The following is a 57239-nucleotide window of genomic DNA, read 5'->3' as shown; positions in this document are numbered from 1 at the left end:
CGATGCGTTGCGCCAGCGCCTGGCAGGCGTTATGCGCGATGTTCAACACGGCCTGGATCAGCTGCTCGCGGTCGCCGCGGAACTCGGGAATGGACGTGTCGTAGTCCCGCACGACCTTCAGCCCCTTCGGGAACTCCGCGAGGATCAGCGAGCGCACGCGCTCGCAGACTTCGTGGATGTTCACGTCGGACACGACGTGCGGCCGGCGGTGCGGTGCCAGCAGGCGGTCGACCAGGGTCTGCAGCCGGTCGGCCTCGTGGATGACGACGCGCGTGTACTCCTTGAGCTGCGGGTCGATCTCCATTTCCAGCAGCTGCGCCGCGCCGCGGATCCCGCCCAGCGGGTTCTTGATCTCGTGCGCGAGGTTGCGGATCAGTTCCTTGTTCGCCTGCACCTGGTCGATCAGGCGCTCCTCGCGGTCCTGCCGGGTCTGCGCCTCCAGCGGCAGCAGTTCGACGACGAATTCGTCCTGCACCTCGGTCTGGGCCAGGACGACGTGCACCGGCACCGGCTCGCCCTGCTGGCGCAGCAGGCGCGCGTCGTAGCGCAGGGCCGCGTACTCGTTGATGCGGGCGCCGTCCAGCGCCGTGCGCAGGATGGCCGGCTCGGCGAACAGCGGCAGCAGGCTGGTGCCCTCGATGTTGCGGCGGGACAGCCCCAGCGCGTCCTCCAGGGCCGAATTGGCGAACAGCACGGTGCCATCGCCGCGCACCACGGCAACGAGCGTGGCGAGCAGGTCGAAGCACTGGAAGCGGTGGAGCGGCCGGAAAACGGCCGAGCGCGCCGGCCGCGGGGTCACCGCGGGGGCGCGGGCGACGTCCTTATTTCGCGGCGCTGGCGCGCCCGAGTTCCCGCTTGAGGCCGGCAATGTCTTTCTCGTTGCGCTCGAGGGAAGCCTTCAGTTCGGCCACGCGATCGAGGTACTTCTGGTGGTTGCGGTGTTCGGGGCCCAGCTTTTCGGGCTCGCCGTTGTTCCATTCCTGCAGCAGGTCGGCCTGGCGCGACTCGGCCTTCTTCAGTTCGGCCTCGAGGATGGAACGGGCTTCGTTGTCGCGGGCCTTCTGGTCGCCGGAATCCACGCGGCCGTTGGGGCCGCCCGTCGGCGGCGCCGTGGCCACGCTGTCGCCGCGGCCGCGCGCCCCGCCGCCCGCCGCCGGCCCGTTGGCCGGTCCGTTGACGCGGGTGCCCTGCACGATCGTGACGTTGCCGCCCTCCATCAGCTTGCAGTTCTGGGCCTTGGCCTGGACTTCGTCGTTGGTGTAGCTGTTGCCGCAGCGCCAGATCCTGGTCTGCGCCTGGGCACCGGCCGCCAGGGCCAGGACTGCCAGGGGAATGAGGATGGAAGACGGCTTCATGGCGTTACTCCTTGCATCCCACGATGCGCAGGGACGGCCTGCCAGTATCGCGCAAACTCTTCAGATTGCCAACTAAGGTCTTGATTTGAAAGGAAAAGGGGCGACAAAAGTCGCCCCCTTGCGCTCCGCCCGTGACGAATTACAGGCTGTAGTACATGTCGAACTCCACCGGGTGGGTGGTCATTCGGAAGCGGGTCACTTCCTGCTGCTTCAGTTCGACGTAGGCGTCCAGCATGGAATCGGTGAACACGCCGCCCTTGGTCAGGAAGGCGCGGTCCTGGTCCAGGTATTCCAGGGCCTGGTCCAGGCTGTGGCACACGGTCGGGATCTTCGCGTCCTCTTCCGGCGGCAGGTGGTACAGGTCCTTGGTGGCGGCCTCGCCCGGGTGGATCTTGTTCTCGACGCCGTCCAGGCCAGCCATCAGCATGGCGGCGAAGCCCAGGTAGGGGTTCATGGTCGGATCCGGGAAGCGCACCTCGATGCGGCGGCCCTTCGGGTTCGCCACGTAGGGGATGCGGATCGAGGCGGAGCGGTTGCGGGCCGAGTAGGCCAGCTTCACCGGCGCTTCGAAGCCGGGGACCAGGCGCTTGTAGCTGTTGGTGCCGGGGTTCGTGATCGCGTTCAGGGCGCGGGCGTGCTTGATCACGCCGCCGATGTAGTACAGCGCGAACTCGGACAGGCCCGCGTAGCCGTCGCCGGCGAACAGGTTCTTGCCGTCCTTCCACACGGACTGGTGCACGTGCATGCCGGAGCCGTTGTCGCCGACGATGGGCTTGGGCATGAAGGTGGCCGTCTTGCCGTACGCGTTGGCCACGTTGTGGATCACGTACTTCATCAGGATCGTCCAGTCGGCGCGCTGCACCAGCGTGCTGAACCTGGTGCCGATCTCGTTCTGGCCGGCGCCGGCCACTTCGTGGTGGAACACTTCGACCGGGATGCCCAGCGATTCGAGGATCAGGGACATCTCGGCGCGCATGTCCTGCATGCTGTCGACCGGGGGCACGGGGAAGTAGCCGCCCTTGGTGGTGGGACGGTGGCCCTTGTTGCCGCCTTCGTGCTTCTTGCCGGTGTTCCAGGGGGCTTCGTACTCGTCGATCTCGACGAAGGAGCCGGACGGGTCGGCACCCCAGCGCACGTCGTCGAAGATGAAGAACTCGGGCTCGGGCCCGAAGAAGGCGGTGTCGCCGAAGCCGGAGGCCTTCAGGTAGGCCTCGGCGCGCTTGGCGATCGAGCGCGGGTCGCGGTCGTAGGCCTTGCCGTCGCCCGGCTCCAGGACGTCGCAGCTCAGGATCAGCGTCGTCTCTTCGAAGAAGGGATCGATGTTGGCCGTGCTCGGGTCCGGCATCAGCAGCATGTCGGAGGCTTCGATGCCCTTCCAGCCGGCGATGGACGAGCCGTCGAATGCGTGACCGGACGTGAACTTGTCTTCGTCGAAGTGCGACACCGGCACGGACACGTGTTGTTCCTTGCCGCGGGTGTCGGTGAAGCGGAAGTCAACGAACTTGACTTCGTTGTCCTTCACCATCTTCAACACGTCGGCGACGCTCTTGGCTGCTGCCATCAGTTTTCTCCAGGAGGATATTTGGTTGTGAACGAAAAGTGCGGCTTGGCGGGATGCAGGTTCTGTGCCAAAGCTGGTGCACTCGGCATCGCGCAAAACTTCCGGATTGTCCACCAAACTGCCGCGTTTTCCCTACTGGACCCTTGCGAAATCAACGCGGCAGTGCACCGTGCAGGTGCGCTTCTGCGTTTGCACCGGAATGGAGCAGATCAGGGACGCACCAACTCGGGGCCGAGGCGGACTTTCAGCAGGCCCAGCCCTTCGAGCAGCGTGCGGTAGGCCAGGTCCACGTGCGCCGGCTCGCCCTTGACGCCCAGGTCGATGTGGCGGCCGTAGGTCGGATGGTCGACGCTGGGGAGGCTGAACACCTTGACGTGCGGGTGCTCGCGTTCGACCTGCTCCATCAGCGGGGTGAGCGTGGCCTCCATGGAGCCGAAGACGATGACGGACCGCTCGATGTAGGCCCCGCGCCGGAACAGGTGGGCATAGGAGGTGTCCAGCACGTCCTGCATCATCGGCCAGGCCATCACCGGGAATCCCGGGACGAAGTGCACCGTGCCCACCGTGAAACCGGGGATCTTGTTGTACGGGTTCGGGATGAGGGTGGCGCCCTTCGGGAACACGCCCATGTTGAGGCGGTGGATGTTGTCCGGCCGGTCCGGCTCGTAGGGCACGCCCTGCTCCCGCGCCACGTCCTGCATGCGTTCGCGGATCAGGCGCTCGGCCCCCGGGTGCAGTTCCAGTTCGACGCCCAGCGCGCGGGCCGCGCACTGGCGCGTGTGGTCGTCGGGGGTGGCGCCGATGCCGCCGCAGGAAAACACGATGTCGCCCGAGGCGAAGGCGCGGCGCAGCGTGTCGGTGATCCGCTCGGGCTTGTCGCCCACGTACTCGGCCCATCCCAGTTCCAGCCCGCGCTCGGTGAGCAGTTCGATCAGCCTGGGCAGGTGCTTGTCGGCGCGCTTGCCCGAGAGGATCTCGTCGCCGACGATGACGAGGCCGATGGCGGGGCGGGAGGGGGACGTCATGCGGCAATCCTACCGGTCTCCCGGCCCGCCGGGCCGCGTCCCCCGCGCCGGCCCCGGCAGGCGATACCATGCCGTCATGCACCTGACCCCAGTGATCCTCTGCGGCGGCTCCGGCACGCGCCTGTGGCCCCTGAGCCGCAAGAGCTTCCCCAAGCAGTTCGTGCCCCTGGTGGGCGATCGGAGCCTGCTGCACCTGACCCTGGAGCGCGTCGCGCCGCTGGGCGGGCCGGTGGTGGCCGTGGCGGCGGAGGACCATCGCTTCCTGGTCGCGGACACGATGCGGCAGGCGAAGACGCCAGGCACCATCGTCCTCGAGCCGGTGGCGCGCAACACCGCGGCGGCGATCGCGCTGGCCGCCCTGCACGCCGACCCCGCCAGCGACCTGCTGTTCTGCCCCGCCGACCACTACATCCCGGACGCCGCCGCCTTCGGCCGCACCGTGAAGGAGGGGCTGGACGCCGCCGGCAACGGCGCGATCGTCACTTTCGGCATCGTGCCCAGCTTCCCCAGCACGGCCTACGGCTACATCCGGCAGGGCACGCCGCGCCCGGACGGCAGCCTGCAGGTGCAGAAGTTCATCGAGAAGCCCGACGCCGCCACGGCGCGGCAACTGCTGCTGCAAGGCGACACGCTCTGGAATGCCGGCATCTTCCTCGCGCGCGCCAGCGTCATGCTGGAGGCGCTGCAGGAGCACGCGCCGGACATCCTGGCCTCCTGCCGCGCGGCGATGGAGGCCGCCCGCACCGAGGAGCCCGGCAGCGCCGCGCCCGGCACCCTCTTCCTGCGCCCCGAGCGCGCGGCCTTCGAGGCCTGCCGCTCCCAGAGCATCGACTACGCGGTGATGGAACCGCACGAAGACGTCGCCGTCGTGCCCTTCAGCGGCCAGTGGAGCGACGTGGGCAGCTGGAACGCGGTGGCCGACCTCTCCCCCGCGGACCCGCAGGACAACCGCGTGCAGGGCCAGGGCTGGGTGCACAACGCCCGCAACACCTTCATCCACGCGCCGCACCGGCCCGTGGTGGCCCTCGGCACCGAGGACCTGCTGATCATCGACACGCCCGATGCCGTGCTCGTGGCGAACCGGGCGTGCGCCGAACAGGTCAAGGACGTGGTCGCGAGGCTGGAGCAGTCGCACGCCTCGCAGGCCGCCTTCCACCGCAAGGTGGTGCGCCCCTGGGGCTGGTACGACAGCGTGGACGCGGGCGAGCGCTTCCAGGTGAAGCGCATCGGCGTGAAGCCCGGCGCTTCGCTGAGCCTGCAGAAGCACCACCACCGGGCCGAGCACTGGGTGGTGGTCCGCGGGACGGCGCAGGTCACCCGCGGCGACGAGACCTTCCTCCTCAGCGAGAACCAGTCCACCTACATCCCCATCGGCGAGGTGCACCGCCTGCACAACCCGGGCCGGATGGAGCTGGAGATGATCGAGGTGCAGTCCGGCAGCTACCTCGGCGAGGACGACATCGTCCGCCTCGAGGACACCTACGGCAGGACCTGAACGGCTTCGGGGGCGGCGGGCTGCAGCGGCGTGGCGGCGCGCACCTGCGCCAGCGCCGCCAGGCAGTAATGCGCGAACCACAGCGACGAGAACGCGAACACCAGCGTGTAGATCCAGATCGCGACCGGGATGAGGATGGGGAAGGCGGCGGCGAAGATCCAGCCCGAAGCCCAGACCAGGCTCGGCGCCGCGCCGAGGTAGCCCGTGGCCACGCCCATCACCAGCAGCCACATGCGGTGTTCGCGGAACACCAGGTTGCGTTCCTCGCCGCTCGCGTGGTCGGCCAGCGCGTCGAAGGCCATCACGCGGTACGTGAGCCAGCCCCAGATCAGGGGCGGCAGGATCAGCACCAGCGGCGGGATGAACCACAGCGGCAGCGACACGATCAGCGCCACCACCGCCAGCAGCGCGGAGCCGAGCGACCAGAAGGCGCCGCGCGTGAAGGAGGCCCCGTGCCGGCGTTCCAGCCCGGGAAAGCGCCTGCGCGCGACCAGGTTGACCACGGCGGGCATCATCAGCACGGCGACCAGGAACAGCACCACCACGACCAGCAGCGGGGTGATGGCGAAGATCACCAGCAGCGGGGCGAGCGCGTTCTTCAGGTTGCCCACTCCCATCTCGCGCAGCCAGGTCGAGAGGTGTTCCATCCAGGCCGAGGACTCCAGCCAGACGAACACGGTGTTGACCGCCGTGTCCCAGAACAGGTAGCCGAGCCCGAAGGCCGTGGCCACCATCAGCACGAGCGGCAGCAGCGACAGGCCGATCACCCGCGGGTGCAGGCAGTAGAGGGCGGCGCGCCAGAAGGAATCCAGGAACAGGGACATGGGGGAAGGATAGCGGACGGGGCGGATGCCCTTGCCCGCCGGCGCCGGTGGCGAATCAGCCCGCCCGGCGCACGCCGCGCTCAGGCGCGGCCCATCAGCCGCAGCACCCCGAGCTTCTGCTGCTCCCAGAACCCGCGGCCGTAGTCGCGCCCGGTCTCCACCTGGTCCCGGATGCCGGTGGGGTCGAAGCGGATCTCGAAGTTGGCAGTGCCGAACATCATGTCCCACCAGGGCAGCAGCACGCCGAAGTTGTGGCCGCCCAGCGCCGGGCTCTGGCCGTAGACCAGGTGCTCGCCGCCCTCCTGGTCCTCGTGGCCCAGCCCGATGCTGTGGTGCAGGCGATGGAAGCGCGGGCTGACCCACAGGCGCTCGCCGATGAGGCCGAAGTGCAGGCGCAGGTTGGCGTGCTGGAAGCTCTCGCTCAGCTGCGCGATGGCGACCAGGCCGACGAACTGGCCGGGCCCGACGCCGATCAACTGCCCCAGCACGACGAGCAGGCTGTCGCGGATCACGTCGTCCAGAAGGTGGTTTCGGTTGTCGCTCCACATCGTCATGGAGCGCTGCGAATGGTGCAGCGCGTGCAGGCTCCACCACCATTCGAAGCGGTGCTGGGCCCGGTGGATCCAGTAGCCGAAGAAATCGAACACGACCAGGTAGATCAGGAAGCTGGCCATGGGGTGGTCCGTCACGCCTTCCATCAACTGGTCGATGTGCACCGTGCCGAGGCCGGCCACGCGCAGGTACCCGAACAGCTGGTCGAACAGGGGTTCGACGCTGAAGAACAGCGCCACGCGGAAGATGCCGAGGCGGTGCAGCAGCGTGTAGACCACGTCGGTGCGGACCTCCGCCGTGTCGACCCGGGCATCCGCCGGGCGCCAGCGCTGGAGCGGGCCGATGATCGCCAGCATCACGGCGATCTGGATCAGGCCCACCAGCAGCCAGCCGGTGGCCACATAGGCGTCTTCCAGCATGCCGCCCATGCCGAAGGAGTACAGGATCGGCTGCACCACGAACTGGAACACCCATCCCTGGGCCTGTTCAAACAGATTCTGTATCCACTGCATTGCTATTTACCGCGCGCCACCCACTCGCGATACATCGGATGATCGCGCAAGGTGACGAAACAGAACCCCCTCGATTTCAGTCCGGTGATCAGGGGCTCCAGTACGGCCGGCGCCCACGGGTCCTTCCTGGACCAGATCCCGAGATGTGCCAGTAGGATGTCGCCACTGCGCACTTCGCGCAAGGCCTTTTGGAGTAATTGCGGATTACTCGCGGTCTCGCTCGGGAGTTCGTCACCGAGAAAACCCGAAGGCGACCATCCGACATGCAGGAAACCGCAAGACCTGGCAACGGCCAGCAGCCGCGGCGACACCTTTCCCCCGGGCGCACGATACAGCGGCAGCGGCTTGCGGCCGGTGACTTCCTGCAGGCGGCGGGACGCGCGCGCGATTTCCGCGCAATATTCACCGGCCGTCCACGTGGATTCCCTGCCGGCATCGGGCCCGGCGGAGGGGCGAACCCGGAATGCCGGCGGTTCTCCGGGGAGGTCGGCCCGCCAATAGACGTGGTCGAAGGTGTGGGAAGCGAACTCGTGCCCCTCGGCCGCCCGCGCCTTCCACCAGGGCGCCCAGAAACTGCCGAGGCTGCCGTCGCCCTCCTGCGTCTTCTCGTTGGCGGCGAAGAAGGTCACCTTGACCTGCTGCCGGCTCAGCACTTCGGCCACGAAGTTGGCCACGCCCATGTGGCCGGTGTCGAGGGTGAGGTAGACGGGCTTGGCGCAGGGCTGGGCCCAGGCGCCGGAACTTGCCAGTACCAAGGCCAGCAATCCCCCGCGCCGCCGCACCTCAGTGCCTCGGCGAGTGGTCGAGCGTCCACACCCCGTGCGGCGACTTGCCCACGCTCACCTCGCGCACCACCTGCCGCGTCTGCGTGTCCACCACGACCAGCTTCTTCGACCACCGCGCGGTGGCCATCACGTAGCGGCCGCCGGCCAGCACTTCCATGCAGTCGGGGCCGCCGGGCGCGGGGTAGGCATCCACCACCTTGAGCGTGTCGAGGTTGATCTTGCTGATGGTGTTGGCCACCCGGTTGCTCAGGAAGACGTGCTTGCCGTCGCCGGCGGCGCGGAAGGCGTGGGCGCCCGCGCCGGTGCGGATGTAGCCGATGGAGCGCGGCACCCTGAGGTAGCTGACGTCGAAGATCTGGACGCTGTCGCCGCCCGTCAGGCCCACCAGGACCTTGCGGTCGTCCGGCGTGCCGAACACGTCGGCGGGCATCGGGCCGGTCTTGATCCGCCAGCGGATGCGCTGCTGCTCCAGGTCGATCGCCACCAGTTCGTCGCTGTCCTGCATGGTGACGTAGGCGACGGTGCTGCGGCTGTCGATGTAGATGTGGCTGGGAGTCTTGCCGGTGGGGAGGCGCCGGACGAGCGAGAGGTCCTTGCCGTCCCACCGGTACAGGTCCACGTGCTGGAGGCGGTTGCCGGCGGTGACCAGCCACTTCATGTCCGGCGAGAAGCGCAGCTGGTACGGATCCACGATGCCGCGCACCGTCCTCTGGATGGTGGCCGTGCGCGGATCCACGAACGTGAGCGAGTCGGCCAGCGCGTTGGCGACGATGATCGACTTCTCGTCCGGCGTCATGTACAGGTGGTGCGGCTCCTTGCCGGTGGGGATGCGCTTGACCTCGTTCCAGGTGACCGGGTCGATCACGCTGATGTCGGCGTCCAGCGAGTTGAGCACGAAGATCGGCGCCGGCTGGGCGCAGGCGAGCCCGGATGCGGCCAGCAGGAGGACCAGGAGCCAGGCGCGGCGGAAGGACGGAAGTTTCACGGCGGGGCAGTACGGGGTGGGAATCTGCTCAACGCGGGGGCGCCGGCGGCGGAGGACGGGCTATTTTGCGCGATCCGCCGCGGCCGCGGGATCCTCCGGCGCGGGGATGGCGGCTCGGTACACTCGGCGCCGCGGAATCCCAACATGCGACAGACCCAGGACAACGGTGCGGGCCAGCCGGAAATGCGCACCAGGCCGGCGCCCGTCGAAGTCGTGCTGTGCGCATACAACGGCGAAAAGTACATCCGCGAGCAGGTGGCAAGCATCCTGCGGCAAACCCTGAAACCGGCCAGGCTGTCGGTCTACGACGACGGTTCGAGCGACGGCACCCCGGAAATCCTGGCGGACCTCGCCCGCCGCAACGGCAGCGACGTGGAGATCGTCCTGCACCGCAACAGCCGGAATCTCGGCTACGTCAGGAACTTCGAGCAGGGGATCCGGCAGGCCGAATGCGAGTTCATCGCCCTGTCCGACCAGGACGACATCTGGGAGGAGAACAAGCTGGAAGTCCTCCTGGCGTCGTTCGACGAGGGCACCGGTGTCGTGTTCTCGGACGCGCTGCTGGTGGACGAGGCGGCCGCCAGCCTGGGCCACACCCTGTGGGAGTCGATCCGATTGAGCCCGGCCCGGCGGGCGAGGTTCGGCCGCCGGAGCGAACTCGTGCACCTGATGCTGCAACAGAGCTTCGTGACGGGCGCCGCGATGGTCCTGCGCAGGAGCGTCGCGGACGCGCTCCCCGCGTTCCCGGCGACGGCGCCCCACGACTACTGGATCGCGATCGTCGCGTCGGAGATATCCTCGGTGAAGCCGGTCGACCGGGTGCTCTACAAGTACAGGCAGCACGCGAGCAACGTCATGGGGCAGCGGAAGCACGACCCGCTGCGCAAGGCCCTGCAGATCCTCCGCACCGCCGAGGCCCGCTACCAGGGCGAACTCCGGACCTACGAACAGATCGCGCTGGCATTGCAGGGGCGCCCCGGACTGGAGGCCGCCTGCGAGCGCTTCCGGGCCAAGGCCGGATTCCTGCGCGCGCGGCAGGACGCCATCGCGGCCGGCTGGCGCGGCCTGCCCCGGCTGGTCCGGATGCTGTTCGCAGGCCAGTACCGCACCTTCTGCGTGCTGAACCGGGTGATCTTCCTGCAGGACGCCTGCATCCTGATCGACCGAGCGCTCCGCAGGTCCTGAGCGAGGACTACTTCCCGCGCTGCGAGACCGCCGCAAGCTGCCCGGGCGTCAGCCAGCACCACTGTCCCGGCGCGAGATCGGCGGGCAGTTCCAGCGTGCCGATGCGCGAGCGATGCAGTTGGGTGACGCGGTTGCCCACGGCGGCCAGCATCCGCTTCACCTGGTGGTACTTGCCCTCGGTGAGCGTCAGGCGCAGCGCCTCGGGGGCGGTGCGCTCGCAGGCCGCGGCCCGCACCGGCCGGGGATCGTCGTCGAGCACGACACCGGCGAGCAGGCGCCGGATCTGGTCGTCCTCCACCGGCGCCGCAGTGCCGACTTCGTAGACCTTCGGCACGTGGTGCTTCGGGGAACTCATTCGGTGGATGAAGGTGCCGTCGTCGGTGAGGAGCAGCAGGCCGGTCGTGTCCTGGTCCAGGCGGCCGATCGCCTGCACGCCGGGCGTGGCGCCCTTGTTGGGGCGCTGGCGCAGCGGCGCCGGCAGCAGCGTGTAGATGCTCGGCCAGGCGCCGGGCCGCTGCGAGCATTCGTAGCCGACGGGCTTGTGCAGCATCAGGTAGGCCTTGGCGTGGAAGGTCCACGGCTTGCCTTCCACCGTGAAGGACAGATTCTCCGGCTCGACCTCGGCGTGCGGGTCGCTGGCCGGCTTCCCGTTGACGGTCACCAGGCCGTGCTGCACGAGGCCGAGGCAGACGCGGCGGGGGCCGAAGCCCTGGGAAAAAAGGAGGTCCTGGAGTTCCATGGGAGGTTCAGCGCAGCGCCGACGGCGACACGCCCGTTTCCTGCGCCTGCCCTGCGCCCAGCAGCAACTCCTGCACCTGGCGCAGGGCGCGCTGGGCGGAGGCGATGAGCGCCAGCACGGCGGTCTGGTTGTGGCGTCGCATTTCGGCCGCCGCGGCCGCGTCCGGCAGTTCCCCGCGCAGGAACTGCTCCAGCGTGACGGCCCGCAGCGACGCGGCGTCGAAGTCGCCGATCCGCGGCGTGATCACCACCGGCAGCACGCCCCAGTACAGGTATTCCACCAGCTTGGTGGGACAGGCGACCAGGTTGACCAGGGTTTCGTCGCGCAGCACGAAGCCGTAGGTGTGCGACAGGTAGTAGTCCTTGACCCGTTCCGGTGCGACCGACTCGCAGGCGAAGCTGCGGACGCCGCCTGCGCGCAGCCGGGCCTCGAACGGGGCGAGCTCTCCGGTCAGGAAGGTGTAGCGCAGCTCCGGCCGGCGCGCCGCGGCGGCGACCATCCGGTCCACGTTCTGCCAGGGCTGCATGCCGCCGGCGTAGATGACGGCGTCGGCATGGCGGCCGGCTTGCAGGGCCTGCGCGGCGGCGCCGCTGTCGCCGACCTGCGGCAGGATCGGCAGGATCAGTTCCTCGCGCCCGGGCCGCCGGCCATGCTTCTGCTGGAAGTGGGCCAGCATGGACTGCGTGACGCACACGAGCGCGTGGCAGCGGCGCAGGATGGCACCCTCCGCGACGGACAGGAACCGCCCGTACCAGGCCTGCCCCTGCTGCGCGCATTCCTCGGGGACGACGCCGTGCGCGTCGAAGATGATCCGGGCGCGGGTCGGGAACACCATCATGCGCAACGCGTTGTACGCGGAGTGGACGTACACGGTCCGGGCGGCGCGCAGGAGCCGCAGGATGAGCAAGGCGTGGACGAAGAAGTTCAGGCAGTAGACGGTCGCGAGGCCCTCGGTGCGAACTTCCTTGCGCAGGAAGCGGCGGAAGGAGATGTCCAGGTAGTTGCGCGGCGCCGAGGCCATCAGCGAGTCGATGTGGGCGACGCGCTGGAGCATGCCCTCCTTGAGCTTGTGCCCGGAGGGCCAGGTGGAGACGACGCAGATCACCGCGAGCCTGCCAGGAAGGTCCTGGACCGCGCCACGATGCGGTCCGCGGCGTGGCCATCGCCGTACGGGTTGGCGCGGTTGGCCATGGCTTCGTAGGCGCCCGGGGTGTCCATCAGTTCGTCGACGGCGCGCACGATGGGGTCCGCCCTGGCGCCGACGAGGCGCGCCGTGCCCGCGTCCACGGCCTCCGGACGCTCGGTCGCTTCGCGCATGACGAGCACGGGCTTGCCGAGCGTGGGCGCCTCTTCCTGGATGCCGCCGCTGTCCGTCAGCAGGAGGTGGCACTCCATCATCAGGTAGACGAAGGACAGGTAGTCCTGCGGCGGGATCAGGTGGATGTTGGGCACTCCGTCCAGCGCCGCCTCCACGGGCCCCTTCACGTTGGGGTTGAGGTGGACGGCGTAGACGATCTCCAGGTCCTGGCGGCGCGACAGGCGCAGCAGCGCATCGCAGATCTCGCGCATGCCTTCGCCGAAATTCTCGCGCCGGTGCCCGGTGACGAGGAGCAGCTTCCGGTCGGGGCGAAGGAAGGAGAAGCGCTCGCGCAGGGGCAGGCCCAGGGCCGGTTCGCTGCGCAGGCGGCCGGCCGTCTGCGACAGCGCATCGATCACCGTGTTGCCGGTGACCTCGATCGACTCGGGCGGGACGGCTTCGGCGAGCAGGTTCCGCCGCGACGCCTCGGTCGGCGCGAAGTGGAGCCGCGCCAGCAGGCCCGTGACGCGCCGGTTCATTTCTTCCGGCCACGGCGCCTCCAGGTTGCCGGTCCGCAGGCCGGCCTCCACGTGGCCGATCGGCACCCGGTTGTAGAAGCAGGCCAGCGAGGCCATGAAGGTCGTGGTGGTGTCGCCGTGGACCAGCACCAGGTCGGGGCGCCAGGCGTGCAGCACCGTGGACATCGCCTCCAGGATGCGCGCCGACAGGCCTTCGAGGGTCTGGGAGGCCGACATCAGGTTCAGGTCGAAGTCGGGCTCGATGCCGAAGAGCGAGAGCACCTGGTCGAGCATCGCGCGATGCTGCGCCGTGACGCAGACCTTCGTCTCCCACTCGGCCTGGCCGCGGAAGGCGCGCACCACCGGGGCCATCTTGATGGCTTCCGGGCGGGTGCCGAAGACGATGAGGACTCGTTTCATTTCAGTGAGGTCCCGCTCGCTGGGCCAATGGACGCCGAGCGTCGCACGGTTTCCTGGCCGGAGGGGAAATGGATGGCAGATTCGCCGCCGCGCCAGTGCAGCAAGGGGACCGCGCGTGGAATGCGGATTCTAGTTGAGCAGGATTCGCTGGTGGACTCGCCCCCTCATGCTCATCCGTTCCACGCACCGCCACGCTGCAGTGCTTTCCAGTCGCGCTTTGCGCGTTACTCGCCATTACAAAACCGGCACATTCGTCCATCCGGGTAATCCACGCTACGGCCGCGCGGCGGCACCCAAGTACATTGCCCACACGACGGCGCGCCGCTAGAGTGCTCAGAATTGAGCGATAGGGCTTGGACCCTTGGCAAACGGGCAGCGATGGCCAGCAAGCACCCCGAAGAGGTCGAAGACCTTCACTTCCGCGTCCTGAAGTACCTGCAGGACAACCCGGACCTGTCCCAGCGCGAGCTGGCGCGGCTCCTGGGAGTGAGCAACGGGAAGCTGCATTACTGCATGAGGGCGCTGATCGAGAAGGGCTTAGTCAAGTTGGGTAATTTCGCGAACTCGAAGCATCACCTCGGTTATGCCTACCTGCTCACGCCCAAGGGCATCGCCCGCAAGGCGAACATGACGAGCCAGTTCCTGAAAAGAAAAATGGCGGAGTACGAAGCGCTGCATGCGGAGATCGCCGCGCTGCAGGCGGAGGTGGAAGGCCAACGGCAGACGGTGAAACGCACCACCCATTGACGAGGAGTTCGCACCCATGGATCTGAAGGACAAGACGCTCGCCGTGATCGGCCTGGGCTATGTGGGCTTGCCCCTGGCCGTGGAGTTCGGCCGGCGGCGACCGGTGATCGGTTTCGACATCAAGAAGGAGCGCATCGCGGAACTGCAGGCGGGCGACGACCACACGCTGGAGTGCTCGCGTGCGGAACTGGCTGCGGCGGAACACGCGCGCTATACCAGCGATGTCGAGGACCTGAAGCAGGCGCAGATCTTCATCGTCACCGTTCCCACCCCGGTCGACCAGGCCAATCGCCCGGACATGAGGCCCCTCGTCAAGTCGAGCGAGACCGTCGGCAGCGTGCTCAAGCGCGGCGACATCGTCATCTACGAATCCACCGTGTATCCCGGAACGACGGAGGAAGTCTGCGTCCCCGTGCTCGAGCGCGTGAGCGGACTGAAGTTCAACGAGGACTTCTTCTGCGGCTACAGCCCCGAGCGGATCAATCCCGGCGACAAGGAGCACCGGCTGCCCCTGATCAAGAAGGTGACCAGCGGCAGCACGCCCGCCATCGCGGACGAAGTCGACCAGCTGTACGCGCAGATCATTACCGCGGGCACCCACCAGGCCAGCAGCATCCGCGTCGCCGAAGCCGCCAAGGTGATCGAGAACACGCAGCGGGACCTGAACATCGCGCTGATGAACGAGCTGAGCCTGATCTTCCGCCGTCTCGGCATCGACACGCTCGAAGTGCTGCGCGCCGCCGGGACGAAGTGGAACTTCCTGCCGTTCCGACCGGGCCTGGTGGGCGGCCACTGCATCGGAGTCGATCCCTATTACCTGACCCACAAGGCGCAGGAAGTTGGCTACCATCCCGAAGTCATTCTTGCCGGCCGCCGCATCAACGACAACATGGCCAAGCACGTTGCCGACGAAACGGTGAAGCTGATGCTGCGCAAGGGACTGCCGGTTCTGGACAGCAAGGTGCTGGTGCTCGGGCTGACCTTCAAGGAAAACTGCCCGGACGTGCGCAACACGAAGGTGGTGGACATCGTGCGGACGCTCGAGGGTTACAACACCAGGGTGGACGTGTACGACCCCTGGATCGACGTGGCCGAGGCGCGGCACGAATACGGACTCGAGTGCCTGGACGAAGTGCCTCGCACCGGCGAATACGCAGCCGTGGTGGTGGCGGTCGGGCACCGGCAGTTCCTGGAACTCGGCGAGGAGGGCATCAAGGCCTTCGGGCAACCGGGCGCAGTGATCTTCGATGTAAAGAGCTTGCTGCCCCTTGGAAGTGCGGACGGTCGCCTGTAACCTCCCGGCGCGGAATGACAGCCTACGAAGAACTACTCGCACACCTGCCGCACACACCCCGGACCTGGCTGGTCACGGGCTGCGCCGGCTTCATCGGTTCGAACCTGCTCGAGACGCTGCTGAAGCTCGACCAGCGTGTGGTCGGGCTGGACAACTTCGCGACGGGGCACCAGCGCAATCTCGACGAGGTGCGCTCGCTGCTGGCGCCGGCGCAGTGGGACCGCTTCCGCTTCCTCCAGGGCGATATCCGCAACCTTCACGACTGCCGCGCGGCCGTCGAGGGCGTGGACCACGTGCTGCACCAGGCAGCGCTCGGGTCGGTGCCGCGCTCGCTGGCGGACCCCATCACCACCGACGGCACCAACATCGGCGGCTTCCTGAACATGCTGGTGGCGGCACGTGACGCGAAGGTGCGCAGCTTCACCTATGCGGCCAGCAGTTCCACCTACGGCGACCACCCCGGCCTGCCGAAGGTGGAAGACCGCATCGGCAAGCCGCTGTCGCCGTATGCCGTGACCAAGTATGTCAACGAGCTGTACGCCGACGTGTTCGCTCGAAGCTATGGCTTCTCCTGCATCGGCTTGCGCTACTTCAATGTATTCGGTCCGCGTCAGGATCCGGAGGGAGCGTACGCGGCCGTGATCCCAAGGTGGATCGCGGCGATGATCCAGGATGAGGGCGTGTTCATCAACGGGGACGGCGAAACGAGCCGCGATTTCTGCTTTGTGCAGAACGCGGTCGAGGCGAACCTGCTAGCGGCGACCACCACCTCGGAGGGAGCCCGGAATCAGATTTACAACGTAGCGGTGGGGGACAGGACGACCCTCAAGGAACTTTTCGAAGCATTGCGCGACAGCCTCGCGAGCCATAGCGCGCCATATCGCAAGGAGCCAGAATACCGGGAATTAAGGCCTGGAGATGTCCGCCATTCGCAGGCCGATGTCGGAAAGGCGCGTCGGCTACTGGGCTATCGCGGCATGTTTCGACTCGCCGAGGGCGTGAACCTCTCAATGCCTTGGTATGTCGCTTTCTTGCGCTCTACCAACAGCATTGAAACCTAAACTCGGGAGCTTGAAATCAGTCGCTTTTTCGCTAACGATAAGGCAATCGTCATGTGCCTGCCTCCTCGCAGGGGCCGTAGGGTCAAAGGCAAATGAGCGTTGCCAAGAATACCGCAGCAAATTTGGCGGGAGCGACGGCGCCAATGGCGTTAGCCCTGCTCACACTACCCATTTATCTAGAAACCATCGGTGCGGAGCGATACGGGGCATTGGCGCTTGTCTGGACCCTCATTGGCTACTTCGGATTTCTGGACCTTGGGCTTGGAAAGGCTGTAACTCGCAGCCTTGCGCGAGCCTCAGAAGAAGCGCGAGCAGAGAGGAGCAACCTCCTCTGGACGGCCCTAAATGCGAGCTTGTTGCTGGGGCTCTGCGGCTCGGTAGTAGTGTTCAACGCCGCCACATACGCCGTCGAGCTTTCGAGTAGGTTGACAGCCGAGACGCGGGCTGAAATCGCAAATGCCATCTTTTGGGTGTGTCTGGCACTCCCTGTACTTCTGATGAGCTCGGTGCTATCAGGGGCGCTGCAAGGTTGTGAGAAATTCTTTGGCTTGAACATCGCGCACGTAATCGCTGGTGTTGTAGGGCAAGTGCTTCCGCTGATCGTGGCGCTAGTCGCGTCCAGGAATCTTACATATTTGATTCCAGCGACGTTGGCACCGCGTCTTCTGCTCTTATTCATTTTGTACGCACTGTGCAGGCGTCACGTGCCACTTGCAGGTGTACCGGTAATTCGGCGCGCACATCTCAGCCATTTGCTCTCATATGGCGGATGGGTCTCAATACTGGCCTTCCTCGCCCCTCTTCTTGTCACGATCGACCGCTTGGTGCTCGGCGCAGTCGCAGGAACGAGAGCGGTGGCGCATTACGCCGTCCCATTCGATCTAGTGAGCCGCTTATCGATCGTGACCGGAAGTGTGTCTTCAGCTGTCTTCCCTCGGATGGCAGCTAGCTCTCTAGCTGACGGCGCTGGCCTTGCGGCCGCCACTTCTGCGCTTCTTACTGCCATCATTACACCGCTCGTAGTTGCCGCGCTGCTTCTTGCGGATGCCTTTCTCCGCATTTGGATGGGGCCCGAATTCGCACAGGAAGCTCGCTGGGTTTCTGAATTCCTCCTGCTGGGGATTTGGTTCAATGTTATCGTAGTCCCGTATCACTCAAACTACCTTGCATCACGTTCGCCAAGGCCTATTGTCGTCATCTACCTGATAGAGATCCCCATATATTTCTTGCTTCTTTGGCAAGGAGTCACACGCTTCGGCGTCGCGGGCGCAGCGGCCGCATGGGCGGCTAGGGCAGCGCTGGACTCTTTTCTTCTTCTATGGTTGAACGCCGCATTACTCAATACAGCTAGGTTCGTGTATCCATGGCTGCTGGCGGTGGCGGTGACCGGGGCGCTAACCTTTGCGGCAGCCCCGCCTCTAATTAGCTGGTCCTTGCCCGCCGCCCTCCTTTTCATTTGCACTTTCAAGGACCGCCTCCTGATTCGTAGCGCTACGTTGAGACTGGTGGGAGCGAAGTAATCTCGTCCACTGTCACTTAGCGAATGGCACAGCCCTGGATGCGCTTCATGACCGTTGTACACAGTAATGCCTGAAATGATGCCCCGGGAGACCACATTGATTGCCTTGCCTACAGAGGGCAGGGATGTTGGCGACTGGGCAGAAAGCGATACAGAAGACGTACACAATTGCCCGGTATGTCAGTCCACTGCACGGTCGATAAAGCATCCTGCGCTACGGGATGTGACTTTCGAAGTTGCAGCAGGCGTTTGGACAATGTGGGAATGCCATTCGTGCAGATCCAACTACTTGGCGCCTCGACCCACACCAAGCTCCATTCATCGCGCGTACTCGCATTACTACACGCATCGAGACGTCGTTTCTCGGCGGCCAATTACAACGCTTCACGGAGTTCGAAAGTTCCGGCGACTCCTCGTCAATGGATATCTGAAACAGATATTCGGTCTCGACGAGGAACCTGCCAGCAGCCTCGGCTGGCTGATGTACGCACTCCCAAACGCGCGAGCGCGGCTCCATCACGAATACCGGAATCTCCCTCGCCTACCTCCCGGTGGCGGCAGCCTGTTAGACATTGGAAGCGGTGACGGAGCGTTTCTCCAACGGGCGGTTGCAATTGGATGGAAGGTAGTCGGAGTGGAACCGGATGCCAAAGCCGCCCAGATGAGTCGCGCTAGAGGCTTGGAAGTCATAACCGGTGGTCTCGAAGAGATTGGCGCCGCCCGCAGATTCGACGTAGTGACGCTCAACCACGTCATCGAGCATGTACATGATCCCGTCGGAATGTTAAGGAATTGCTGGGAAATACTCAAACCAGGCGGAACTATTTGGCTCGACACCCCCAATTCGGAAAGCTATGGTCACCAAATTTTCCAATCGGCTTGGCGTGGCATCGAGGCGCCTCGCCATCTCGTACTGTTCTCGGATTCCGCGCTCAAGCAAGCGCTCCAACAAGTGGGGTTCCACCACATTCGCAATGCGCCGCGCCACGATCCGACTTTGGAACTCTACCGGATGAGTTACGTACTCTCCGCAGGGGGAACTGGAATCCCCCCCACCCTCAGGATTCTGGCGCTCGCTCTTTGCGCAAGACTACGCCGAATCATCGCTCCGCACCGACGCGAATTCCTTACCGTGACCGCCCAAAGGCCAACATGCTAATTTCGATCGCAATGGCCACGTACAATGGCGCAAAATATTTACCCGATCAGCTCGAAAGCTTTGCCAATCAGCGTGTCCTCCCGCAGGAACTCGTCGTTTGCGACGACCGGTCCACCGACAATACGATGTCTGTGTTACAGAGCTTCAGACGGCATGCACCTTTTGACGTCCGCATCATTCCGAACGAACGACGGTTAGGGTATTCCGCCAATTTCGAGAAGGCGCTCAATTCTTGCTCTGGCGAAATAATCTTTATCTCAGATCAGGATGATGTCTGGCTCCCGAAAAAGACTGCCTCAGTACTAGGCGCTCTCGCCCAGTGCAAGGCGATGGTGGTACTAAATGACCAAGAGATCACGGATGCCAACCTAACTCGCACAGGCCGAACCATCATGGGCAATACAAGGACTCTTGGCTTCAAGGAAACTTGGATCAGCGCAGGATGTTGCACGGCCGTACGCAGGGAATTTTTGGAGCTCTTAAATCCCTTCCCGAACCATCTGCTCGCATACGATGCCTGGATACACAAGGTAGCCGTTGAGCTGGGGACGCGGCAGGTCGTGCCAGAGGTTCACCAACTGTACAGACGCCATTCGTCCAACACATCAGCGCCGCTGGCCACCACGTTTTCCATCCCAAATCGGGTCAGTGCATTCATGCACTTCGGGCTCCGCGACGTCAGCGACGGCTGGGACGTTGAAGTTCAGATCTCCAGGGAACTTACGCAAAGGCTGCGAGAACGTGCGGGAACTCTGAATCGATTTGATCTACACCATGCGGGCAGAGCTGCAATCCGGAAAGAAGAGGAGTTTGTGGAAGCATTGACACACCGACGATCATTCCTCAAACAGGGCCGCATTCACAGATTCGGTCCACTACTTAGATTTTTCTTGCGCGGTGGTTACGTCCAGTTTTCCGGAGTCAGGAGTGCTGCCAAGGATTTGCTGCGGCCTTCTGTTCGTACCGACCGGCCAAGTGAACCATGATCTGTCACAGGGGTGCAGGGTTCCGCCCTTGCCCCGAATTCACTCGCCACTTACGGGAACGCTCATCACATCAAGGGGACGCCCCGTGCGCACGAGCGGCGTCGAAGCCATACCCATCATGATCGTCGGAAACTGCTGGCTTGGCGCCGAAGTCGCGGCGCTGCGCGGTTTACACATCCCAAGGCAGTCTTCGGCGCGCACAGCCTTGCTAGCGAAAGAGATTCCGTCGGGATGGCTGGCGGTTGGGTGCCCGGGGCGTATGGTGGAAATGCAGGATCGGATGGAACCCGCACCGGATCGCCTATGGAGGCAAGAAAGGATTCGCGCCACAGACGACGGCCCCAGTGCGCCACGGATTGCTAGGACATTGCTGCGGCGCGGCTTCTGTACCGACGAGCGACACTACCGCAACCAGTTCTGCGACTCACGCGAGTTCAAGCAGCCCGCATTTTCCAGTTGTTCAGACCTTCCCCTGGCGGGCATACCTTCAACCCCCTCAGTTGCGATGAGTTTCATAACCAAGGAGTGTATGAAGTGCGTCCATCTGCTCGAGGTGCAGCCTGATAGAGGGCAACTCGCATGAAGCTCTCCGGTGCCGCGGTGCCCGCGGCGAATGCTCGCATCGCCATTGTGCTGCCGACGCTACACGGGGGGGGCGCCGAACGCCTGCACCTGAATTTGGCGCATGATTGGATCCGACGCGGTTACGCGGTCGACTTCGTGCTGATGCGCAAAAAAGGGGAGTTGCTCCCGCTCGTTTCTTCCCGAATTCGGGTCATCGACCTCAGCGCCGACCGGATCAGAGAGGCCATCCTACCCTTGCGCCGCTACTTGCGCCAGGAGCATCCGGACTACACAATCGCGGCCCTTTGGCCCCTCACGTCGGCCGCCGTCGCGGCTTGGCTGCTTTCCGGGCGCCGAGGACGCCTATTCTTAAGCGACCACAGCCACCTCAGCACATCTTGCGTGCGCGATTTACACGTGCCCCTTTCGCTTCTTGGCGCCAGCATGGGCCTGACCTATCCGCTAGCCACAGGCGTAATCGCCGTCTCGGAAGGCGTGAAGAACGACATGCTGCAACTTGCGCACCTGCAGGCGCGCCACGTTAACGTTATTTACAACCCGACGGCCACGGGCGTGTCGCCGCGTCGGGAAAGTAATGCGACCGTGAACTCCCTGTGGGGCGAGCGTTGTCGCCAGCGCATTCTCACCGTCGGCAATCTCAAGCCGGCGAAGGATCATGCCACATTGCTGAAGGCCTTTGCCCAACTCCCACTGGAGCTTGGTGCTCGCCTGGTTATCCTCGGAGAGGGCAAGCTTCGCCCGCAGCTCGAGCAACAGGCCGCCGAACTCGGCATTGCTGACCGCATTTCCATGCCCGGGTTCGTCGCGGACCCTTATCCTTGGTTTCGCAGCGCGGACCTGTTCGTTTGCTCCTCCCAGTGGGAGGGTTTCGGCAATGTTCTCGTCGAAGCCCTTGAGTGCGGAGTACCGGTCGTCAGTACGGATTGCCCTAGCGGTCCGTCCGAAATTCTCGAAGGTGGCCGATTCGGGCGCTTGGTTCGACTAGGAGATCCAGCTGCTTTGGCACAGGCCATAGAGGCACATCTTGGCGCACGGCATGACCGCGAGCTGCTGCGGAAGCGGGCTCTGGCCTTTGCCGTGCCGACAATTTCAGAAGAATACCTTCGGTACTTTGCGAAAGGACTTGGCTGATGATTAGAGAGGGGTCTGCTCAAGACGACGAGGAGCTGCGTCGTCTTTGTTCGGTTTGTTCAGGCCCCGGTGGAACGCTGGCCATTCAGCTTTTCCACCTTACATAGCGCGCGCAACGGAGTGCTGCTGCCCTCGTGGATCGAACCGATAGCTTGATGGTCCCGAAAAAAAGTGGGCTGACATGACGAACCTCTGCCCTTCCTCAAAGCACCCGATCGACCAGGACGAACGCGTCCTTTATGTCTCGTACGACGGCATGCTCGAACCGCTCGGCCAGTCGCAGGTACTCGCCTACCTCAAACAACTCTCGGCCTCCCGGACAATGCATCTCATCAGCTACGAGAAGCGCGCCGACTGGGCAGATGCGGTGCGGCGCCAAGGCACGCAGCGCGAACTGGCCGCGTGCGGCGTGCACTGGCATCCGTTGCGGTATCACAAGTCTCCGAGCACGTTGGCCACGGCCTGGGACATCATGATTGGCACCGGCCTCGGGCTCTTCCTCGTGATGCGCCACCGCCTATTCATCGTGCATGCCCGCAGCTACGTGGCCGCCGTCATCGCCCTCGTCCTAAAGCTCGTGACTGGCGCCCGCTTCATCTTCGACATGCGCGGCCTCTGGGCCGACGAGCGCGTGGACGGTGGTCTTTGGCGCCGGGAAGCCCGGATTTTCCGCGTAGCCAAGTGGTTCGAGCGGCAGTTCCTGTCGCATGCGGACCACGTGGTGTCGCTCACGCATGCCGGCGAGCAGGAATTGCGGCGCTTCCCCTATCTCGCCCGGCGCTCGCCGGCGATCACGGTGATTCCCACCTGCGCCGATCTGGACCGGTTCCGCCCCCTGCCGTCGATCCCGCGCGAATTCGCGCTGGGTTACGTGGGCAGCGCCGGCACCTGGTATGACTTCGATGCAGCGGTCGCCTGTTTCGCCGCGATGCGCGCCGCGGACCCGACGGCGCGCTTTCTCATCGTGAACCGCGGTGAGCACGACTATATCCGCGATCGCCTGGCGGCAGCAGGCCTGCCGCTTTCCTGCGTGGAACTGCGCAGCGCCTCGCACGAGGATATGCCTTCCCAGATGAGCAGGATCCGGGCCGGCGTGTTCTTCGTGAAACCCGTCTACTCGAAGCAGGCATCGGCTCCCACCAAGCTGGGCGAGTTGCTGGGATGCGGAATTCCGTGTCTGTCGAACCAGGGCGTGGGCGACATGGCCCGCATCCTCGAGGAAGACCGCGTCGGCGTCGCCGTGGCGAGCTTCGAGCGTTCCGCCATCGACGAAGGGCTACAGCGCCTCCTTCGTCTCCTGCAGGAGCGCGACATCGGGCTGAGATGCCGGGACGCGGCGCAAAGGCGCTTTGCGCTCGAGGAAGGCGTCGCCCGGTACGCAGCCGTCTACCGCAGCGTCAGTGCATCCCTCCACCAGAACCGCCGTATCCATGAACGACAACCTTGACCAGCGCACCGTGGACGCCTTCGGCGACGAATGGCAACGGTTCGATCAGACCTCGATGCCAAGGGACGAGGCCTCGTCGATCTTCTACGAGTACTTCGCGGTGTTCCCTTGGCACGAGCTTCCACCGGATGCAGAGGGTTTCGACATGGGATGCGGTTCCGGCAGGTGGGCGGCGTTCGTTGCGCCGAGGGTGGGCCGGCTGCATTGCATCGATCCCTCCGAGGCTCTGGAAGTCGCGCGAAAAGCGCTCGGGGCCCGAGCGAACGTGACGTTCCACCGGGCATCGGTGGCAGACAATCCACTGTCCGACGGCTCGCAGGATTTCGGCTACTCGTTAGGCGTCCTGCACCACGTTCCGGATACTTCGGCCGCCATACAGGCCTGTGCGCGCAAGCTGAAACCTGGTGCGCCCTTGCTCCTGTATCTCTACTACGCGTTCGACAACCGCTCGCTCGGCTACCGGCTGCTCTGGCGTGCGTCGGACCTCCTGCGTCTCTTCATTTGCCGCCTGCCCCCAGGACCGAAGCACCTGATCACGGACCTGATCGCCGTCGGTGCGTACCTGCCGCTGGCGCGGCTTGCCATGCTGGCGGAACGGTTGGGCATCCCCGTAGCCGGCTTTCCCCTGTCGTACTACCGACGCAGGAGCTTCTACACGATGCGCACCGACTCGCGCGACCGCTTCGGAACCCCGCTCGAACGGAGGTTCTCCAGGACGCAGATTCGGGAGATGATGGCGTCCGCAGGGCTGCGCGACATCGAGTTTTCCGAGCGGCAGCCGTACTGGTGCGCAGTGGGAAGAAAGGTGTGATGCGCGTCCTGGGCCTCGCCCTGTATGGGCCGCTCGCCGCTAGTACTCGCCACCGCATGGCGCAGTACACGGAAGGGCTTGCGCGTGCCGGCATCGAGTTGCGCATCCAGTCGCTGCTCGGGGACGAGTACCTTCGCAGGCGGTTTGCAGGGGGCGGCTGGCCCGTGTGCGAACTGGGGAAGGCCGCCTTCAGTCGCCTGACCCAGTTGGTCGACGCCCGCTCCTACGATGCGGCCATGGTGCACTGCGAGCTGTTCCCGCTCCTGCCCGGCGGACTGGAGGCCGCCTTGGTGCGCAAGCCCTACCTCTACGATTTCGACGACGCCTTCTACCTGCGCTACCGCACCGGGCGCCTCAGCTTCGCCAAGCCATTCCTGGGCGCGAAATTCGACGAGTTCGTGGGTCGCGCCGCGGTCGTCACGGCGGGCAGCCGCGCGTTGCACGACTACGCGGCACACCACAATCGCCACGTCCGCTTCCTTCCTACCGTAGTGGACACGACCCGCTACGTTCCCGACCCGCGCCTGCGCGGCGGATCTCCGTTCACCATCGGATGGATCGGCTCACCCTCCACTTCCGTGTACTTGCGGGAACTCGTCGAACCCATCTCGGCCTTGGCGCAGGAGGGTCCTGTGCGGCTGGTGGTCATAGGAGGGCCAGCACCTGCCATTCCCGCGGCCCAGCTGGTGGAAATCCCCTGGAAGGAGTCGGAGGAAGCGGCCATGATCAACTCGTTCGACGTCGGTCTGATGCCCTTGCTCGACGACGAGTGGTCGCGCGCGAAGTGCGCTTTCAAGCTCATTCAGTACATGGCCTGCGGCGTTCCCGTCGTTGCATCTCCCGTCGGGGCCAACAACGACGTGGTGACAAGGGAATGCGGCCTGCTCGCCGCGACGGCACAAGAGTGGACGCATGCCCTGCGCTGTCTTCGCGACAACCCGGGCCAGCGGCGGCTCATGGGCGAAGCGGGGCGGGACAGGGTACTGCGGCAATACGCGCTTTCCGTCAATCTTCCGATCCTGGTTGACGCGCTGCGCGAGACGGCGGGAGGTCGATAGATGTGCGGAGTCGCGGGCTTCATCGATCGTGCCCTTCCTTCCGGTCAGCGGGAGCAGGTTGCGCTGCGCATGGCGACGGCCCTCGCACACCGGGGGCCAGACGACGCAGGGACCTGGTTCGATCCCGATGCGGGCGTCGCCCTGGTCCACCGGCGGCTCGCCATCGTGGATCTCTCCGCAGCAGGCCACCAACCGATGGCGTCGCACACGGGTCGCTACGTAGTGAGCTTCAACGGCGAGATCTACAACCATCTCGAACTACGTGAGCAGCTTGCGGCTGCGGGTGCAGCCCCCGTGTGGCGCGGGCATTCGGACACCGAAACGCTGTTGGCGGCGATCGAGCACTGGGGCTTGCGCCAAACCCTGACGAAGAGCATCGGCATGTTCGCAATCGCGGTGTGGGATCGCACCGAGCGCCGCCTGTGGCTCGCGCGGGACCGGTTCGGGGAAAAGCCCCTGTACTACGGCTGGACGAGCAGTGCCACGCGTCCTGTCTTCTTGTTCGCCTCGGAACTGAAGGCGCTCCGCGCGTACCCGGGATTCGACAACGCCGTCTGCCGTCGTGCCGTGACCCAGTTCCTGCGCTTCAGCGTCATCCCGGCGCCGCGCAGCATCCATCGAGGCATCTTCAAGCTGGAACCGAGCTGCCTGCTGCGGATCGACGGCCCCCCTCCCGCCACTGCGCCCGAGGAGCCATTGAGACCGGGTGAACGCTACCAGAGCATCTCGATCGAGCGCTGGTGGTCGCTGGGCGAAGTCGTTGCGAGAGCTTCGAGAGACCCGATCAGGGACGAGCAGGAGGCCGTGTCCATGCTGGAGGCGAGCCTCTCCGAGGCCGTCAAGGCGCAGTCCCTGGCGGACGTTCCACTGGGAGCGTTTCTTTCCGGCGGCGTCGACTCCTCCGCCATCGCAGCGATGATGCAGCGGCAAGCCTCGCAGCCCGTGAGGACCTTCACGGTCGGCTTTGAGGAAGTCGCGTACGACGAGTCCCGCCACGCACGCGCTGTAGCGGAGCACCTGGGGACCCAGCATACCGAGCTGTTCGTCAGTGCCGCGGAGGCGCGAGCGGTGATCCCCAGTCTCCCGTCGATGTACGACGAGCCCTTCGCGGACTCGTCGCAGATACCCACTTATCTCGTATGTCGTGCCGCCAGGCAGCACGTGACGGTTGCCCTTTCCGGGGACGCGGGCGACGAGGTGTTTGGCGGGTACAACCGCTACATCTGGGGGCCGAGGATCTGGAACCGCCTTTCCTGGATGCCCTACCAGGCGCGCCAGGCGCTTGGCGGAGTCATCGCCAGGGTTCCGGTCTCGGCGTGGAACGCGGTGGGCAGGTCGGCGAACGCGGTGCTCCCGGGTGCGCACGGTGTCGCCCACGTCGGCCACAAGATGCACAAGCTGGCGAGCAAGCTGAAGCACGCGCGGAGCCTGGATGACCTGTACCTGGGCTTGGTCTCCGAATGGGAGGATCCCGCGAGCCTCGTGCAGTCCGCCGACCCGCTCGAGGAGCCGCGCAGCACGCTGCACGATCCGCTTCCCGAAGCAGGAGTGAACGAGCCCGAACTGCGGATGATGTACCGCGACAGCATGACCTACCTGCCGGACGACATCCTTTGCAAGGTCGATCGTGCAGCGATGGCAACGAGCCTGGAGACCCGCGTGCCGTACCTCGACCCCCGGGTCGTCGAACTCGCCTGGCGCCTGCCCCTCGGGATGAGGATCCGCGAGCAACAGGGGAAGTGGGCGCTGCGGCAACTCCTCTACCGACATGTTCCCCCCGCCCTCATCGAGCGGCCGAAGTCGGGATTCGGCATCCCCGTAGGGGAGTGGATCCGGGGCCCCCTCCGCCCGTGGGCCGAAAGCCTGCTCTCGACCGACCGCCTGAAAGCGGACGCCATGTTCCGTCCGGAGCCGATCCGCCAGCGCTGGAAGGAACACGTCTCCGGCGTCAGGGACCATACCTCCAGCATCTGGACCGTCCTGATGTTCCAGGCCTGGATCACTGAAAATCGCTGCCACCCATGACCGAAACGCTTCCCTATTTCCTCATGCTGTGTGTGGCGGCCGTTCCGGCATTGATCCAGCAGTCCCGGAGCCCAAGGGTGGGATGGGTTCTCATCTTCGTGATTCTTGTCCTGTTCGTGGGCCTCCGGTACCGCGTGGGGTCCGACTGGGAAGGGTACGTCCAGCTGGCGCAGAGGCTCGATGGTGAGCCCCTCGCGAATGCGCTCGTGCTGGGAGATCCGCTGTTCTTCGTGATCCTCTGGGCGTCGGTTGAAGCCGGGTTCGGTGTGTATGGAGCCAACCTGGTCACCACAGCCATCTTCCTTTACGGCGTCTTCTGCTACTGCCGCCGGATGCCGAGTCCCTGGCTGGCCTTGTACAGTGCGCTCCCCTTCCTCGTCATCGTGGTCGGCATGAGCGCCAACCGCCAGGCCGCGGCCGTCGGCGTGACGCTCTATCTCCTCGCAACGTGGGAGAAGAGCAGCACCCCAGTGAGACTCGCGATCATCGCCGTGGCGGCCAGCCTGCATTCGAGTGCGGCGATCTTCCTACTCCTCTTCGTGCTGGAAGCCCGGGTTTCGCGGGCGAAGAAGGTGATCGCCGGAATCACTGCCTTCGGAGTACTGGGCTACTACGTTTCCGAATCGCAGTCCTTCAGCAGATATGCAGTCACCTACATCGGGGACACGGAAATCAACCATGCCGCCGGCGCGACGCAGCACATCCTGCTCAACGCGATTCCCGCTCTCGTGCTGCTTCTCAGCGGACGCAAGCTGTGGAAGCTGATCCCCCAATGGAATTTCACGGTAGCGATGGCCCTCGCATCGCTGGTGCTCCTTGTCATCGGGATGGAGTTTTCTGTGGCGGCATCCAGGCTTTCCTTCTACCTGTACCCGGTTTCCCTGTGCGTCCTTTCGACGATCCCCGAGATGGGCAATACCGCCGAGATGAAGACGCTGCTCCGATGGGTCGTCGTCGTCTACGGAGCCGTCATGCTGGCAGGCTGGCTGACGTTTGCGAACCATGCATACAACCACAAGCCGTACAGCAACGTCCTTCTGCAACAGGTGTGAGCCGTGCCATGACCGAACGAGTCGACTCCAGCCGGGAATACCAGCTTCTGGACGTTGCACGGTGCGTGGCCATCTCCCTGGTCATCCTGCACCACGTCGGGTTCCGCTTCCCTTCGCTTTCTCCGGGAGCGCTCGGTGGATTCCTGCAGGCCATCGGATGGAGCGGCGTCGACATCTTCTTCGCGATCAGTGGATTCCTCATCACCCGAATCCTAGTGCGATCGACGGGCCCGGGCTCCACGCGCTCGTTCTTCATCAGGCGCGCGTTCCGCATCCTACCCCTCTATATCGTAGCCCTGTCTGTCTATCTCGTCCTCAGCATCCTGCAGGGTTCGGATCGTGATCTGGCCCTGCTCGTCTGGAACGCCCTGCTCCTCACCGGGTGGGCCGTGCCGATCCTCGGCGCAGAGAACATCCCGTACCTGATCACGTGGTCCATCTCGGTCGAAGAGTTTGCCTACGTGGCGCTCGGACTCGCCGCCATGCTGTGGCGGCGTCGCCTTGCCGTCCTGCTGCTTTCCGCCCTGTTCGCTGCCCTCGCGCTCCGCGCCGTCCTCGTGCTGGGAGGAGGGATTCGAGTCCAGGACGTGTACTACTTTCCCCCGCTGCGGGTGGATTCCATTGCGTTCGGCGGGCTGCTTGCGCTAGGGTATTTCAAGCCGCGCAAGCGCTGGCTGCCGGTGGTCCTGGCGGCGCTCGCCGCCGTGTACCTCTGGCTGCACAGCCTGGGGCAATACAGCAAGTCCGTCGCGACCCTCGGCTATACGGTGCTGCCCTTGACGATCACGCTCCTCACTGCATACCTCGTGCGCGAGGAGCGAAGTGCGTCGCCTCTGATCCGCTTCATGGCGTTCGTCGGCCAGCGTTCCTATTTCATCTACCTGTTCCACGTCTTCGTCGTCGGCGCTCTCACGCACCCGTACTTTCGGGACCTGTGCGCATCCATCGGTTTCTGGGGAGTGTTCCTGCTGGCCATGGCAGTGACACTCGCACTGGCCGAGCTGTCCTGGAGGTTCTTTGAGCACCCGTTGATCCGGTTGGGACGCTCGATTGCCAGCCAGATGCGCGCCGGGCTGGCGATGCGGAGCGTGGTGTGACCTCGACCCCGCCCTCGTTTGCAGCGCCGGCCGGAACATGGGCCGACGCGGCGGCCTCGCAACACGCAGGGGCCGACCAATACCGCCCCGACGTCGACGGCCTGCGCGCAATCGCCGTCATGTCCGTGCTCCTGCACCACCTGCTGCCGGAAGACGTCCCCGGCGGCTATGTAGGCGTGGACGTGTTCTTCGTCATCTCCGGCTTCCTGATCACGAGCATCGTGCACCGGGAAATCCTCGAGGGCACGTTCCGCTTCTCCCGGTTCTACGAACGGCGCGCGCGGCGCATCTTCCCCGCGTTGTTCGCGGCCCTGCTTGTCACGTTGCTCGTTGCGCACGTGCTCCTCCTGCCGAGCGACCTGGTCGGAACGCTGCGGGCCGCCATCGGGACCGTGTTCTTCTCGTCCAACATCGTCTTCTGGAGTCAGACGGCGCGCGGATACTTCTCGGCGACAAACGCGGGGATCAACCCTCTCCTGCACACGTGGTCCCTGGGGGTGGAGGAGCAGTACTACCTCTTGTTCCCCCTGTTGCTGCTCGCGCTGCACAAGTGGCTTCCCCGCCGCGTGACCTCGGTACTTGCCGTTGCCGCATTGGTATCGCTTGCGCTGGCCGCCGCATTCGTCGGGACGAAAAGCGTCGCCGTATTCTTCCTGTCGCCCTCGCGCGCCTGGGAGCTCCTCTGCGGTTCATTGCTTGCGTACGGCGCGGTGCCGCTCGCCAGCAACCGCTGGGCTCGTGAGTTGCTGGCGTTCGCGGGGCTTGCCGCGGTCCTCGCGTCGTGTGCGATGTATGGCCCTACCACCACATTTCCCGGGCTCTCGGCGCTGCCCCCGGTGATCGGCACGGCCGCCCTGATCCACGCAGGCTCCTCCGGCCCGACTGCCATCACGCAGCTCCTGGCCTTGAGGCCGTTCGTCTTCATCGGCCTCATTTCCTATTCCCTTTATCTCTGGCACTGGCCGCTGATCGTCTTCACGCGCTATGCCGCCGGAATGGAACCTGCGGAACGCTTCTTCGTGCCGCTGCTGGTCGGTTCGCTGTTGGTGGCGACCCTCTCCTACCGCTATGTCGAGCAGCCATTCAGGAAGAAGCCGATTTCGAAGGACAGCCGTGGCGTGAGCAGGAAGACCATCGTGCAAGCAACCGCGGCCATCTCGATCCTCTTATGCGCCGTCAGCGTTGCGGGGCTGTTGCGCAACGGGCACTCGAAGCGCTTTACCAGGGAGGTCGCGTCACTCGATGCGCAGAGAGCGCCGAACATCCCCTTCGTGGCGTGCGACGGCCTAGAGATGTCCAGGGCTTGCCACATCGGCGCTGCAACAGTGCCCGTCGTGCTGCTCTGGGGCGACAGCCACCTGCTTGCCTGGGCGCCGGTCATCGACAAGCTGCTGAAGGAGAGGGGAATCGCGGCGATCCTTGCGACCCGGTCGGCCTGCCCTCCGGTGCTGGATTTCCGTGAGGGGGTTCCGAACGCGTGCGCACGCTACGCCTCCGAGATTCACCAGTACCTCAGGGATCATCCTGAACTGCGGACCGTCGCGGTCGCTGCACACTGGCGGGCCTATTTCGTGCCGGAACGGGGTGGGAAAGCGGCCTCCGTACTTTCGTCTGCGATTCCGCCCGTGGTCACCAGGAGCAGCCTCAGAAGCTCCCTGGACCAGCTGGGACTCGACGGCAGGCGGGTGGTCCTTTTCGGACCCGTGCCCGTGTACGAAGCCAACGTTCCGCTGGTCAAGGCGCTCGAGCTCGTTTCAGGCCGGAGGCATCTCCACACCACGTCGGAAGCGCAGCGGGTCATGCACAAGGAGTTCTACGCGATGAACATGATCGGCGTGCGCCTCGCCGATCCCGTAGCCTGGTTGTGCCAGACGGATTGCGTGTATTTCGCGCAGGGAAACTCGCTGTACCGCGATTCCCATCACCTGAGCGTCGCCGGTGCGATGTACCTCGAAGAGCACGTGCGGCGCGTGCTCCTCGACGACATCGATTCCGGATCGAGGGCACGAGCCGGCGTGCAATAGGAATGACGGCACCGGCGCGCGAAGCTCTCATGTATCCTGTGCGGCCCGCGAGGACAAGGACGGTCCCTTGAAAGTGCTTCTGTTCGCGAACACCGACTGGTACCTCTTCAACTTCCGTCAATCGCTCGCGCACGCCCTGCGCGAAGCGGGGCACGAGGTCCTGCTGCTCTCTCCGCCGGGCGCTTTCGGGGAGAAGCTGCGAGATCTCGGATACCGATGGGAAGCCGCTCCCATGATGCGCCGTAGCCTGAATCCCCTGCGCGAACTCGCGCTCGTCCAGTGGCTGCGTCGCCTGATCAGGCGCGAGCACGTCGCCCTCGTCCATGGCTTCACCATCAAGTGCGCGGTGTACGGGTCGATCGCCGCCCGCCTCGAAGGCATCCCCGCCCGCGTGAACGCCGTGGCCGGCATGGGCTATGTGTTCACGAGCAACGACCTGCGCGCGCTGGCGCTGCGGCCCGTGCTCCGCCGGCTTTTCCGCTACGCGCTGGAGGGCGAAGGTGCCCGCCTGATCCTCCAGAACACCGATGATGTGGACCTGTTCGCACACGCACGCCTGGTCAAGCCGGAACACGTGCGCCTGATCCCTGGTTCGGGCGTCGACTGCAGCCGCTTCGTCCCGACCGCGCCGGGCAGCGAAAGCGCAGGCCGGTTCCGCGTCGTGCTCCCGGCGCGCATGCTCTGGGACAAGGGAATCTCCGAATACGTCGATGCGGCGCGCATGCTGCGAAGCCGCGGGATCGATGTCGAATTTCTCCTCGCCGGCGAGCCGGACCCCGGCAATCCCGCCACCGTTCCGGAGCGCACCATCCGCGCCTGGGTGGGAGAAGGGCTGGTTCAATGGCTGGGGCACGTGAAGGACATGCCGGCGCTGTTCCACTCGGTGCATGCCGTGGTGCTCCCGAGTTACCGCGAGGGCCTTCCCAAGGGACTGATCGAGGCCGCCGCGTGCGCGCTGCCGCTTGTGACCACGAACGTGCCGGGTTGCCGGGAGGTGGTGACGGATGGCGTAGACGGCCTGCTGGTGCCGGCGAAGGACCCGGCAGCCTTGGCGGATGCGATCGCCAGGTTGAAGGAGGATGCAGAACTCCGCAGGCGGCTGGGTACCGCCGCGCGCTCCAAGGCGCTTTCGCAGTTCGAGGAACGCAGCGTCATCGACCGGACGCTAGCCGTCTATCGCGAGCTGATCCCCAGCATGTGACACGGCGAAGGAGTTCGTCGATGCCGGTCAACGCCTTTCGGCTCCCGGCCCCGGGTGTGCGTCAGTGGCGTTCAGGCCCTCGGCCCAGCTAGCCAGGCTTGCGCGCAACCATAACCCGCACGTCCGCACAGCGATCCTTGTATCGCTCGTAGAGATGTTGCGGACAATCGCGCCTGCAGAGCAGGTAGTCGGTGCGCTGCAGCACCTCGCATGCCGCGGCCTCTTCGATCCAGTTCCACTCGATGTGATCGTCCGGCCAGACATGGATGTCACCTTCAGGCTTGTAGCGAGGATTCAGCAGCAGTCGCATGCGCATGACGTACCAGCTGGGCCTGGTGAGATTGAGCAGGCGGGTTCCGAACGAGCGGGGCGGCGCGAACTCCGCCCAATAGGCCCGATAGGCGTCGCTCGGCGCCCAATAGCCCGGAGCCACTTCGTGATCGATGTAGAGGATCCCGCCCGGGCGCAACACCCGGGCCATCTCGCGCACGGCCTTCAGGTAATCCGGCACGTGGTGAAGCACCGAATAGGTCCCCACGAAATCGAAGCTTGCATCGGCGAATTCGCGCAGGTCCTCACCGTTGAGCTGGGCGGCAGCGATGCCTCTGGCGGAAAGCTGGCGCAGGAATTCGGGGGATACGTCCGCTGCCCTTACCTGCGCGCCCAACGCCACGAGGTGATCCGTGAGGTTGCCAGCGCCGGCGCCGAAGTCGAGCGCTCGCAAGCCGCCCGATCGAACCTCCCCCAGGGCTGCGGCGAGAGTAGCGCGCAACCTTGCCTGCTCGATGGGGTTGTAGATCTCCCCGTGCTCCGCGGCGTAGCTGTCTGCGACGCGATCATGCGCGCGGATGTTGTGCTCGATGAGGGCCGCACTGTCCATGGGGTTCCCCTTTGGGCGGAAAGCGCTGGTTATAGCGCGAACGATGAAAAGCGGGATGCGGGTTTGTAGCGTGCCCCCCAGATCCTGTGGACGAGGCCCGCGACTCGATGCGCCGACCGATGCGCGCGATTGCGAACCTCCAGCGGCGGTCGCCACTGTCCCGCAACATGCGTGCGGCGCAATGGAGGCAACTCGGGCGCGCACGAAAGTCTTTCGCCGGAACGGCGAGGCCGGTTAAGCTGCTCGCCTTGCGAAGGGGCCAGGGCTGTCCGCAGGTCAGCCTGAGGCGCGTCCTCGCGTTGTCCGGACACGCGCAGCACTGACGCGGTGCGCCGCTCAAGTGCAGCAACCCTCCTTGGGGAGTACGTTCATGGTCGGTTCCGCCCAGCCCGTCCTCAGGTACGAGTTCATCCCGCTCAGCGAATGCGAGATGTGCGGTTCCCACCGGCACAAGCTGCTCGGCATGCGTCTCAACCGTAGCCAGGGCCGAAGCCCGCGCGCCGTGTCCGGAATCGCCGTCGGAATCAAGAAATGCCTCGACTGCGAGCTGGTGTTCGCGGATCCACGGCCGAAGCCCGCGAACCTGTCGGACCATTACGGCGTCCCACCCGAGAGCTACTGGACCAATCCGGCCCAGTGGGAAGTGCCCGATTCCTACTTTGTGCGGGAAATCTCGGAGGCAAAGGCTCTCATCCGATTCCGTCCGGGGATGACCGCCCTGGACGTCGGCGCCGGGCTCGGAATGGGCATGACCGCACTGGCGCGCGCGGGGTTCGACGTTTGCGGAATCGAGCCATCCGAGACCTTTCGCGCCAGAGCCATCGAGCGAATGGGCATCGCGGCCGACCGGTTGCAACTCGCCAGCGTCGAGGATGCGACCTATGCAGCCGATACCTTCGACCTGGTCACCTTTGGCGCCGTGCTGGAGCACCTGCAGGAGCCCGGGCGATGTATTGCGCGTGCCATGCAGTGGCTCAAGCCGGGCGGAGTGATGCAGGCCGAAGTGCCTTCGTCGCGATGGGTGGTGGACAAGCTCGCCAACCTGTTCTTCTTCGCGCACGGCCTGAATTACGTCAGCAACCTGAGCCCGATGCATCCGCCGTACCACCTGTACTCGTTCACCCCGGAGTCGTTCCGCAAGCATGCGCAGCGAGTGGGCTATGAGGTGGTGCAGCACCGGATCGAGGTATGCACGCTCTACAACGTGCCGGGGTTCCTCCACCCGCTCCTGCGTTCGTACATGCGTGCCACGCAAACGGGGATGCAGCTCACCGTATGGCTGAGGAAGAGACCGTACAGCGATGTGCCCGTCCGGGCTGGGTAGGATGAATCACCCCTTGCATCCGGAGCCGACAGACTCTTGTCTCCCGCGCCGTGAGCTCCATCGGCTCGCCAACTGGGGTTGGCCGGATGGATTCGGCGGGCCCGGGTGCCGGGCGGAAATTCGTGGGGCTTCCAGACCCACCGCTTAGATCCCCCAGGACTCACCTCGAGATACAGGCTTCCGGAGTCAGTGATCCGGACGCGATTCTTCTCGGGGGGACAGACCGTGTTCTTGCACCGCTTGTCAGTGAGCATTCGAAATATTGCGCGGGACAACCGGGGAACACACGGGGTCCGAGGCCGGGTTTTCTGCTGGTGTTCCCGGAAATGTGCGCCGGTGTAGCTTTGACTGTCAATGGATCAGCTCGGACGATGTTGGACCGTAAGTGACCTGCCCCCTTCCTGCCGTACCAGCCGATAGTTTGCGAGGTCAGTGGGGCCGGAGCACCGAACCGACGCCACTTGCCGTTCCCACTGCGGCGGCGGACAGGACGCAAGGGACCCGAACGTCGTGCCACCGCGTGCACGTCTTCAAGGCGGGCGAAACGCTGGAGAGCATCGCGGCAGCGGAACTCGGCGATGCGACGAAGTGGCAGCAGATCCGCATCGCGAACCGGGAGTGGCTCGACCTGGCGGAAAACGGCCTGGAACCGGGAGCGCGGCTGACCCTTCCGGTGCCCTGCCCGGGCTAGCTGCCGGGCGCCGATCGCCAGTGGCCGAGTCGCTCTCCCGGCGGGATCACCAACGACGACTTCGCAAGGCGTTCCGCCATCGGGTTCGGCCGGGCATCTTGAGAGGGGTGTGAAGTTCCTGGCCCACCACGGGTGGGGCCATGAGTGCCAGGGCCGCGGAGAGCTTCATCTCCGCAAGCTCGCGCAGACGTCGCGCTTCGGCCTTGAGTTCGTCGGGAGGTGCCGATGCCCCCAGTGTGTAGTGCAACCACGCATCCGTGAGCCGCTCTTCCTCGGCGCGCGCAGCTTGATCCGCGTGCTCCCATTCGGAGTACGCCTGCGCCGCAAGAGTGTCAGCGTCCACCAGCCCATGGTAAGCAGCTGGCGTGCTCGGCCATTCGGCACCTTCGTGCCGATCTGGGGGCTCAAGCGGGCCGCCGCGATAAGAGGCATTCTCGTTTCAGCACGTCGGCCGGTCGTGGGAGGGGCAACCCAGCCGCAGCAGACGACTTTGGCGCGTAGTCACCCGGCGCTTGGGTGAGGTCAGAGGCCAGCGCCGTTCATTGGCGCTGGCTCTCTTGAATGGTGGAGCTGGCGGGAATTGAACCCGCGTCCGCAAGCCTTCTCCGAGCAGTTCTACATGTTTAGCGATCTGATTTGGATCTCGCCAGCCGGATCGCGCAGTCGCACGCTACCCAGCCAGCCAGTGCCCTTGAGTCTCGCTCCCGGACAAGGCACCCGCCCGGAAGCCAGCCAATGTAAGTACCCTTGCAGTTAGGACCTTGCGACCCCAACCCAGCCCATCGGCCAACTGTTGCAAGGCTCACCGGCAATTAAGCGGCGAGGGCGAAACGTTCGTCGTTCGCAGTTAGTTTGTTTCAGCTGGATTAACGAGGTGATCTGACCCTCGACATGCCCTGCTGCGTGTCCGAACCCACGTCGAAACCGGTGCAGCCCCAGGAGAACGTATCTTAAGCCAGGACGAGGCATTTCAAGAGCCCCGCACAACAATCGCGCTCGAGCTCCGGCGCGGGCGGCCTCACCATGCGGCATGCACTGTCGCGAAGGAGACCGGGAGTGCGCTGAACTGCACCCCGGCTTGCGCAAAATGTCACACCAAATCCTTACAGGCGGGCACAACCTTACTCTAGAGTTACGGCTCCAGTCGGGTTGACTTTATGATTGCGGGATGGCCCTAAGTTCCAGGTCGCTTCCCCGCATTCTCCTGCTGCTGGTGTTGGCGCTCGTCGTCGTGTCGATGATCGCCCCTTCCAGCGCGCTCGACTTCCTCCGATTTGAGTATGACTGGGTGGATCGACTCTTCGACACCCTCGCCACGGTGACTCCGGCAGGCGCCGACATCGACCACCTGGCCGCTTTCGGGCTGCTGGGCTTCGTCGCCCATTACGGCTGGCGCAGGGGCCGCAGCTGGCAGGTGGCACTGGCGCTGCTCACGATCGCCGCGCTGGTCGAGTTCGTCCAGATCTGGATTCCCGGCCGCCAGGCCGCCGTCACGCATGCCCTCCTGGACGTGGTCGGCGGCATGGCCGGTTTCGGGCTGGCCTGGTTGCTGAGCTACGCCTGGGGCTCGGAAAGCCTTCCCCGGCCGCCGGCGGTCTGAGGCCCCCGACCGGGAGCCCGCAGCAAGGGCCTAGGCGGCCATCCGGAAGCGCAGCAGCGGCAGCAGCGCCATCGGCGTGGCGATCTGCGTGTCGGCGCCCCATTCCTTGACGTCGGTCGTTCCCAGGTAGCCGTAGGTGGCCGCCACGGTGCCCATGCCTGCGGCACGGCCGGCCTGAACGTCGCGCACGTCGTCGCCGACATAGACGCAAGCGCGGGCCTGCACGCCCACCTGGCGCGCCGCCTCCAGCAGGGGCGCCGGATGCGGCTTCGCATGCGGCGTGGAGTCGCCCCCCACCACCGCCCGCGCGGATGCGAACAGCGGCATCTTCCGGGTGAGCGGTCCCGTGAAGCGCATGGACTTGTTGGTCACCACGCCCCAGGCCACGCCCTGTTCCACGAGCGACGCGATCATCTGCGCCACGCCTTCGAAGACGTACGTGCGCTGCGTCATGCAGCTCTCGTAGTTGCGGAAGAACTCCTCGCGCATCTCGGCGAAGTGGGGATCCTCCGGCGTCATGCCGAAGGCCACGCCCAGCATGCCGCGCGCGCCGGCGCCCGCCATCGGGCGGTAGCGCTCGAAGGGCAGCGACGGCAGCCCGCGGTCGGCGCGCATCTTGTTCGCCGCGGCGCCCAGGTCGGGTGCGCTGTCGATCAGGGTGCCATCCAGGTCGAACAGGACGGCCTTCACGTCTTCGAACATCAGAGCTTGCGCGCGGCGACCAGGTAATTGACGTCCGTGTCGCCGGACAGCCAGTAGCGGCGGGTGAACGGGTTGTACTGCATCCCCCGCGTGCCCACGAGGTCCAGGCGGGCGCCGCGGCACCAGCCGGCCAGTTCGCTGGGCTTGATGAACTTCAGGTATTCGTGCGTGCCGCGCGGCAGCATGTTCAGGACGTATTCCGCGCCCACGATCGCCAGCAGGAAGGACTTCGGGTTGCGATTGAGGGTGGAGAAGAACACCCAGCCGCCCGGCTTCACCAGCGCCGCCGCGGCCTGGACGATCGATTCCGGCTTCGGCACGTGTTCCAGCATTTCCATGCAGGTCACCACGTCGTATTCGCCCGGCTGCTCCTGCGCCAGCGCTTCCGCGGCCACCTCGCGGTACTGCACGTTGGGCGTGGCGGCCTCCAGCGCGTGCAGCTGCGCCACCCGGATGCCCTTGGTGGAGAGGTCGATGCCCAGGACGCTCGCGCCCTTGCGCGCCATCGCGTCCGAGAGGATGCCGCCGCCGCAACCGATGTCGACGATCCGCCGGCCCGCCAGCCCGCCGACCGTGGAATCGATCCACTGCAGGCGCAGCGGATTGATCTGGTGCAGGGGCGCGAACTCGCTGTCCGCGTCCCACCAGCGGTGGGCGAGGTCCGAGAACTTCGCGAGTTCGGCGGGGTCGGCGTTCAGTTGTTCAGTCATGTCTCAGCGCGATTGTGGAGCGGATTGCGGGTGACGAAATGAAAAAAGGCCCCGCAGAGCGGGGCCTGTGTGCAGCTTTTCGCGGCAGTGTCAGCGGGCAGCGCGCGTGCCGACCACTTCGATTTCCACGCGGCGGTTCTTCGCGCGGCCTTCGGCGGTCTTGTTGTCGGCGACGGGCTGCTTCTCGCCCTTGCCTTCGGTGTACACGCGGTTCTTCTCGATGCCCTTCGACACCAGGTAGCCCTTCACGGCTTCGGCGCGGCGCACCGACAGGCGCTGGTTGTAGGCGTCGCCGCCGACGGAGTCGGTGTGACCCACGGCGATGATCACTTCCAGGTTGATGCCCTGGATCTTGCCGACCAGGTCATCCAGCTTCGCCTTGCCTTCGGGCTTCAGGACGGCCTTGTCGAAGTCGAAGAAGGCGTCGGCCGCGTAGGTCACCTTGGTCGCGGCAGCAGGAGCCGGGGCCGGAGCCGGCGGCGGCGGGGGCGGCGGGGGCGGAGCCACCTGCGGAGCGGGAGCGGGCGGCGGCGGCGGGGGCGGGGCGGCCACGGCAGCGGCACGGACCAGGGCGCCGTCGCAACCGACGGCGGCGGTGGCCGGCGTCCAGTTGGCATCGCGCCAGCACAGTTCGTTGGTGCCGTTGCGCCAGACGTATTCGCCGGTACCGTTCTGCCAGTTGTCGACGCGGGTACCGCCATCGGCAGCCATCACGCGGCCGCCGGCGGGGGCACCCGGCGCAGTCGGTGTCATCATGCCGCAACCGGCAAGCAGCGCAGACGAGGCAAACAACAGCGCCACGTTGTTCAGTTTCTTCATAATTCTCCTCTTGGGGAAAAGTCGCAGCTGCGCTGCGCCAAAACTACGTGCTCAGTGACCTATTCACCAATTACGTCCGGGTCATTGTGCCATATGCACTTATTGGGACAACGGCTGTGTCATGGGGGGTTCGTAGGACAAAACCGCATGTGCGGATATCTGTTGCCAAGCCGCGACATGACGCGCGACCCCGTAAAATGAAGGGTTTCGTGCCTCCGCGTCGCCGCACTCAATGACCTCCTCCTTCGCCAAAGAAACCCTGCCCGTCAGCCTCGAGGAGGAGATGCGGCGCAGCTACCTCGATTACGCCATGAGCGTCATCGTGGGGCGCGCGCTGCCGGACGCGCGCGACGGCCTCAAGCCCGTGCACCGTCGCGTCCTCTTCGCGATGCACGAACTCAACAACGACTGGAACCGGCCGTACAAGAAGTCTGCCCGTATCGTCGGCGACGTCATTGGTAAATATCACCCACACGGCGACCAATCCGTTTACGACACGATCGTTCGCCTGGCGCAGGACTTTTCCATGCGCCACATGCTGGTGGACGGCCAGGGCAATTTCGGCTCGGTCGACGGCGACAACGCCGCGGCCATGCGCTACACCGAAATCCGCCTGGCCAAGATCGCCCACGAAATGCTGGCCGACATCGACAAGGAAACGGTCGATTTCGGGCCCAACTACGACGGCAGCGAGAAGGAGCCGCTGGTCCTGCCCTCGCGGCTGCCCAACCTGCTGGTCAACGGCTCCGGCGGCATCGCGGTGGGCATGGCCACCAACATCCCGCCGCACAACCTCAACGAGGTGGTGGACGCCTGCCTGCACCTGCTGCGCAACCCGGAAGCCACCCTCGACGAGCTGATGGAGATCGTGCCGGCGCCCGACTTCCCCACGGGCGGCATCATCTACGGCATCTCCGGTGTCAAGGAGGGCTACCGCACGGGCCGCGGCCGCGTGGTCATGCGCGCCAAGACGCACTTCGAGGAGATCGACCGCGGCCAGCGCACCGCGATCATCGTCGACGAGATCCCCTACCAGGTCAACAAGAAGACGCTGCAGGAGCGGATGGCCGAGCTGGTCAACGAGAAGAAGCTCGAAGGCATCAGCCACATCCAGGACGAAAGCGACAAGTCGGGCATGCGCCTGGTGATCGAGCTGAAGCGCGGCGAGGTCCCCGAGGTCGTCCTGAACAACCTCTACAAGCAGACCCAGCTGCAGGACACCTTCGGCATCAACATGGTGGCGCTGGTCGACGGCCAGCCGAAGCTGTGCAACCTGAAGAACCTGGTCGACATCTTCCTGCAGCATCGCCGCGAGGTGGTCACGCGCAGGACGGTCTTCAACCTGCGCAAGGCGCGCGACCGCGGCCACGTGCTGGAAGGCCTGGCCGTGGCGCTGGCCAACATCGACGAGTTCATCCGCATCATCCGCGAGTCGCCCACGCCGCCGGTGGCGAAGACGGAGCTGATGGCCCGCTCCTGGGATTCGTCGCTGGTGCGCGAGATGCTCACCCGCGCCCGCGAGGACGGCTCGGTGATCAGCGCCGACGACTACCGCCCCGAGGGCCTGGAGCGCGAATACGGCCTGCAGGGCGACGGCTTCTATCGCCTGTCGGACACCCAGGCCGGCGAGATCCTGCAGATGCGCCTGCAGCGCCTGACCGGCCTGGAGCAGGACAAGATCGTCTCGGAATACCGCGAGGTGATGGCGGAGATCGAGGACCTGCTGGACATCCTGGCCAAGCCGCAGCGCGTCTCCACCATCATCAGCGAGGAACTGACCGCGCTGAGGCAGGAGTTCGCCCAGACCAAGGTCGGCGGGCGCCGCAGCGTGATCGAGCACAACACGCAGGACCTGGCCACCGAGGACCTGATCACGCCCACCGACATGGTCGTGACCCTGTCCCACCTGGGCTACATCAAGAGCCAGCCGCTCAACGAATACCGGGCGCAGAAGCGCGGCGGCCGCGGCAAGCAGGCCACGCAGACGAAGGAAGACGACTGGATCGACCAGCTCTTCATCGCCAACACGCACGACTACATCCTGTGCTTCTCCAACCGGGGGCGCCTGTACTGGATGAAGGTGTGGGAGGTGCCGGCCGGCTCGCGCGGCTCGCGCGGCAAGCCGATCGTCAACATGTTCCCGCTGCAGGAAGGCGAGAAGATCAACGTGGTGCTGCCGCTCACCGGCGAGTTCCGCAGTTTCCCGGCCGACCACTTCGTGTTCATGGCGACGTCCATGGGCACGGTCAAGAAGACGGCGCTGGACGAATTCAACAACCCGCGCAAGGGCGGCATCATCGCCGTGAACCTGGACGAAGGCGACTACCTGATCGGCGCGGCGCTCACCGACGGCAAGCACGACGTGATGCTGTTCTCCGACGGCGGCAAGGCCGTGCGCTTCGACGAGGAGGACGTGCGCCCGCTGGGCCGCGCGGCCCGCGGGGTGCGCGGCATGTCGCTGGAGGGCACGCAGAGCGTGATCGCCATGCTGGTCGCCGAGGACGAATCGCAGAGCGTGCTGACCGCCACCGAGAACGGCTTCGGCAAGCGCACGCCCATCGCGGAATACACCCGCCACGGCCGCGGCACCAAGGGCATGATCGCGATCCAGCAGAGCGAGCGCAACGGCAAGGTCGTGGCCGCCACGCTGGTGCATGCCGACGACGAGATCATGCTGATCACGGACCGCGGCGTGCTGGTGCGCACCCGGGTCAGCGAAATCCGCGAACTGGGCCGCGCCACGCAGGGCGTGACGCTGATCGGCCTGGACGAAGGCTCCAAGCTGAGCGGGCTGCAGCGGATCGTCGAAAACGATGCCGGCGCGCCGGAAGGCGAGGAGAACGGCGGGGCGGAGTCGGGCAAGTAGCGCCCCATCTCGTCCTTCCCGTGAGGCGGGGAGCCCTGCATCCTCGCCCGCGCGGGGAGGACGGGAGTAAAACGCGGGGAGGATCGGTCCGCCGACGCCCCAGCCGGCCGGCGACGACCAATCCCTACCGGCCATCCGCTTTCCCGTGATCACGTCTCGTTACACCCCGCTATAGTTGCCCCTTTCGCCATGCCCAAAACGCTGACCGAGCTCCGCCACGGCATCGACCAGGTCGACCGCGAACTCCTGGAACTGCTGAACCGCCGCGCCGCCCTGGCCAACGAGGTCGGCGAGCTGAAGCGCGCCGAAGGTTCGCCGGTGTTCCGCCCCGAGCGCGAGGCCCAGGTCATCAACGGCCTGCAGGGCGCCAACACCGGGCCGCTGCGCGAGGACAACATCGCCCACATCTGGCGCGAGATCATGTCCGCCTGCCGGGCGCTGGAAGCGCCGCAGCGCGTCGCCTTCCTGGGCCCCTACGGCACCTTCAGCGAGCAGGCCGCGATCCAGTTCTTCGGCTCCAGCATCGAGAAGATCCCCAGCGTCAGCATCGACGAGGTGTTCCGCGCCACCGCGGCCGGTACCGCCGAATACGGCGTGGTGCCGGTGGAGAACTCCACCGAGGGCGTCATCGCCCGCTCGCTCGACCTGTTCCTCGCCACGCCGCTGCACATCGTGGGCGAGACCAGCCTGCTGGTGCGCCACAACCTGCTGCGCAAGGAAAAGACGATGGAGGGCGTCGAGGTGGTGCTGGCGCATCCGCAGGCCCTCGCGCAGTGCCAGGGCTGGCTCAACGAGCACCTGCCCGAGGCCGAGCGCCGCGCCGTCTCCAGCAACGCCGAGGGTGCCCGCCTCGCCGCCACGCACCCGCAGTGGGCCGCCATCGCCAGCGAGCGCGCGGCCACCGAATTCGGGCTGCACATCGCCGCCCACGCGATCCAGGACGACGCCTTCAACCGCACCCGCTTCGCCGTGATCTGCCTGCCGCAGACGCTGTCGGCGCCGGAAGCCTCGGGCAAGGACTGCGTGAGCCTGATCGTCTCGGTGCCCAACCGCCCCGGCGCGGTGCACGACCTGCTGGTGCCCTTGAAGAACCACGGCGTGTCGATGACGCGATTCGAATCCCGGCCGGCCCGCTCGGGCCAGTGGGAATACTTTTTCTACATCGACCTGCAGGGCCACCCCGCGCAGCCGCACGTGGCGGCGGCGCTGAAGGACCTGCAGGCCCTGTGCGCCTTCTACAAGGTGCTCGGGACCTACCCCGTCGGCGAATAACGAGAAGAACGCATGCCAGCGATGTTCGAACAACTGGGATTGATCGGTTGCGGCATGATGGGCGGCTCGTTCGCCCTGGCCATGAAGCGCGCCGGCCTGGTGAAGCGCGTGGTGGGCTACAGCAAGTCGCCTTCCACCACCGAGCAGGCCCGCAGGATGGGCGTGATCGACGTCGAGGCGCCCTCGGCGCTGCTGGCCGTCTCCGGCGCGGACATCGTGCTGCTGGCGGTGCCGGTCGCCGCCACCGAGGCGACCTTCAAGGCGATCCGCCACCTGGTCACCTCCAGCATGCTGATCATGGACGTGGGCTCGACCAAGCGCGACGTGGTCGAAGCATCGCGGCGCGTGCTGCGCGACCATGTCGGCTCCTTCGTGCCCGCGCATCCGATCGCGGGCAAGGAGCTCTCGGGCGTCGAGCATGCGGATGCCGACCTGTACCACGGCAAGCAGGTGATCCTGACGCCGATCGAGAAGACGCAGACGGGCCACCTCAAGCGCGCGCAGACCCTGTGGGAAGCGCTCGGCTGCCACGTGCAGCAGATGTCGCCGGACTCGCACGACGCGGCCTTCGCCGCCGTGAGCCACCTGCCCCACGTACTCGCCTTCGCGCTGATGAACGCCATCGGCAACCAGCCGCACGGCAAGGATTTCCTGGGCCTCGGCGGCCCGGGCTTCCGCGATTTCACCCGCATCGCGGCGAGCGACCCGAAGGTCTGGCGCGACATCCTGCTGTCCAACCGGGTGGAGCTGGTGGAGCAGGCCAAGATGTTCCAGCGCAGCCTGCTGAACATGCTGCAGCTCGCCGAGGAAGGCAACGGCGAGAAGCTGGAAGAAATGATCGCCCTCGCCAGCCAGGCCCGCGCGCAATGGCACATGGGCCGCAAGAAGTAAAGTAGGCCGCCATGTTCACCACCGCGTTCCTCGACCTGGCCCCGCTCGAGGAGGCCGGCGGTACGGTCGTCCTGCCGGGGTCGAAGAGCATCTCCAACCGGGTGCTGCTGCTGGCCGCGCTGTCCGAAGGCACGACGGTCGTCCACGACCTGCTGGATTCCGACGACACGCGGGTGATGCTGGAGGCGCTGCGGGCCCTGGGCTGCGGTGTCGTGCCGCGCGGCACGACCGTGGAGATCGAGGGGCTGGGCCGGCTGGCGGCGGGCGCGCAGCCGAACCCCGGCAAGGCGCCACTGAAGCTGTTCCTGGGCAACGCCGGCACCGCCATGCGGCCGCTGACCGCCGCCCTCGCCCTCCTCGGCGGCGACTTCGAACTCTCCGGCGTCGCCCGCATGCACGAGCGCCCGATCGGCGACCTCGTGGATGCCCTGCGCCAGCTCGGGTGCCGGGTCGACTACCTCGGCAACGAAGGCTTTCCCCCGCTGCGCATCCACCCGGCCCCGGCCCTGCGGCTCGATGCTCCCATCCCCGTCCGCGGCGACGTCTCCAGCCAGTTCCTCACCGCGCTGCTGATGGCGCTGCCGCTGGTGGCCACGCGCGACATCGCGATCGAGGTCGTGGGCGAGCTGATCTCCAAGCCCTACATCGAGATCACGCTCAACCTGCTGGAGCGCTTCGGCATCCGCGTGGCGCGCCAGGGCTGGCAGCGCTTCACGATCCCCGCCGGCAGCCGCTACCGCTCGCCGGGCGAGATCCACGTCGAGGCCGATGCGTCCTCGGCCAGCTACTTCGTGGCCCTGGGCGCCATCGCCGGCAGCCAGCGGGCCGTGCGGATCGAAGGCGTGGGCGCCGATTCGATCCAGGGCGACATCCGCTTCGTCGAGGCGGCGCAAGCGATGGGCGCCGCCGTCACCAGCGGCCCCAACTGGCTGGAAGTGCGCCGCGGCGCCTGGCCCCTGAAGGCACTGGACCTGGACTGCAACCACATTCCCGACGCCGCGATGACGCTGGCGGTGATGGGCCTCTACGCCGACGGCCCCACCACCCTGCGCAACATCGCGAGCTGGCGCGTCAAGGAGACGGACCGCCTCGCCGCCATGGCCGTCGAGCTGCGCAAGCTCGGGGCCGCCGTCGATGAAGGACCCGACTGGCTGAAGGTCGCGCCGCCCGCCGAATGGACGGCGGCCGCGATCCACACCTACGACGACCATCGCATGGCGATGTGCTTCGCCCTCGCCGCGTTCAACCCGGCGGGCGCCCACGTGCGCATCGAGGACCCGAAGTGCGTGGGCAAGACCTTCCCCGACTACTTCGAGGCGCTGTTCTCGGTCGCCCGTACGGCCACCCCGCACATCCCGGTGCTCTGCGTCGACGGCCCGACGGCTTCGGGCAAGGGCACCCTGGCCTCCGAGGTGGCGCGGCGCCTCGGCTACCACTACCTCGACTCGGGCGCCCTGTACCGCATCACCGGGCTGGCGGCGGTCCGCGCCGGGCTGGCGCTGGACGAGGCCCACGAACACACGATCGCCAGGATGGCCGAGACCCTGCCGGTGGTTTTCACCGGGGGCCGCGTGCTGCTGGCGGGCGACGACGTGACCGACGGGATCCGCACGGAGGAAGCGGGCATGAACGCCTCCCGCGTGTCCGCCCTGCCCGCCGTGCGCAGCGCCCTGGTGGCCCTGCAGCAGGGCTTCCGCAAGCTCCCGGGGCTGGTCGCCGACGGCCGCGACATGGGCACCGTGATCTTCCCCGACGCCCCCCTCAAGGTGTTCCTGACCGCGAGCGCCGCCCAGCGCGCCGAGCGCAGGCATAAGCAGTTGATTTCAAAAGGGATTTCGGCTACACTCGCCGGTCTTCGCGCGGACCTCGAGGCCCGCGACGCGCGCGACTCCAATCGCGCCGTCGCACCGCTCAAGCCCGCGCAGGATGCCCTCCTCCTGGATAACTCGAGCCAGACGGTCGAAGAATCGGTGGCCCAGGTCCTCCGGTGGTGGGAAGAAAAGCAGCCGTTCTCCAGGAACGGCTGACACGACAGGCCCCCGGCACTCCCTCCGCGCAGCAGCGCACCGGTGACGGGGATCGACAACCCAACCCCGCGGGTTCTGCCCGCAAACCTCATGTCTGAATCTTTTGCCGAGTTGTTCCAGGAATCGTTGCAGCGCTCCGAAATGCGCGCGGGCGAAGTCATCACCGCTGAAGTGGTCCGCGTGGAGCACAACTTCGTCGTGGTGAATGCCGGCCTCAAGTCCGAGGCCTACATCCCGATCGACGAATTCAAGAACGACACGGGCGAAGTCGAAGTCCAGGAAGGCGATTTCGTCTCCGTGGCCATCGACGCTCTCGAGAACGGCTACGGCGACACGATCCTGTCGCGCGACAAGGCCAAGCGCCTGGCCTCCTGGATGAGCCTGGAGAAGGCGCTCGAGTCCGGCGACTTCGTCACCGGCACCACGACCGGCAAGGTCAAGGGCGGCCTGACCGTGCTGGTCAACGGCATCCGCGCCTTCCTGCCCGGCTCGCTGATCGACACCCGCCCGATCAAGGACCTGACTCCGTACGAAAACAAGACGATGGAGTTCAAGGTCATCAAGCTGGACCGCAAGCGCAACAACGTGGTGCTGTCGCGCCGCGCCGTGGTCGAAGCGTCCATGGGCGAAGAGCGCGCCAAGCTGATGGAAACCCTGAAGGAAGGCTCCATCGTCCGCGGCGTGGTCAAGAACATCACCGAGTACGGCGCGTTCGTCGACCTCGGCGGCATCGACGGCCTGCTGCACATCACCGACATGGCCTGGCGCCGTGTCCGCCACCCGTCCGAGGTGGTCACCGCCGGCCAGGAAATCACCGCCAAGATCCTCAAGTTCGACACCGAGAAGAACCGCGTGTCGCTGGGCCTGAAGCAGATGGGCGACGACCCGTGGATGGGCGTTTCGCGCCGCTACCCCAACGGCACCCGCATGTTCGGCAAGATCACGAACATCGCCGACTACGGCGCGTTCGTCGAGCTCGAGCCCGGCATCGAAGGCCTGGTGCACGTCTCCGAGATGGACTGGACCAACAAGAACGTGGCCCCGTCCAAGGTCGTGTCCCTGGGTGACGAAGTCGAAGTCATGGTCCTCGAGATCGACGAAGACAAGCGTCGCATCTCCCTGGGCATGAAGCAGTGCAAGGCCAACCCCTGGCAGGAATTCGCGCAGAACACCAAGCGCGGCGACCGCGTCAAGGGCCCGATCAAGTCGATCACCGACTTCGGCGTGTTCGTCGGCCTGGCGGCCGGCATCGACGGCCTGGTGCACCTGTCCGACCTGTCCTGGAACGAGCCCGGCGAGCAGGCCGTGCGCAACTACAAGAAGGGCCAGGAAGTCGAGGCGATCGTGCTGGGCGTGGACGTCGACCGCGAGCGCATCTCCCTGGGCATCAAGCAGCTCGATGGCGACCCGTTCGCCACCTTCACCTCGGTGCACGACAAGGGCTCCTCGGTGTCGGGCAAGGTCAGGACGGTGGACCCGAAGGGCGCCGAGATCGACCTGGGCAACGACATCATGGGCTACCTGCGTGCCTCCGAAATCAGCCGCGACCGCGTGGAAGACGCGCGCAACGTGCTGAAGGAAGGCGACGAAGTCACGGCCGTGATCACCAACATCGACCGCAAGACCCGCAACATCCAGCTGTCGATCCGCCAGAAGGACATGATCGACGAGCAGGGCGCGATGGCGCAGCTGTCGCAGCAGTCCGCCCGCGAGCAGGCCGGCACGACCAGCCTCGGCGCGCTCCTGCGCGCCAAGCTGGACAACCAGGACCGTTCCTAAACGGAGAAAGCAAGGGTGGTTCGCGCCACCCTTGTCCTTCTGATGACCCGTAGCGACCTCGTAGAAGAACTGGCCTCCCGATTCAGCCAGCTGACCCATCGCGACGCGGAATACGCCGTCAAGACCATCCTGGACGCGATGAGCGAAGCGCTGGTGCGCGGCCACCGCATCGAGATCCGCGGCTTCGGCAGCTTCTCGATCAACCGCCGTCCGCCCCGCATGGGCCGCAACCCCCGTTCGGGCGAGAGCGTGCACATCCCGGAGAAGCGCGTCCCGCACTTCAAGCCCGGGAAGGCGCTGCGCGAGGCGGTGGACCAGCGGACCCAGGAAATGGAGTCCGGGCGCTGACCTAGAATTCGGCGCACCCCTAGGAGCCGAATGAAATACATAGCTTGGCTGCTGAAGGCAGCCATTTTTTTTACCCTGTTCGCCTTCGCGCTGAACAACCAGCAGGACGTCACCGTGCACTTCTTCTTCGGCACGCGGTGGACGGCACCGCTGGTGCTGGTGGTGCTGGCGGCGTTCGCGGCCGGCCTGGTGATCGGCGCGATCGGCATGGTGCCGCGCTGGTGGAGGCACCGCAAGGCGGTCGCCCGCGGCATGCCGCCGGAGACGCAGGCCGCGCCCAGCACGCTGATCGGACAGGGCACGCCCCCCACGCATGGACTTTGACCTGACCTGGCTGCTGTGGGGCCTGCCCATCGCCTTCGTGCTGGGCTGGCTGGCCTCGCGCTTCGACCTGCGGCAGCTGCGCATCGAGAACCGCCTCGCGCCCAAGGCCTACTTCCGCGGCCTCAACTTCCTGCTCAACGAGCAGCAGGACCAGGCCATCGACGCCTTCATCGAGGCGGTGCAGAACGACCCGGACACCTCGGAGCTGCACTTCGCGCTCGGCAACCTGTTCCGCCGCCGCGGCGAGTACGAGCGCGCGGTGCGGGTGCACGAGCACCTGATCTCCCGCGCCGACCTCAGCCGCGCCGACCGGCATCGGGCCCAGCACGCCCTGGCCCTCGACTTCCTGAAGGCCGGCCTGCTCGATCGCGCCGAGGAGGCCCTGCGCAAGCTGGAGGGCACCGCCTACGAGGAGCAGGCGCGGCTCGCCCTGCTGGCGATCTACGAGCGCTCGCGCGACTGGGCGCAGGCCGGCGAGATCGCGCGCAAGCTCGACGCCGGCGGCCCCGGCCAGTTCGGCGCCCGCCAGGCGCACTTCCTGTGCGAGATGGCCGCCAGCGCGGCGCCGGCCGAAGCCGAGCAGCTGCTGCAGAAGGCCAGGGCCATCGCGCCTCGCGCCCCGCGCCCACGCATCGAACTGGCCGCGCTGCGCCGCCGCGCCGGCGACGCGCATGAAGCGTTTTCGCTGCTGCGCGACCTGGCCGCGGAGGTGCCGAGCGCGATGGCCCTGCTCGCCAAGCCCCTCGCCGAGGCGGCGCTGGCCTGCGGCCGGCACCGGGAAGCCGCGGAGATCCTGCAGGAAAGCTACGCGCAGTCGCCCTCGCTGGACGTGCTGGACGCCATCGCGTCGCTGGAGGGCAATCCGCAGGCGGCCCGCGAGTGGTACGTGCGCCACGTGCAGCGCGAACCCTCGCTGGTGGCAGCCTCCCGCTGGATCGCCGGCGAGAAGCTGGAGCACGAGCAGTTCCATCCCGACGTCCAGCGCGCGCTGGACCACGCCGCGAAGCCGCTCACGCGCTACCGCTGCGCGGCCTGCGGTTTCGAATCGAAGCAGTATTTCTGGCAATGCCCCGGCTGCCAGGCCTGGGACAGCTACCCTCCCCGACGGGTCGAGGAGTTATGACTCCCCCCCGAAGCGGCCTGCGGCCGCCTCCCCCTCGAGGGGGCGCCACCAGCGGCCCGGCGAAGCCGGTCCCGCGGTGGCACGCGGTTCGGCCGCACGCATTCGCAGGCGGTGCCCCGGAACACATGGTGAAGGTATGAACAATCCAGGCAAGCAACGCATCGCGAAGGCCCGCGTGCTGGTGGTGGGCGACGCCATGCTCGACCGCTACTGGCACGGGGCGGTGGAGCGCATCTCCCCCGAAGCGCCCGTCCCCGTCGTCAAGGTCTCGCGCGAGGAGGAGCGCATCGGCGCCGCCGCCAACGTGGCCTACAACGTCAGCACCCTCGGGGCGCAGGCGAGCTTCCTGGGCGTCGTCGGCGACGACGAGCCCGGCCACCGGCTCGAGTCGCTGCTCACGCGCACCGGCATCCGGACCCACCTGAAGCGCGACCCCGGCCTGCGCACCACGGTCAAGCTGCGCGTGATCGGCCGCCAGCAGCAGCTGCTGCGGATGGACTTCGAGAACGAGCCGGACCACGAGGTGCTGGCCATGCAGTCCGAGGCCTTCGCCGAGCTCCTGTCGCAGCAGGACGCGATCCTGTTCTCCGACTACGGCAAGGGCGGGCTGGCCCACATCCCGGCGATGATCGAAAGCGCCCGCGCCGCGGACAGGCCGGTGCTGGTCGACCCCAAGGGCTCCGACTACGGCCGCTACCGCGGCGCCAGCATCATCACGCCCAACCGCGCCGAACTGCAGGACGTGGTCGGGCGCTGGCACGGCGAGGACGACCTGAAGAAGCGCGCCCACCGGCTGCGCGAGGAGCTCGGCCTGCAGGCGCTGCTGCTCACGCGCAGCGAGGAAGGCATGACCCTGTTCGACGAGCAGGGCGAATTCACCGTCAAGGCGCAGGCGCGCGAGGTGTTCGACGTCACCGGCGCCGGCGACACGGTCATCGCGACGCTGGCCACCATGGTGGCCGCGGGCGTGCCGCTGCGCGAGGCCGTGCCGATCGCCAACCGGGCCGGCGGCATCGTGGTGGGCAAGTTCGGCACCGCAACCGTTTCCTACGAGGAGTTGTTCCAATGACACGCGTCGTCGTCACCGGAGCCGCCGGGTTCATCGGCAGCAATATCGTCAAGGGCCTGAATGCGCGGGGGATCGACGACATCGTCGCGGTCGACGACCTGACCCAGGGCGACAAGTTCCGCAACCTGGCGGACCTGAAGATCGAGGACTACATCGACGCCGACGAGTTCTATTCCATCTTCGCCGACGGCGGCTTCGGCAAGGTCGACGCGGTGTTCCACGAGGGCGCCTGCAGCGACACGATGGAGCAGGACGGCAAGTACATGATGGACAACAACTACGGCGTGTCCTGCTCGCTGTTCGAGTCCTGCCAGCAGCGCGGCACGCGCCTGCTGTACGCGTCGTCGGCCGCGGTGTACGGCGGCTCCGACACCTTCCGCGAGACGCCGGAGTTCGAGCGGCCGCTGAACGTGTACGGCTATAGCAAGCTGCTGTTCGACCAGCGGATGCGGCGCGAGTGCGGCACGGACTTCAAGCGCGTGAAACGCCAGGTGGTGGGCTTCCGCTACTTCAACGTCTACGGCCCGCGCGAGCAGCACAAGGGCCGCATGGCCAGCGTCGCCTTCCACCAGTTCAACCAGTTCCGCGAGCAGGGCAAGGTCAAGCTGTTCGGCGACTACGGCGGCTACGGCCCCGGCGAGCAGACGCGCGACTTCGTGTTCGTCGACGACGTGGTGGCGGTGAACCTGTGGTTCTTCGACCACCCGGAGAAGTCCGGCATCTTCAACCTGGGCACCGGCCGCGCGCAGCCGTTCAACGACGTCGCCGTGGGGGTGGTGAACGCTCTCCAGGGCGGCGTGCCGGATGCGTCTTCCGCGGTGCAGCAGGGGCTGCTGGAATACATCCCCTTCCCCGACGCGCTGCGCGGAAAGTACCAGTGCTACACCCAGGCCGACCTGACGGCGCTGCGCGAGGCCGGCTGCGACCACCAGTTCGCCGATGTCGCCACGGGGGTGCGCGAGTACATGCGGGAGCTGGCGCGGCACTTCGGGAAGTAAAGCGCGTCAACTTCCGGGCGGGCTGAGCCGTTGTGGACAGGCCGCGTCCCGACGGCGCCCATCGCACCTGCTGGAGAGTCCATGCTGAAGAGGATCCTGGCCGTCCTGGCCCTGCTCTACGCCGCCGCCTCCTTCGCGGCCGTCGACGTGAACAAGGCCACCGCCGCCGACCTGGACGGCATCAAGGGCATCGGCCCGGTGATGTCCAAGCGCATCCTCGACGAGCGCAAGAAGGGCGATTTCAAGACCTGGGACGACCTGATGGCCCGTGTGAAGGGCATCGGCTCGCCCACCGCCGCCAAGTACTCGGCCGGCGGCCTGACGGTGAACGGGTCCGACTACAAGAATCCCGCGCTGGCCAAGAACGACGACAAGAAGGCCGTCAAGACCGAAAAGAAGGAAGAGAAGAAGGAAGGCCAGGCCGAGAAGAAGGACGATACGGCCGCCGCCAAGCCGGCCGCTTCCGCGAAGAAATAACAGCAGCGCTTCTCGCACGCAGCGCAGGCCCGCCACCCGGCGGGCCTTTTTCATGGGTCCCACGCAGCTAGGACAGCCACCGCTCCAGGTTGGCCCGCACGAAGGCATCGTCGGCCAGGTCCGCATGCTCCCGCAGCACGCGGTCGATCTCCTGGGGCTGCCCCGCCCCCAGCCCCTCCTGCGGATCGAGGCACCAGATGCCTTCGAGCAGCCCCTGCCGGCGCAGCACCTCGTGGCAGCCCGCGATGCAGCCGTGGAAGTCGTTCCTCACGTCGAAGAAGGCGGAGTTGCAGTCGGTGACGCGCGAGTCCAGCGCCAGCAGCTGCGGCGGCAGGCTGCCGCCGTGCGTCGCAATCGCGGCCTTGATGGCCTCCAGCTGCTCCACCGCCTTCGCGGTCCACACCGACCAGTGCCCCAGCAGGCCGCCGCGGAAGCGCACCGTCACCGGCCGGCCGTCGCGCATCGCGGTGAAGGGCAGCGCCAGGTCCAGGACGATGTGGTCGTCGTTGCCGGTGTAGAGATAGACGCGCTCCTCGGCGCCCGCATCGACCAGCCCGCGCACCACGTCCAGGGTGCGGTAGCGGTGGAAGGGCGCCACCTTGATCGCCAGCGCGTTCGGCAGCGAGGCGAAGCGGCGCCAGAAGGAGTGCGGCAGGGTCGGGCCGCCGACGGCCGTCTGCAGGTAGAAGCCCACCAGCGGGATCTCCTGCGCCACCGCTTCGCAGTGGGCGATCCTCTCGTCCTCCGAGGCGGAGGCCAGGGCCGCGAGGCTGAGAAGGCCCGCGTGGTAGCCCAGGCCCACCGCGATGCGCGCCTCCCTGCGGGCCTGCTCGGTCCGGCCGCACAGGCCCGCGATCATCGCCATGGGCCGGTCGCTCCAGGCCAGGCGGTCCTCCATCGCGCTGGCAAGGACGCGCTCGTAGAGCCCGTGTTCGCGGATCGCGAACTGCGTCGTGTGCACGCCCACGGCCAGGCCGCCGGCGCCGGCATCGACGTAATAGCGGGTGAGCGCGCGCTGGCGGCGGCGGTCGAACTGGCGGCGCGCGTCGAGCGCCAGCGGGTGGGCGGGGATCACCGCGCCGTCGGCCAGCAGCTGCAGCACCTCCCGGGGGAGATCGGATCGGTTCAGGGGCATGGCAACTTCCTCGGGGATCCGGGCGGGATCAGTAGTGCCCGTCCCGCTTCTCGAACTTGGTGGGCTTGCCGAGCAGTCGCTGGCCGTGCGCGATCCAGTCGGCGACCCAGGCCACCATCTGCTTGAGCGGGATGCGCGGATAGCCGAACAGGCGCTCGGCCTCGCCGGTGTTCATCAGCCAGGCGGTGGGTGCTTCCTGCCCCGTGACCGTGGCGGGCTTGCCGAAGATGCGAGCGAACTCCTGCGCCAGCCAGCGGATGGAGGTGGTCTCGGGGCCGCTCACGTTCAGCGGCGAGGTCGGCACCGTCGCCACCGCCAGGCAGCGCAGCGCCTGCGCGTTGGCGTCGCCCTGCCAGATCACGTTGACGTGGCCCATGGTCACGTCCACGGCCTCGCCGCGCCACACCTTCAGCGCCACGTCGGCCAGCACGCCGTAGCGCATGTCGATGGCGTAGCTCAGTCGGAACAGGCGCCCCGGCGTGCCGTGCAGCTGCGAGAAGTATTCGAACATGCGTTCGCGGCCGACGCAGGAATTGGCGTATTCGCCGGGAGGCGACAGCACCTCGTCCTCGCTCGCACCCTGGCCGGTCACCGGCACGAAGGGATAGACGCAGGCGGTGGAGAAGGCGACGATGCGCGAGCCGCGGAAGGCCTCCGCCACCAGCGCCGGCACGTGCGCGTTCATCGCCCAGGTCAGGGGAAGGTTGCCGTCGGCCCCGAACTTGCGGCCGGCCATGAAGACGACGTTGGGGCACCTCGGCAGCGCCTGCAGCGCGTCGCGATCCAGCAGGTCGCACGGGATGGTCTCGATGCCGTGGCCCAGCAGCGCCTCGCGCAGACCCGGTTCCGAGAAGCGCGCGACGGCAATGACGCGGCGCGAGGCGGGCAGCGCGTTGCGCGCCAGACGGGCCAGCGTCGGGCCCATCTTGCCGCCCACGCCCAGCACCAGCAGGTCGCCCTCGGTGCGGGCGAGGTCGCGCACGAGGTCGCGAGAAGGCGTGGCGAGATAGTCCTCGAGCGCCGCCTCGGATTCGAAGCGCGCGGGGAAGGGCAGGTCGTCCAGCAGGGGCCCGCCGGCGGGGGTCGTCTCGCTCATCGCCGCATGATGGCACACGCCTTCTACGCGCTGCCGAAGCCGCCGCCGCCGGGCGTGTGCACCTCGAAAATGTCGCCCGCCTGCATCTCCGCCGAGCCGATGTGGTCCAGCTGCTCGATGCGGCCGTCCGCGCGGACGACCCGGTTGATGCCCACCTGCCCCGGCTGGCCGCCGGCCATGCCGAAGGACGGGACCCTGCGGCCGTTGGACAGGATGCTGGCCGTCATGGGCTCCAGGAAGCGCACGCGCCGCACGCCGCCGTTGCCGCCCTTCCAGCGGCCGGCGCCACCCGAGCCGGCGCGGATCTCGTAGCTTTCCAGCCGCACGGGGAAGCGGAACTCCAGCACCTCGGGGTCGGTGAGGCGCGAGTTGGTCATGTGGGTCTGCACCACGCTGGTCCCGGCGAAGCCGTCGACCAGGCGCCCCTGCCCGTCGAACACGCCGCCCGCGCCGCTGCCGCCGGAGATCGTCTCGTAGTACTGGTAGCGGGCGTTGCCGAAGGTGAAGTTGTTCATCGTGCACTGGCCGGCCGCCATCACGCCCAGCGCGCCGTAGAGCGCGTTGGTGATGCAGGTGGAGGTCTCGACGTTGCCGGCGACCACCGAGGCCGGCGGCCGCGGATTGAGCATGCAGCCTTCCGGCACGATCACCTTCAGCGGCTTCAGGCAGCCGGCGTTGAGCGGGATCTCGTCGCTCACCAGCGTGCGGAACACGTAGAGCACGGCGGCCATGCACACGGCGCGCGGCGCGTTGAAGTTGTTCGTCTGCTGCGGGGAGGTGCCGGTGAAGTCGATCTCCGCCGAGCGCGCGGCCGCATCGACGCGGATCGCGACCTGGATCTGCGCGCCGTTGTCCAGGGGCAGCGTGAAGCGGCCGTCCTTCAGGCGCGTGATCACGCGACGCACCGACTCCTCCGCGTTGTCCTGCACGTGGCGCATGTAGGCCTGCACCACGTCCAGGCCGAACTGGTCCACCATGCGGCGCAGTTCCTGCACGCCCTTCTCGTTGGCGGCGATCTGCGCCTTCAGGTCGCCCAGGTTCTGCTCGGGGTTGCGGCTCGGGTAGGGGCCGCCGCGCAGCAGGTCCAGCATCTCCTGCTCGCGCAGCACGCCGCGGTCGACCAGCTTGAAGTTGTCGATCTCCACGCCCTCTTCCTCGATCCGCGTCGAGAAGGGCGGCATGGAGCCGGGGGTGATGCCGCCGATGTCCGCGTGGTGGCCTCTCGAACCGACGTAGAACGTCGGTTCGGGGCCACCGGCCGTCACGGGCTCCCCTCCTCCCCGACCCTCCCCCTCGGAGGGGGAGGGCTTCAGATAGACGGGCGTGATCACGGTCACGTCGGGCAGGTGCGTTCCGCCGTTGTAGGGGTCGTTCAGCACGTAGACGTCGCCGGGGCCCATCGCGGCACGGTTCTCGCGGATCACGGTCCGGATGCTTTCGCCCATGCTGCCCAGGTGCACGGGCATGTGCGGGGCGTTGGCGATCAGGTTGCCCTCGGCGTCGAACAGCGCGCAGGAGAAGTCGAGCCGCTCCTTGATGTTGACCGAGTAGGCGGTGTTCTGCAGCTGCAGCCCCATCTGCTCGGCGATGTTCATGAACAGGTTGTTGAACACCTCCAGCAGCACCGGGTCGACCTGCGTGCCGGCGGCGAACTTCTGCGCGCGCGGCACGGTGCGGTCCAGCACGATGTGGTCCAGCGCGGTGATGCGCGCCTGCCAGCCCGGTTCGACCACCGTGGTCGCGTTCTGCTCCGCCACGATCGCGGGGCCGGCGACCACGTCGCCGGGCCGCAGGTCCTCGCGCACGCACAGGGCTGCCTCGTGCCACTGCCCGCCGGAGTACATGCGCACGCTCTCGCGCCGCGGCACCTCGCGCGGCGGATGCTCCTGCCGCCGCGGCTCCGCCGGCGCATCGCCGGCGATGATGGCTTCGACCGAGACCGCTTCCACGATCATGGGCTTGCCCGGCATCAGGAAGGAGAAGCGCTGCCGGTACGCGGCCTCGAAGCCGGCGACGATCTCCGGCAGCGGGCCCGCCGCCACGACCAGCGCCGAGTCGCTGCCCTGGTAGCGCACGTGCACGCGCCGGCGCACCTGCACGGCGCCGCCGCTCACCTGCTGCCGCCGCAGCTCGGACTCGGCGGCGGCGGCGAGCGCATCGAGCTTGCCCTGCACCTGCGGCAGCTTGCCGGCCTCCAGCGGCAGTTCCACCGCCTGCTCGCGGATCACGTTCTGGTCCGCCAGCCCCATGCCGTAGGCGGACAGGACGCCCGCGAGCGGATGGATGAAGACGCGCGACATGCCCAGCGCATCGGCGACCAGGCAGGCATGCTGCCCGCCGGCGCCGCCGAAGCAGTTGAGCGTGTAGCGGGTGACGTCGTAGCCGCGCGCCACCGAGATCTTCTTGATCGCGTTGGCCATCTGCTGCACGGCGATCGCGATGAAGCCCTCGGCGACCTCCTCGGCGCTGCGGCCGGTGCGCAGCGCGAGCTCGCCGAAGCGGCCCGTCACCGCCTCGACGCTCAGGGGCTCGTCGGCATGCGGCCCGAACACCCTGGGGAAGTAGCGGGGCTGGATCTTGCCCACCATCACGTTGGCATCGGTCACCGCCAGAGGGCCGCCGCGCCGGTAGCTCGCCGGTCCCGGGTTGGCCCCGGCG

Annotated in this window: 49 protein-coding genes and 1 other RNA gene (2 of these 50 only partly in view); 31 read left to right on the top strand and 19 right to left on the bottom strand. The window is 66.5% G+C overall.

Features of this window, described 5'->3' with window-relative positions; all coding sequences use genetic code 11:
- From glnL to JJ685_RS28180, 4 genes are all read right to left on the bottom strand, one after another.
- On the bottom strand, nt 1–799 hold the 5' portion of the coding sequence (gene glnL / locus JJ685_RS28195) for a nitrogen regulation protein NR(II) (RefSeq protein WP_330901864.1). It extends 287 nt beyond the left edge of the window; the window shows 799 of its 1086 coding nt (coding positions 1–799); its start codon is at nt 797–799; its stop codon lies off the left edge, out of view.
- Between the two features lie 22 nt (nt 800–821).
- Nucleotides 822–1355: a hypothetical protein gene (locus JJ685_RS28190; protein WP_201677716.1), complete on the bottom strand. Its 534-nt coding sequence runs from the start codon at nt 1353–1355 to the stop codon at nt 822–824.
- Between the two features lie 139 nt (nt 1356–1494).
- Nucleotides 1495–2916 carry a type I glutamate--ammonia ligase gene (glnA, locus tag JJ685_RS28185; RefSeq protein ID WP_201677715.1) on the bottom strand — a complete coding sequence of 474 codons (1422 nt, stop codon included), beginning with the start codon at nt 2914–2916 and terminating at the stop codon, nt 1495–1497.
- A gap of 209 nt (nt 2917–3125) precedes the next feature.
- Complete coding sequence (locus JJ685_RS28180) at nt 3126–3941, bottom strand: competence/damage-inducible protein A (protein ID WP_201677714.1); 816 nt, start codon at nt 3939–3941, stop codon at nt 3126–3128.
- Between the two features lie 76 nt (nt 3942–4017).
- Here JJ685_RS28180 and JJ685_RS28175 point away from each other — a divergent pair, with 76 nt between their 5' ends.
- Nucleotides 4018–5436: a mannose-1-phosphate guanylyltransferase/mannose-6-phosphate isomerase gene (locus tag JJ685_RS28175; protein ID WP_201677713.1), complete on the top strand. Its 1419-nt coding sequence runs from the start codon at nt 4018–4020 to the stop codon at nt 5434–5436.
- Here the strand turns inward: JJ685_RS28175 and JJ685_RS28170 are convergent.
- The 4 genes from JJ685_RS28170 to JJ685_RS28155 all read right to left on the bottom strand — a co-directional run bounded on the left by JJ685_RS28170 (nt 5421) and on the right by JJ685_RS28155 (nt 9061).
- Nucleotides 5421–6260, bottom strand: a complete 840-nt coding sequence (locus JJ685_RS28170) for an EI24 domain-containing protein (protein ID WP_201677712.1) — start codon at nt 6258–6260, stop codon at nt 5421–5423. The two genes, JJ685_RS28175 and JJ685_RS28170, sit on opposite strands and share 16 nt — an antisense overlap.
- 80 nt (nt 6261–6340) lie before the next feature.
- Nucleotides 6341–7324, bottom strand: coding sequence for a sterol desaturase family protein (locus JJ685_RS28165; RefSeq protein WP_201677711.1), 984 nt, complete (start codon nt 7322–7324; stop codon nt 6341–6343).
- Nucleotides 7325–7326: 2 nt separating this feature from the next.
- Nucleotides 7327–8088 carry a polysaccharide deacetylase family protein gene (locus JJ685_RS28160; protein WP_269117452.1) on the bottom strand — a complete coding sequence of 254 codons (762 nt, stop codon included), beginning with the start codon at nt 8086–8088 and terminating at the stop codon, nt 7327–7329.
- 19 nt (nt 8089–8107) lie between these two features.
- Nucleotides 8108–9061, bottom strand: coding sequence for a YncE family protein (locus JJ685_RS28155; protein ID WP_236599357.1), 954 nt, complete (start codon nt 9059–9061; stop codon nt 8108–8110).
- Between the two features lie 177 nt (nt 9062–9238).
- Here JJ685_RS28155 and JJ685_RS28150 point away from each other — a divergent pair, with 177 nt between their 5' ends.
- Complete coding sequence (locus tag JJ685_RS28150) at nt 9239–10279, top strand: glycosyltransferase family 2 protein (protein ID WP_201677708.1); 1041 nt, start codon at nt 9239–9241, stop codon at nt 10277–10279.
- A 7-nt stretch (nt 10280–10286) separates the two neighbouring features.
- Here JJ685_RS28150 and JJ685_RS28145 read toward each other — a convergent pair whose 3' ends face one another.
- Genes JJ685_RS28145 through wecB form a run of 3 tightly spaced genes read right to left on the bottom strand, consistent with a single transcriptional unit; the run spans nt 10287 to nt 13253 of the window.
- The gene (locus JJ685_RS28145; protein ID WP_201677707.1) at nt 10287–11018 is read right to left on the bottom strand and encodes a pseudouridine synthase; all 732 of its coding nucleotides are present in this window, start codon (nt 11016–11018) and stop codon (nt 10287–10289) included.
- Nucleotides 11019–11025: 7 nt separating this feature from the next.
- Nucleotides 11026–12123, bottom strand: coding sequence for a glycosyltransferase family protein (locus JJ685_RS28140; protein ID WP_201677706.1), 1098 nt, complete (start codon nt 12121–12123; stop codon nt 11026–11028).
- Nucleotides 12120–13253, bottom strand: a complete 1134-nt coding sequence (wecB, locus tag JJ685_RS28135) for a non-hydrolyzing UDP-N-acetylglucosamine 2-epimerase (RefSeq protein WP_201677705.1) — start codon at nt 13251–13253, stop codon at nt 12120–12122. The genes JJ685_RS28140 and wecB overlap by 4 nt, the downstream gene beginning before the upstream one ends.
- Nucleotides 13254–13631: 378 nt before the next feature.
- Here wecB and JJ685_RS28130 point away from each other — a divergent pair, with 378 nt between their 5' ends.
- The 15 genes from JJ685_RS28130 (at nt 13632) to JJ685_RS28060 (ending at nt 32450) form a co-directional block, all read left to right on the top strand.
- On the top strand, nt 13632–14000 hold the full coding sequence (locus JJ685_RS28130) for a MarR family EPS-associated transcriptional regulator (protein WP_201677704.1): 369 nt from the start codon (nt 13632–13634) through the stop codon (nt 13998–14000).
- Between the two features lie 16 nt (nt 14001–14016).
- The gene (gene tviB, locus JJ685_RS28125; RefSeq protein WP_201677703.1) at nt 14017–15294 is read left to right on the top strand and encodes a Vi polysaccharide biosynthesis UDP-N-acetylglucosamine C-6 dehydrogenase TviB; all 1278 of its coding nucleotides are present in this window, start codon (nt 14017–14019) and stop codon (nt 15292–15294) included.
- Nucleotides 15295–15308: 14 nt separating this feature from the next.
- The gene (locus JJ685_RS28120; protein WP_201677702.1) at nt 15309–16355 is read left to right on the top strand and encodes an NAD-dependent epimerase/dehydratase family protein; all 1047 of its coding nucleotides are present in this window, start codon (nt 15309–15311) and stop codon (nt 16353–16355) included.
- Between the two features lie 92 nt (nt 16356–16447).
- Complete coding sequence (locus tag JJ685_RS28115; RefSeq protein ID WP_201677701.1) at nt 16448–17875, top strand: oligosaccharide flippase family protein; 1428 nt, start codon at nt 16448–16450, stop codon at nt 17873–17875.
- A gap of 66 nt (nt 17876–17941) precedes the next feature.
- Nucleotides 17942–19033, top strand: coding sequence for a class I SAM-dependent methyltransferase (locus JJ685_RS30525; protein WP_201677700.1), 1092 nt, complete (start codon nt 17942–17944; stop codon nt 19031–19033).
- Nucleotides 19027–20019 (top strand): glycosyltransferase, encoded by a 993-nt coding sequence (locus tag JJ685_RS28105; protein ID WP_201677699.1) that lies wholly within the window; start codon nt 19027–19029, stop codon nt 20017–20019. Before JJ685_RS30525 ends, JJ685_RS28105 begins: the two co-directional genes overlap by 7 nt.
- Nucleotides 20020–20598: 579 nt before the next feature.
- Nucleotides 20599–21735, top strand: coding sequence for a glycosyltransferase (locus tag JJ685_RS28100; protein ID WP_201677698.1), 1137 nt, complete (start codon nt 20599–20601; stop codon nt 21733–21735).
- A 181-nt stretch (nt 21736–21916) separates the two neighbouring features.
- Nucleotides 21917–23182, top strand: coding sequence for a glycosyltransferase (locus tag JJ685_RS28095; RefSeq protein WP_201677697.1), 1266 nt, complete (start codon nt 21917–21919; stop codon nt 23180–23182).
- Entirely contained in the window at nt 23166–23993 is an 828-nt protein-coding gene (locus JJ685_RS28090; RefSeq protein ID WP_201677696.1) for a class I SAM-dependent methyltransferase, read from the top strand. The genes JJ685_RS28095 and JJ685_RS28090 overlap by 17 nt, the downstream gene beginning before the upstream one ends.
- Nucleotides 23993–25051, top strand: coding sequence for a glycosyltransferase family 4 protein (locus JJ685_RS28085; protein ID WP_201677695.1), 1059 nt, complete (start codon nt 23993–23995; stop codon nt 25049–25051). Before JJ685_RS28090 ends, JJ685_RS28085 begins: the two co-directional genes overlap by 1 nt.
- Complete coding sequence (gene asnB, locus JJ685_RS28080; protein WP_201677694.1) at nt 25052–27076, top strand: asparagine synthase (glutamine-hydrolyzing); 2025 nt, start codon at nt 25052–25054, stop codon at nt 27074–27076.
- On the top strand, nt 27073–28128 hold the full coding sequence (locus JJ685_RS28075) for an EpsG family protein (protein WP_201677693.1): 1056 nt from the start codon (nt 27073–27075) through the stop codon (nt 28126–28128). The genes asnB and JJ685_RS28075 overlap by 4 nt, the downstream gene beginning before the upstream one ends.
- Before the next feature lie 8 nt (nt 28129–28136).
- Complete coding sequence (locus JJ685_RS28070; protein WP_201677692.1) at nt 28137–29225, top strand: acyltransferase family protein; 1089 nt, start codon at nt 28137–28139, stop codon at nt 29223–29225.
- The gene (locus tag JJ685_RS30340; RefSeq protein ID WP_201677691.1) at nt 29222–31249 is read left to right on the top strand and encodes an acyltransferase family protein; all 2028 of its coding nucleotides are present in this window, start codon (nt 29222–29224) and stop codon (nt 31247–31249) included. The genes JJ685_RS28070 and JJ685_RS30340 overlap by 4 nt, the downstream gene beginning before the upstream one ends.
- Before the next feature lie 73 nt (nt 31250–31322).
- A complete protein-coding gene (locus JJ685_RS28060; protein WP_330901866.1) occupies nt 31323–32450 on the top strand; it encodes a glycosyltransferase family 4 protein in 1128 nt (375 codons plus the stop codon).
- A gap of 88 nt (nt 32451–32538) precedes the next feature.
- On the opposite strand, the gene JJ685_RS28055 is transcribed toward JJ685_RS28060, so the two are convergent.
- Entirely contained in the window at nt 32539–33330 is a 792-nt protein-coding gene (locus JJ685_RS28055; RefSeq protein ID WP_201677689.1) for a class I SAM-dependent methyltransferase, read from the bottom strand.
- A 370-nt stretch (nt 33331–33700) separates the two neighbouring features.
- Between JJ685_RS28055 and JJ685_RS28050 the strand changes: the two genes are divergently transcribed.
- Complete coding sequence (locus JJ685_RS28050; RefSeq protein ID WP_201677688.1) at nt 33701–34654, top strand: class I SAM-dependent methyltransferase; 954 nt, start codon at nt 33701–33703, stop codon at nt 34652–34654.
- Nucleotides 34655–35174: 520 nt separating this feature from the next.
- On the top strand, nt 35175–35345 hold the full coding sequence (locus JJ685_RS30335; protein WP_201677687.1) for a LysM peptidoglycan-binding domain-containing protein: 171 nt from the start codon (nt 35175–35177) through the stop codon (nt 35343–35345).
- Between the two features lie 562 nt (nt 35346–35907).
- Here JJ685_RS30335 and ssrA read toward each other — a convergent pair.
- Nucleotides 35908–36282, bottom strand: a transfer-messenger RNA (tmRNA) gene (gene ssrA, locus JJ685_RS28040).
- Between the two features lie 231 nt (nt 36283–36513).
- Between ssrA and JJ685_RS28035 the strand changes: the two genes are divergently transcribed.
- Nucleotides 36514–36945: a VanZ family protein gene (locus JJ685_RS28035; protein ID WP_201677686.1), complete on the top strand. Its 432-nt coding sequence runs from the start codon at nt 36514–36516 to the stop codon at nt 36943–36945.
- 30 nt (nt 36946–36975) lie between these two features.
- Here JJ685_RS28035 and gph read toward each other — a convergent pair whose 3' ends face one another.
- The 3 genes from gph to ompA all read right to left on the bottom strand — a co-directional run bounded on the left by gph (nt 36976) and on the right by ompA (nt 39176).
- Nucleotides 36976–37647: a phosphoglycolate phosphatase gene (gene gph, locus JJ685_RS28030; RefSeq protein WP_201677685.1), complete on the bottom strand. Its 672-nt coding sequence runs from the start codon at nt 37645–37647 to the stop codon at nt 36976–36978.
- On the bottom strand, nt 37647–38357 hold the full coding sequence (gene ubiG, locus JJ685_RS28025; RefSeq protein ID WP_201677684.1) for a bifunctional 2-polyprenyl-6-hydroxyphenol methylase/3-demethylubiquinol 3-O-methyltransferase UbiG: 711 nt from the start codon (nt 38355–38357) through the stop codon (nt 37647–37649). Before ubiG ends, gph begins: the two co-directional genes overlap by 1 nt.
- Nucleotides 38358–38447: 90 nt before the next feature.
- Nucleotides 38448–39176 (bottom strand): outer membrane protein OmpA, encoded by a 729-nt coding sequence (gene ompA, locus JJ685_RS28020; RefSeq protein WP_201677683.1) that lies wholly within the window; start codon nt 39174–39176, stop codon nt 38448–38450.
- 232 nt (nt 39177–39408) lie between these two features.
- Between ompA and gyrA the strand changes: the two genes are divergently transcribed.
- From gyrA to JJ685_RS27965, 11 genes are all read left to right on the top strand, one after another.
- Nucleotides 39409–42042 (top strand): DNA gyrase subunit A, encoded by a 2634-nt coding sequence (gene gyrA / locus JJ685_RS28015; RefSeq protein WP_201677682.1) that lies wholly within the window; start codon nt 39409–39411, stop codon nt 42040–42042.
- 189 nt (nt 42043–42231) lie between these two features.
- Nucleotides 42232–43314, top strand: a complete 1083-nt coding sequence (gene pheA, locus JJ685_RS28010) for a prephenate dehydratase (RefSeq protein ID WP_201677681.1) — start codon at nt 42232–42234, stop codon at nt 43312–43314.
- A 21-nt stretch (nt 43315–43335) separates the two neighbouring features.
- Entirely contained in the window at nt 43336–44205 is an 870-nt protein-coding gene (locus JJ685_RS28005) for a prephenate dehydrogenase (RefSeq protein WP_201677747.1), read from the top strand.
- 11 nt (nt 44206–44216) lie between these two features.
- Nucleotides 44217–46232, top strand: coding sequence for a bifunctional 3-phosphoshikimate 1-carboxyvinyltransferase/cytidylate kinase (locus JJ685_RS28000; protein ID WP_201677680.1), 2016 nt, complete (start codon nt 44217–44219; stop codon nt 46230–46232).
- A 90-nt stretch (nt 46233–46322) separates the two neighbouring features.
- Complete coding sequence (rpsA, locus tag JJ685_RS27995; protein ID WP_201677679.1) at nt 46323–48011, top strand: 30S ribosomal protein S1; 1689 nt, start codon at nt 46323–46325, stop codon at nt 48009–48011.
- A 42-nt stretch (nt 48012–48053) separates the two neighbouring features.
- Nucleotides 48054–48359: an integration host factor subunit beta gene (locus JJ685_RS27990; protein WP_201677678.1), complete on the top strand. Its 306-nt coding sequence runs from the start codon at nt 48054–48056 to the stop codon at nt 48357–48359.
- A gap of 30 nt (nt 48360–48389) precedes the next feature.
- A complete protein-coding gene (locus JJ685_RS27985; RefSeq protein WP_201677677.1) occupies nt 48390–48683 on the top strand; it encodes a LapA family protein in 294 nt (97 codons plus the stop codon).
- Nucleotides 48673–49806, top strand: a complete 1134-nt coding sequence (gene lapB, locus JJ685_RS27980) for a lipopolysaccharide assembly protein LapB (RefSeq protein ID WP_201677676.1) — start codon at nt 48673–48675, stop codon at nt 49804–49806. The genes JJ685_RS27985 and lapB overlap by 11 nt, the downstream gene beginning before the upstream one ends.
- 136 nt (nt 49807–49942) lie before the next feature.
- On the top strand, nt 49943–50875 hold the full coding sequence (rfaE1, locus tag JJ685_RS27975) for a D-glycero-beta-D-manno-heptose-7-phosphate kinase (protein ID WP_201677675.1): 933 nt from the start codon (nt 49943–49945) through the stop codon (nt 50873–50875).
- Nucleotides 50872–51873: an ADP-glyceromanno-heptose 6-epimerase gene (gene rfaD / locus JJ685_RS27970; protein ID WP_201677674.1), complete on the top strand. Its 1002-nt coding sequence runs from the start codon at nt 50872–50874 to the stop codon at nt 51871–51873. The genes rfaE1 and rfaD overlap by 4 nt, the downstream gene beginning before the upstream one ends.
- Before the next feature lie 81 nt (nt 51874–51954).
- Nucleotides 51955–52350 (top strand): ComEA family DNA-binding protein, encoded by a 396-nt coding sequence (locus JJ685_RS27965; RefSeq protein WP_201677673.1) that lies wholly within the window; start codon nt 51955–51957, stop codon nt 52348–52350.
- Between the two features lie 67 nt (nt 52351–52417).
- Here the strand turns inward: JJ685_RS27965 and JJ685_RS27960 are convergent, their stop codons facing one another.
- The 3 genes in view from JJ685_RS27960 to JJ685_RS27950 are tightly spaced (at most 28 nt apart) and all read right to left on the bottom strand, a layout consistent with a single transcriptional unit that may run on beyond the window.
- On the bottom strand, nt 52418–53485 hold the full coding sequence (locus JJ685_RS27960) for a dihydrodipicolinate synthase family protein (RefSeq protein WP_201677672.1): 1068 nt from the start codon (nt 53483–53485) through the stop codon (nt 52418–52420).
- A 28-nt stretch (nt 53486–53513) separates the two neighbouring features.
- The gene (locus JJ685_RS27955; protein ID WP_201677671.1) at nt 53514–54581 is read right to left on the bottom strand and encodes an NAD-dependent epimerase/dehydratase family protein; all 1068 of its coding nucleotides are present in this window, start codon (nt 54579–54581) and stop codon (nt 53514–53516) included.
- A 23-nt stretch (nt 54582–54604) separates the two neighbouring features.
- Nucleotides 54605–57239, bottom strand: the 3' portion of a protein-coding gene (locus tag JJ685_RS27950) for a hydantoinase B/oxoprolinase family protein (protein WP_201677670.1). The gene runs 1052 nt beyond the window's last position; only the last 2635 of its 3687 coding nucleotides appear in the window; the start codon falls outside the window, past its right edge; its stop codon occupies nt 54605–54607.

Origin of the sequence: Ramlibacter monticola (genome assembly GCF_016722785.1) — a bacterium.
GTDB classification, from domain to species: domain Bacteria; phylum Pseudomonadota; class Gammaproteobacteria; order Burkholderiales; family Burkholderiaceae_C; genus Ramlibacter; species Ramlibacter monticola.
Note: the sequence above shows the minus strand (reverse complement) of the source record. Positions and strands in the feature narration are given on the sequence as shown.

Excerpts from the sequence above, each read along its gene's own strand:
- ompA (WP_201677683.1), bottom strand. The coding sequence starts at position 39,176 with ATGAAGAAACTGAACAACGTGGCGCTGTTGTTTGCCTCGTCTGCGCTG.
- gyrA (WP_201677682.1), top strand. The coding sequence starts at position 39,409 with ATGACCTCCTCCTTCGCCAAAGAAACCCTGCCCGTCAGCCTCGAGGAG.
- wecB (WP_201677705.1), bottom strand. The coding sequence starts at position 13,253 with ATGAAACGAGTCCTCATCGTCTTCGGCACCCGCCCGGAAGCCATCAAG.
- JJ685_RS28130 (WP_201677704.1), top strand. The coding sequence starts at position 13,632 with ATGGCCAGCAAGCACCCCGAAGAGGTCGAAGACCTTCACTTCCGCGTC.
- JJ685_RS28120 (WP_201677702.1), top strand. The coding sequence starts at position 15,309 with ATGACAGCCTACGAAGAACTACTCGCACACCTGCCGCACACACCCCGG.
- JJ685_RS28115 (WP_201677701.1), top strand. The coding sequence starts at position 16,448 with ATGAGCGTTGCCAAGAATACCGCAGCAAATTTGGCGGGAGCGACGGCG.
- JJ685_RS28035 (WP_201677686.1), top strand. The coding sequence starts at position 36,514 with ATGGCCCTAAGTTCCAGGTCGCTTCCCCGCATTCTCCTGCTGCTGGTG.
- pheA (WP_201677681.1), top strand. The coding sequence starts at position 42,232 with ATGCCCAAAACGCTGACCGAGCTCCGCCACGGCATCGACCAGGTCGAC.
- JJ685_RS28170 (WP_201677712.1), bottom strand. The coding sequence starts at position 6,260 with ATGTCCCTGTTCCTGGATTCCTTCTGGCGCGCCGCCCTCTACTGCCTG.
- JJ685_RS28145 (WP_201677707.1), bottom strand. The coding sequence starts at position 11,018 with ATGGAACTCCAGGACCTCCTTTTTTCCCAGGGCTTCGGCCCCCGCCGC.
- ubiG (WP_201677684.1), bottom strand. The coding sequence starts at position 38,357 with ATGACTGAACAACTGAACGCCGACCCCGCCGAACTCGCGAAGTTCTCG.
- JJ685_RS28090 (WP_201677696.1), top strand. The coding sequence starts at position 23,166 with ATGAACGACAACCTTGACCAGCGCACCGTGGACGCCTTCGGCGACGAA.
- JJ685_RS28000 (WP_201677680.1), top strand. The coding sequence starts at position 44,217 with ATGTTCACCACCGCGTTCCTCGACCTGGCCCCGCTCGAGGAGGCCGGC.
- gph (WP_201677685.1), bottom strand. The coding sequence starts at position 37,647 with ATGTTCGAAGACGTGAAGGCCGTCCTGTTCGACCTGGATGGCACCCTG.
- JJ685_RS28150 (WP_201677708.1), top strand. The coding sequence starts at position 9,239 with ATGCGACAGACCCAGGACAACGGTGCGGGCCAGCCGGAAATGCGCACC.
- rfaD (WP_201677674.1), top strand. The coding sequence starts at position 50,872 with ATGACACGCGTCGTCGTCACCGGAGCCGCCGGGTTCATCGGCAGCAAT.
- JJ685_RS28005 (WP_201677747.1), top strand. The coding sequence starts at position 43,336 with ATGTTCGAACAACTGGGATTGATCGGTTGCGGCATGATGGGCGGCTCG.
- asnB (WP_201677694.1), top strand. The coding sequence starts at position 25,052 with ATGTGCGGAGTCGCGGGCTTCATCGATCGTGCCCTTCCTTCCGGTCAG.
- JJ685_RS28085 (WP_201677695.1), top strand. The coding sequence starts at position 23,993 with ATGCGCGTCCTGGGCCTCGCCCTGTATGGGCCGCTCGCCGCTAGTACT.
- JJ685_RS27965 (WP_201677673.1), top strand. The coding sequence starts at position 51,955 with ATGCTGAAGAGGATCCTGGCCGTCCTGGCCCTGCTCTACGCCGCCGCC.
- rpsA (WP_201677679.1), top strand. The coding sequence starts at position 46,323 with ATGTCTGAATCTTTTGCCGAGTTGTTCCAGGAATCGTTGCAGCGCTCC.
- JJ685_RS28175 (WP_201677713.1), top strand. The coding sequence starts at position 4,018 with ATGCACCTGACCCCAGTGATCCTCTGCGGCGGCTCCGGCACGCGCCTG.
- rfaE1 (WP_201677675.1), top strand. The coding sequence starts at position 49,943 with ATGAACAATCCAGGCAAGCAACGCATCGCGAAGGCCCGCGTGCTGGTG.
- JJ685_RS28100 (WP_201677698.1), top strand. The coding sequence starts at position 20,599 with ATGAAGCTCTCCGGTGCCGCGGTGCCCGCGGCGAATGCTCGCATCGCC.
- JJ685_RS27955 (WP_201677671.1), bottom strand. The coding sequence starts at position 54,581 with ATGAGCGAGACGACCCCCGCCGGCGGGCCCCTGCTGGACGACCTGCCC.
- JJ685_RS28105 (WP_201677699.1), top strand. The coding sequence starts at position 19,027 with ATGCTAATTTCGATCGCAATGGCCACGTACAATGGCGCAAAATATTTA.
- tviB (WP_201677703.1), top strand. The coding sequence starts at position 14,017 with ATGGATCTGAAGGACAAGACGCTCGCCGTGATCGGCCTGGGCTATGTG.
- JJ685_RS27960 (WP_201677672.1), bottom strand. The coding sequence starts at position 53,485 with ATGCCCCTGAACCGATCCGATCTCCCCCGGGAGGTGCTGCAGCTGCTG.
- JJ685_RS28055 (WP_201677689.1), bottom strand. The coding sequence starts at position 33,330 with ATGGACAGTGCGGCCCTCATCGAGCACAACATCCGCGCGCATGATCGC.
- lapB (WP_201677676.1), top strand. The coding sequence starts at position 48,673 with ATGGACTTTGACCTGACCTGGCTGCTGTGGGGCCTGCCCATCGCCTTC.
- JJ685_RS28180 (WP_201677714.1), bottom strand. The coding sequence starts at position 3,941 with ATGACGTCCCCCTCCCGCCCCGCCATCGGCCTCGTCATCGTCGGCGAC.
- JJ685_RS28095 (WP_201677697.1), top strand. The coding sequence starts at position 21,917 with ATGACGAACCTCTGCCCTTCCTCAAAGCACCCGATCGACCAGGACGAA.
- JJ685_RS27985 (WP_201677677.1), top strand. The coding sequence starts at position 48,390 with ATGAAATACATAGCTTGGCTGCTGAAGGCAGCCATTTTTTTTACCCTG.
- JJ685_RS28050 (WP_201677688.1), top strand. The coding sequence starts at position 33,701 with ATGGTCGGTTCCGCCCAGCCCGTCCTCAGGTACGAGTTCATCCCGCTC.
- JJ685_RS30525 (WP_201677700.1), top strand. The coding sequence starts at position 17,942 with ATGCCTGAAATGATGCCCCGGGAGACCACATTGATTGCCTTGCCTACA.
- JJ685_RS28190 (WP_201677716.1), bottom strand. The coding sequence starts at position 1,355 with ATGAAGCCGTCTTCCATCCTCATTCCCCTGGCAGTCCTGGCCCTGGCG.
- JJ685_RS27990 (WP_201677678.1), top strand. The coding sequence starts at position 48,054 with ATGACCCGTAGCGACCTCGTAGAAGAACTGGCCTCCCGATTCAGCCAG.
- JJ685_RS28075 (WP_201677693.1), top strand. The coding sequence starts at position 27,073 with ATGACCGAAACGCTTCCCTATTTCCTCATGCTGTGTGTGGCGGCCGTT.
- JJ685_RS28070 (WP_201677692.1), top strand. The coding sequence starts at position 28,137 with ATGACCGAACGAGTCGACTCCAGCCGGGAATACCAGCTTCTGGACGTT.
- JJ685_RS28165 (WP_201677711.1), bottom strand. The coding sequence starts at position 7,324 with ATGCAGTGGATACAGAATCTGTTTGAACAGGCCCAGGGATGGGTGTTC.
- glnA (WP_201677715.1), bottom strand. The coding sequence starts at position 2,916 with ATGGCAGCAGCCAAGAGCGTCGCCGACGTGTTGAAGATGGTGAAGGAC.